This window comes from Caballeronia sp. ATUFL_F1_KS39 (genome assembly GCF_023630985.1).
GTDB classification, from domain to species: Bacteria; Pseudomonadota; Gammaproteobacteria; order Burkholderiales; family Burkholderiaceae; genus Caballeronia; species Caballeronia zhejiangensis.
In genome coordinates this window covers 56,968-111,983 of record NZ_JALQDZ010000043.1, presented here as the reverse complement: position 1 = coordinate 111,983, position 55,016 = coordinate 56,968, and the positions used below count along the sequence as shown (strand labels likewise).

The window sequence follows — 55,016 nt, the reverse complement described above, 5'->3', positions numbered from 1 at the left end:
TCCGCGCCATCGATCTGTCGATGTTGCTGCTCGCGCATACGAGTTGCACGGATCCGCAGGATCTGTCGCGCGCGCAGCGCACCGGCTTCAACGGCTACTTTGTCAAGCCGACCGAACTCGACGGCATGATCGCGGTGCTGCGCGATTATTTCTCGGCGCGTCAAGGCGAGGGCGATCATGCATCGGTGCGCTTGCGCTGAACGAGTTCGAGCTTCGGCGCGAATGGTTCGACATCGCGCGCTGCGTCCGCTTTCAACATGTCTTCCCAGTACTGACAATAGCCGGCCCAGAACGGCATCTGCGTATGCGCGGATGCAGCCGTCGGCAGCGGATCGGGCAGCATGCGGCGCAGGCGTCCGATCTCCTTGTGCTTCCATTGCAGCAGCGCGCGGCGCTCTCCGCGCCGCGGCGGGCACATTTCGTTCATGCTCGCAACAGCTATCGAGAAACCCTCGGCGGGGCGCGATGCCATTTTCGTCAGCACCGCGGTCTGCGGGCGCGGCCCGCGTTCGTGACAGATGATCGCGCCGATCTGCCCAAGGATGTACATCGCTTTCGCCATCGGCGGTTCGGAATGGTGTTGCATGGCGCCTCTCTTTTTATCGTTATGAGTCTTCGTGCACGGCGCTCGAAGTTTTCTCGATCTTGATGTGAATGCGTCCAGGCGACGCATTTATAAGATACCGTATTGAGATTAATCCGAAATGTGCATCGACAAAAAGATACAGTCGCGCCGTCTCTTTCACGCCATGTCGAGCACATGACGCTCGAACAGGTCGCGCATGTTGCGATGTGCATCGCCGCTGTCGCACGTCGTGGCCGCGACGATCCGCTCTCGTTGCGCGATGAAGATGAACTGGCCGCCGTGTCCCGCCGCGAAGACATAACGCGGATCGATCCAGCAGAGATAGCCGTATTGCGCGTCCATCGGCGGGCCGCCGTCGCTTTGCACCGACATGGCATCGTCGATGAACGCTTCGTCGACGATGCGCGCGCCACGCCATGCGCCGCGATGCATCATCAGAAGGCCGAGCGAAATCATGTCGCGTGCGCGCAGCAGGAGACCGCGCCCGCCGAACGTGTGACCGTCCTCGTCGCTGATCCATTCGCTCGCTTCGATGCCGAGCGGCGCGAACAGCGTGTCGCGCGCGTAATCGGCGAGCGTGCGCCCCGTCGCGGATTCGAGCGCCAGCGACAGCAACTGGACCGCGTGCGAATCGTATTGAAAGCGCGTGCCCGGCTCGCTCGCGAAGGGCCGCGAGAGAATGAAGCGCAGCCGGCTTTCATCGTCCGAGAAGCGCTCGCAACTGCCGAGCACGCAGTCGTCGATGGTGCGCTGGTCCCATTCGAATCCCGATGTCATCGTGAGCAGATGCCTGAGCGTGATGCGCTGCACGCGATGATCGAGCGCCGTGTCGCACATGGGCGGCACAAGGCGCGCGGCGGGGGTATCGAGCGGCGGAAGCGCGCCTTCGCGAAGCGCCGCGCCGACGGCAAGCGCGACGATGGTCTTCGTGACCGAGTTGATGTTTTCGAGCGATTCCGGCGTCACGTCCTCACGATAATGTTCGAACGCGATCGCATCGTCGTGCGCGACGATGAAGCTTCGCACGCCGGATTCGTTCGTCAGCGCTTCGCGTAAGGAAGAAGTCGTCATTTAAAAAGGATCACGAAGTAAATGAGGAAGGCTTCGTTTCGTCCGCGTGCATGCAGGAACGAATCGTGTTACACAGTCAGCAATCCGGATGCCACGCACGGCGGCATCGCAGCCTTTCAGCGGTTTCAACTCACTTTCAGCGAGCCCGAATTTGTCAGTCCGACGACTCGCGACGCTCTGGCGTCTTGGCCGGGCGTTCGTCCGCGAAAGCCATCTGACCGGCGACGGCGCAGCGATGACGCGCGTCGCGCGCTTCTTCGCCACGCATGGCGCGCGCGCCGCGCCGCTGGCAGCCGGCGTGCCCGCGCTCTCGCAACTTTCGCGCGTGCTGGAGAACGCGTCCGGCGCGCTCGCGAGTCATCCGGCGCTTGCCGAAACGGCGGTGCGCGTCGCGCTGTCCGAACTCGACGGGCTCTTCACGCCGTACGACGCAACGCGCTTTCGCGACGCTTGCAGAGCCACATTCCCGCCCGCGCTTTCCTTCGAACTCACCGAGTTGAGCGCGGTGCCGTTGCGCTCGGGCATCGCGGAGCAGACGCATCGTGCGCGCCTCCGCGATATGGCGGTGCGCGTCACGCTATTGCGCGCCGACGCGCATGCCGAACTCGCTGACGATCTCGACCTCGCGCTCGCGGCTGCGCGTTTCGCGGAACGCCGTTCGGCGAAGGCGCGCGAGATGCATCCGGTGGAATGGGTGTACCGTTCACGCGAGAGCGTCGATGCGATGATCGACTTGCGCCAGCGCGCCGCCGATCAGAGCTACTTGCGCTTTCGCCTGCGCGACGACGCGCGTCTCGCCGTGCCTGAAGTGCTCTGGGACTATTGCAACGACTCGGTGCTGACGACACGCGCGATCGAAACGGCCGCACTGTCGGATGCGCAAGCGCTCGCGTCATGCGGGCTCGATCAGGCCGATGTCCTCGCGACGCTCATCGAAGCGTTCTTCGAAATGGCCCTGGGCGTCGGGCTGTATCACGCGGGACTGGACGCGGCGGGCGCGCGCGTGGGCATCGAAGGCGAGACGCGCGGCCAGATCGTGCTGGAAGCCGACAATCCGATGATGTTCTTCGCGGCGCACGAGCGCGACTTCATCGTCGGCGTATCGCATGCGCTGATGGAGGGCGATCACAAGGCGGCCGCGCGCGCACATCTCGAGCACGGCCGGCCCGAGACGCATGCGACGCATCACGAAGTGCGCGTCGAAGCGACGTATCGGCGCGAAGCCGAGCGCTTTGCCTCGCCGCACGCACGTAGCAAGGTCGGTGTCGCGCATCTGTTCGGCGCGATCGGCAAGGCGCCCGCCGAACATATGTTCAGCGCGTCGCACGGGCGCATCGCGTCGCGCGCGGTGCTGCTCGCGCGTTCGGCGGAACGCATCGAGCGCCTTGCGGAGGACATCGCGCCGGACGTCGACGTATGGAAGATCGCGCGCAGGGTCATCGTGCGGCTCGCGGCGGATCAGATCGGCTTCAGAAGCATGGCGGCGCGCTTTGCGCACGAAGCGACGCACTGGCCGCACACACTGCCGCGTCTGCCGCGGCTTATCGCACAGCGGGCGGATGCGACGGGCGCGTTTCGGCGGGACTGAGGGGCGCTGGTTCCGAGCCAAGGCGCGGGCATTAGCGCGTCAACGCGTACCCGGCGACATACGCTCCGCGATCGCGCGCGACGCGTCCTTCAGCGGCTCGACGTAGGTTTCGAGCGGCGTCGCGCTCTTTCTGAACAGCGGAATGCTGATGCTCACGCAGCCGAGCGTCACGCCATTCGCGCCGACGATCGCGCTGCCGTAGCAGAAAATCTGCGCCTCGTTTTCCTCGCGGTCTTCCGAATAGCCGCGCGCGTGAGTTGCATCGAGTTCGGCGTCGAGCGCGGCGCGATCGGTGATCGTGTTCGGTGTGAAGCGTTCGAACTTCAGGCCATGCAGCAATGCATCGCGTTCGGCGGGCGATTGCGTCGACAGATACGCCTTGCCGACGGAACTCGAATACAGCGTCACGCGCGTGCCGATGCGCGACGCCATGCGAACCGCATGCGGGCTTTCGAGCTTCTCGATGTACACCATCTCCGAGCCGCTGCGCACTGCCAGATGCACCGTCTCCTGCGTCGCGTCGCGCAGCGCCTGCAACGCGTCGGTGGCCGCGATGCGCAAATCGGAGCGCTCCCAGCTGCGGCTCGCGAGCGACATCAGCCGCGGGCCGGGCGCGTAACATCCGCCGCGCACGCTTTCGACGACCAGGCCTTCCGCGATTAGCGCGCCGACGATGCGATAGACCGTCGGACGCGGATAACCGCTCGCCGTGGTGAGACGCGCGATGGTCGGCGGTTCGCCGGCATCGGCGATGAGTTGCAGCACCGCCATGAACTTCGAGAAGGCGGCGGTGCCGGTGGCCTTGGCGGCGTCGAGGGAAGCGGTGTCTGAGGGCATGATGCGGGAATCATGCCACGAGATAGCCGCCATCGACGGGTATGATCGCGCCCGTCATGAACGACGCCGCCGGTGACGCGAGAAACGCCGTCACGCGCGCGACGTCTTCCGGCAAGCCCCAGCGCTTCATCGGCGTGCGGTCGAGGATCGCCTGCGAGCGGCCGTCGTCGTTCTGCAGCGCTTGCGTGAGCGGCGTCGCGATCCAGCCGGGCGCAACGGCGTTCACGCGGATGCCCTCGCCGGCATAGGCGATCGCCAGCGATTTCGTCAGTTGCGCGACGCCGCCCTTGCTCGCGCTGTACGCGGGCACGAGTCCGCCGCCGAAGAACGTCAGCATCGACGCCGTGTTGATGATCGAACCCTTGCTGCGCGCGAGCAGTGGACGGGCGGCGGCGCACATGCGCATCGTGCCGTTGAGATTCACCGCGATCACGCGCTCGAATGTTTCGATGTCGTGCTCGTCGCCGCGCCGGATCATGCCCGCGCAGTTGACGAGCACGTCGAGCGAATCGATACGCGCAAAGAGCGCGGCGACGCTGGCGGCATCGGCGACATCGAGTTCGACGACTTCGATGCCGGGCGCGTCGGTCGGCGCTAGGCCGGCGGCGATCACGCGCGCGCCGAGCGCCGCGAATTGCTGCGCGATGCCCGCGCCGATGCCCTGCGTGCCGCCGGTCACGACGACGGTCTTGCCCTTGAAGAGATCAGCTTGAAAAGTCATATCGGTGCGATTCATACGGCGGGAACGGGTTCGGTCTGGCGCTCCGCGTCCTCGATCGGCGCGCGCACGACGAACATGTAGACGAGCGCAGCAGCGAACGCGACGCCCGCGCTGATCAGGAACGCGTTCACGAACGAATGCGTCTTGTCGACGACGAGGCCCGTGATGAACGGCGCAAACGAGCCGCCGAAGTAGCCGCCGAAGTTCTGGATACTGCCGAGCGACGCGACCATGTGGCGCGGCGCGGCAACGGAAACGAGCGCCCACGCGGCGCCGCTCGCCATGTTGACGAAGAACATCGCGGCCGACAGATAGGCGATCGCGAGCGTCAGGTTCGGCGTGAACGCGGCGGGCACGGTGAACAGCGCCGCGCCGATGAGTCCCGAGCAGATCGGCCACTTGCGGCTGCGGATCGGGGCGACGCCGCGCGCCATCAAACCATCGGCGATGAAGCCCGACGAGAGCATGCCGAGCGTACCCGCGAGATACGGAATCGTCACGACCCAGCCGGTCTTCGCGATCGTCAGATGACGCTCGTGTTCGAGATACGCGGGCAGCCACGTGAGATACAGCCACACCATGTAGATCACGCCCATGAAGCCGAAGATCATGCCCCACGTCGTCGCCTTGCCGAAAAGGCCGCGCCATTCCGCGAACGTCATGTTGCGTTCCTTGCGCTGCGCCGGTTCGCCCTCGGTCAGATGCGCGAGTTCTTGCGATTCGAGCTTCACGTCCTTCCGGTTGCGATAGACGATGTACCAGCCGATCGACACCGCAATCCCGAGCGCGCCCATGATGATGAACATGTTGCGCCAGCCGAAGGACAGCAGGAGCACGGTGAGGATGGGCGGCGCGAGCGCGGGTCCGATGGTCGATGACGTGACGAAGATGCCCGTCGGCTTGCCGCGTTCGCGTTGCGCGAACCATTCGGACACGACCTTTGCGCCCGCCGGAAATTGCGGCGCCTCGCCGATGCCGAGCGCGATGCGCGCCGCGAGAAACTGATGCAGATTCGTGACGAGCCCGCCGAACAACTGCGCGACCGACCACACGAACATGCCGAGGCCGAGCATGATGCGCGCGCCAAAGCGGTCGAGCATCACGCCGATGGGCAACTGCGAGAACGCGTACGCGAACGAGAACGCGGAGAGCAGCAGGCCCATCTGCGAGGCGGAGAGGCCGAGCTCCTGCGTGACGGAGTGATTCGCGATCGAGAGCGTGCTGCGATCGAGATAATTCACGATGCCCGCGAGCGTCAGAAAAGTGAGCGCGACCCACTGAATGCGCTTCAGGCGCGGTGATTTTTCCAGCATGTTGTCTCCTCCGAATGCTCTGTCGAGTCTGTTAGAGGGTTGAGTTTGGGTGGATGCTAGCGAATGAATTGATCGACGAAGTCGGCACCGAGTCCGACCGATTCGTAATGCTTGCGGCACATGTCGACTTTGGTGAAGACGTCTTCGTAGCCGGTGTAGTTGCCGTACGGGTCGCAATAGAACATCACGCCGTTCACCTGGAAGTACGTGATCATTTCCTCGACGTCTTCGGGAACATAGAGCGTGTGCGTTTCGCCGGGCGGCTCGAAGACATAGCTGCCTTCGGTAGCTTCCCAGTCATGTTCGAGATAGCGCCAGCGGCCTTTGAGCACCATGCCGTGGACCGCCTGCGGATGACGATGACGCGACAGCACGCCGGATTTGCGCACGCGCAGGAGGTTCATCCAGTAGCCGGTCGACACGTTCAGACACAGTGGACGGAACCAGACGTTTTCGGCCTGCGGCACCCATTCGCGCTCGTCGGCGGGAATCGCGCTCGGCACGACGATTTCCTTTTGCGCTTCTTTAGGGAGGGGAAGTTGATACGGCGTCATGGCATCCGCCGCGGGTTTCGGCGCGGTCATCGCGTCTCCTTGTCCATACTGTGGATTCGTGAATCAAATTATGGACAGATATTCTTCCTCGTTCCGCGAATTGTCAAGATTCTTCAACGGATGATGAATTCGTGCAGATACCGCCTTTTCGACGGACGAAAAAAAAGGCGGACCGGCAGGTCCGCCTTAGATCACGCGATGAAGCCGAGCGATTAGCGCGCCATCATTAGCATGTGCACGTTATGCATCACCCAAACCGTGCCGACGATAAGAATCAGCGACATAAGAATGGTGTAGGCAAACGAGATCGCATGCCAGCGCTGTCCCTTCGACGAATTGACGTGCAGGAAGAACACCACATGCACGATCACCTGCACCGCGGCCAGCACGGCGAGCGCGACGATCGCGCTTTCGCCCTTGAACGCGCCCGAGGTCGCGGCCCAGAACGACGCCACAGTTAGCACGACAGCCAGCACGAAGCCGATGAGATAACCGCGCACGGTGACGTGCGGGAAATCGCTTGTTTCGGTATGAGCATGTGCCATCAGACGACGCTCCCAAGGTAGACGAAGGAAAACACGCAAATCCAGACGATGTCGAGGAAGTGCCAGAAAAGGCTCAGGCAAGCGAGACGGCGCAATTCGCGTTCGTTCATTTGCGGATTGCGTGCGATCTGCACGGCCAACACGACCAGCCAGATCATGCCGATGGACACGTGCAAACCGTGCGTGCCGACGAGCGTGAAGAACGCCGACCAGAACGCGCTGCGTTGCGGACCCGCGCCTTCAGCGATCAGATGCGCGAACTCCTGCATTTCCAGAAACAGGAAGCCCGCACCCAGCAGGAACGTGACGAACAGCCACGCGAGCACCGCGCCCGACTTGCGGCGCGTCGCCGAGATCATCGCGAGACCGAAGGTCAGGCTGCTCGTGAGAAGCAGGCCCGTTTCGTACGCGACGTCCTTCAGGTTGAAGAGATCCTTGGGCGTCGGGCCGCCTGCGGTCTGCATCGCGAACATCGCGAAGGTTGCAAAGAGCGACGCGAACAGCACGCAGTCGGTCATCAGATAGGCCCAGAAGCCGAACACCGAATGCGACTGGTGCTCGTGCTCATGGCCATGCGCGTGTTGCGCGGATAGCGTCGATTGCGACATTACATTGCCTCCAGTTCGAGTTCGCGAGCCGAGCCGGCCTTCGCAGGCGTCTTCGGCGGACGATTGCGCTCTTCGGTCGACTTCACGGTCGCGGCCGGGATGATGAAGCCGGCGTTATCGCGGAAGCTGTAACCGATAGCCGTCGCGAAGATGCCGACCATGCTTGCAGCCGCGAGCCACCAGATGTGCCAGATAGCCGCGAAACCGAAGGCCAGCGCGAACAGGCCGATGACCAGACCCGCGCTCGTATTCGACGGCATGTGGATGTCGCGGTACGGACGCGTATCGATGCGGCCGTGTTCCTTGGCATCGGCGAAGTCGTCGAGTTCGCGCACAGCGGGAATATTCGCGAAGTTATAGACCGGCGGCGGCGAGCTGATGGACCACTCGAGCGTGCGCGCACCCCACGGATCGCCGGTGACATCGCGATACGCAGGCTGATTGCGGCGGATGATACTGACCACGATCTGCGCGACCTGGAACACGACACCCAGCGCGATGATGCCCACGCCCACGGCAGCGGCGATGAAGAACGGCTGCCACGACGGGTCGTCGTAGTGATTCAGGCGGCGCGTCGCACCCATGAAGCCGAGGATGTAGATCGGCACGAACGCGACGAAGAAGCCCACGAACCAGCACACGAACGCACTCTTGCCGAGCTTTTCGTCGAGCTTGAAGCCGAACACCTTCGGCCACCAGTACGAAATGCCGGCGAAGTAACCGAACACAACGCCGCCGATGATCGCGTTATGGAAGTGCGCGATCAGGAACAGGCTGTTGTGAAGCACGAAGTCCGCGCCGGGAATCGCGAGCATCACGCCCGTCATGCCGCCCAGCGTGAAGGTGATGACGAAGCCGATGGTCCAGAGGATTTGCGAAGTCATCTGCACGCGGCCTCGGTACATCGTGAAGAGCCAGTTGAAGATCTTCACGCCGGTCGGGATGGAAATGACCATCGTCATAATGCCGAAGAAGGCATTGACGTTAGCGCCCGAGCCCATCGTGAAGAAGTGGTGCAGCCACACGAGGAACGACAGCACCATGATGCAGCACGTGGCCCAGACCATCGTCTTGTAGCCGAACAACGGCTTCTTCGAGAACGTCGCGACCACTTCCGAGTAAATGCCGAAGGCGGGCAGAACCAGGATGTAGACCTCAGGATGACCCCAGGCCCAGATCAGGTTCAGGTAGACCATCGGGTTGCCGCCGCCGTCGTTCGTGAAGAAGTGCATGCCGAGGTAACGGTCCAGCGCAAGCAGCGCGAGCGCGACGGTCAGGATCGGGAACGTCGCCATGATCAGCACGTTCGAGCAGAACGCCGTCCACGTGAAGACCGGCATCTTCATCCACGTCATGCCGGGCGCGCGCATCTTCACGATCGTCACGAAGAAGTTCACCGCGGTGAGCAGCGTGCCGACGCCGGACAACTGCAACGCCCAGATATAGTAGTCGACTCCGACGCCCGGATTGAACTGCGTCTCGGAGAGCGGCGGATACGCGAGCCAGCCCGTCGTCGAGAACTCGCCGATGAACAGCGACAGGTTGATCAGAATGGCGGCGACGGCCGTCATCCAGAACGACAGCGAGTTGATGAACGGGAACGCCACGTCACGCGCGCCGATCTGCAGGGGCACGACGAGGTTGAAGAACGCGACCAGCAGCGCCATGGCCATGAAGAAGATCATGATCGTGCCGTGGGCCGTGAAGATCTGGTCGAAGTGATGCGGCGGCAGATAGCCGGGCCCATCGAGCGCGATGGCCTGTTGCACGCGCATCATGACGGCGTCGGCGAAGCCGCGCACGAGCATCAGCCCGGCGACGACCAGATACATGACGCCGATGCGCTTGTGATCGACCGAAGTCAGATACTCGCGCCAGAGCCAGCCCCATTTGCCGAGTTTAGTGATAAGGCCGACCGTACCGAGCGCGAGGACCGCCATGAAGACGGTCGCCCCCATGATGATTGGCTCGTGGTACGGGATCGCCTCAAGCGTTAGTTTGCCGAACATGGCTTACCCCTTGGTTACACAATTTGCGCCTACGACCGAGTTGCCGTAGTTGTACTTCGCGACGATGTTGTTGAAGAGCTTCGGATCGACGGTCGAGAAGTAGCGCACCGCGACCTTTTCGCTCGGACGCGCGACGCCGGCGTAGACGTCCATGCTCAGATTCTCGGGCGCGTTCTTGACCTGCTTCAGCCACGCGTCGAAGTCTTTGTTGGACATGGCCAGTGCACGGAACTTCATGTCGGAGAAGCCCTTGCCGCTGTAGTTCGCCGAGATGCCTGCGTAGTCGCCTGCGTGATCGGCCATCAGGTGCAGCTTCGTCTGCATGCCCGCCATCGCGTAGATCTGGCTGCCGAGTTGCGGGATGAAGAACGAATTCATCACCGAATCGGACGTGATGCGGAAGTTCACCGGCGTGCCGACCGGGAACGCGAGCTGGTTCACCGACGCGACGCCAAGATCCGGATAGATGAACAGCCACTTCCAGTCGAGCGCCACGACTTCGACGTTGATCGGCTTGACTTCGGATTGCAGCGGCTTGTACGGATCGAGCTCGTGCGTGGTTTTCCACGTGAGGATGCCGAGGTACAGGATGATGGCTGCGGGAATCGCCCAGACCACGACTTCGATGGCCGTGGAATGCGCCCATTTCGGCGCATACGTGGCCTTCGTGTTGGACGCGCGATAGCGCCATGCGATGAACAGGGTGAGCAGGATCACCGGGACTACGACGAGAAGCATGGCGTAAGTCGCGGTGGCGATCAGCGACGATTCCGCTGCGCCAATCACGCCTTTCGAGTCCAACACCTCCAGCTTGCATCCCGAAAGACAAAGACTGGCTATCAACCCCGATAACAATGGCACTGCTAAACGTTGGGTATTTTCATTCATTGCATTCGCTGGTTTCGATGATCGAAGCGTCCCGGGAAGAACGCCGTTGCACGGCTTTGCGCCGCGTCAAGATCATGCCACGCGCGATTTTTCGCGATGACGCGAATGGTTGAAATTTTGTTTCAGATCAAGTTGATGCGACGGAGTGTCGCGCGAAGGCGGAACTTTTTGCCTACTCCGAAAGGAGCAGGCGAGTCTACAACGAAGGGATGGAATTGCGAGTGTGATAAAGCGACGTCAAAGCGTGTTCGAGCCGCGCGCGATGGATCGCCGCGATAACTTCGCCGGGTTCGATCGTCTCACGTGTTGGAGCCGAGCCGCGTGCCTAGGTGAAGCCACGGCTCAGGCGCCTTCTTCGGTTCTTCTCGCTAAAGCCCGGCGAGAGGCCGGGATTCCCGAATGGCATTCGATCGCTCGATTTCATCGCGCCGTCGCTGGCTCGCATCGGCAATGGCCTCGCGGTTCGAAGCGCTCCATGCGGACATGGTCGCCTGCATCACGTCGATCGGACTCCCCTTGGTGTCGATCGCAGCCAGGACGCAACCCAGAAGGTAGATCAGCACGAACAGGAAGATGCAGGACCGGCGCGTCATGAGTTGCGGTGCATAGGCGGCAATGGAAGGAGCATTGCCTTGGTGAGTGGGAGGCGGGGGGACGGTGCCCGCTTGTGTGAGAGTCGAGACATGGGAGCGGCAGTCTACGACGGAGTATGGAAACCGGAATCGGTCGATAATTCGACTTGGGCCGAACCACGCCGGACAATGCCCAGCGCAGCGGCTGCCCCGTATGACAGATCGATGATTCTGTTGCGTGAAACCGGACCGCGATCGTTGATTCGGACGAGGACGGACGGGCTCCCTCCCGGAAGCGTGACGCGGATCCACGATCCGAGCGGTAGCGTGCGATGTGCCGCTGTCATGGCATACATGTCGAAGCGCTCGCCGCTGGCGGTGCGTCGACCGTGAAACGTTCGCCCGTACCAGGATGCAATCCCGGCTTGATGGTACGCGCGCGCGGTCGGTGTCTCGTCCGGCCGGTCGGATGAAGTGATTTCGGTCGAAACGCAATCGTCGTTTGCGGATTGAACCGGAAGGCTCGATGCGCTCGCCGGTTGGTTTGTCGAAGCGCCCTCATTGCCTTGCTCGGACAGAGAGGCTGCACATCCGGCGATCAACAGGATGCAGGCGAAGGCGCTGAGGATGCGCGGCTGAAGCATGTTCATTCGGTGCATATCGCTTTGTTCGAGAGCAAGTAACCTGACCTGACGTTCGACGGATCACGAAGCGCAGTCGGAAAGGTAGGGCAGGGGATCGACTGGCTGACGATCCCGTCTCACCTCGAAAAGCAGCGATGGCTGACCATTCGTTTGAGCGCCCATCGTCGCGATGGCTTGCCCCTTCGTTACGTCGGCCCCTTCCTTGGTCAGAACGTTTTGGATATGGCCATAGGCAGTCAGGTAGCGACTGTCATGTTTCAGTATTACGAGGCTGCCGTAGCCCGCGATCTCGTTACCCGCATACACCACGCGTCCTCCTTTCGCCGCACGGATCGTGTCTCCCGCTGCGCCACCGATGACAACGCCCCGGACCCCGTCCACACCGAAGCGCTTCAGGATTGGGCCCTTTATCGGCCAGGACAAGGAATCGGATCGGCAGCGTGTTGCGTTCACACTCCGCTGCGTGGAATCGTCCGAGCCGGCAACCGATGCCGATGGCGGACCGACCCGCAGCAGTTGGCCGTTCGTCAGTGGAGTGCTGGCGGAAAGCCCGTTCCAGGCGGCAATCGCGTTCGGGTCGCGACCGTAGGCGGCTGCGATCGAAGCGAGGGTGTCCGCGCCTGTGACGCGGTAGAAGCCGGCAGGTGCCGCCGGCGCAGCGGCAGCGTCGGTTTGCGAAGCTGGCTTGGTCGCGGTCTGCTCGAGCGTTCGACTGGCGCATCCGCCAAGAACGAAGCTGAAGACGACGGCAAGACATGCTGCGCACGACAGGCGGCGCGATTGGACAGAGCTAATCATTTGGACTTCTTTGAGCTTCGGTGCCGGCAAAGAGGCGAAGTGGCGCACTTTTGCCATGCCGCGCTGGTGGTGTTGATCGGATTGTTTGGCGGATGCGACGCCGGCAAAAGCCAGCGGCGGCGGAAGCAGCGAGTTCGAATCTGCTGAACATCGCTCTATCTCAAATTGCACGAGGCGAAGCGGCAATTCGTCATTGCGGATAACGGTGTTTTGCGTCCGGCGTTGACCGTTACACCGTCGGTTGACACTCTTTGACGATGCGGTGGTTCAAAGAGGCGCGCTCACCGGGCGCCATGCTTGGAACTGACATTCGATGCAATGAAAGCAGCCATATCGCGTTCCACGCGGCTCGGCCCGAGCGGTTGCAGCAAGACGACGCTGCGCTCCTTGCCGGGCTGGAACGTCCGGTCGGCGGATCGATTTCGGTGAACGGCGTGACCGTTTTCTCGGCGCGCGACGAGACCTTTGTGCCGCCGAATCGCCGCAAGTCCGGCATGGTGTTCGAACCGCTCTCGAACCTCGACGCAAAGCTACGCGACAGGATGCGTTTCGAGCTTCGGCACGACCGATTTCATGATCGGCGGAGAGATCGTGCTCGCGCGTGTGCATCCATCGCACAAAACGCCGGTCCGGGAGACCATCCATTTTTCGATCGATCCGGCGAGTTGCATCGCGCTGGCATCGCAGAACGCGTGACGCGACAGGCACTACTCCGTCCGGACTACGCCGCATGAGCTAGCGGCACAGCGCCGCCGCATCCGCACGGCGGATAGGCGTCTCGCGCGACGCTCCTTACCCTTGTCGGGAAAGTTACAACGACAAGGAAAGGACGATGAGCGTCGTCGACTCAACCCTCGCTACAAAAGCATCGACCGACACGCGCGCCTGGCGCGTGCTCGGCGCAAGCACCTTCGCATTCACGATCTGCTTCGCCATCTGGATGGTCTTCGCCATTCTCGGCATCCCTCTCAAAAAGCAGCTTCATCTCACCGATACCGAGTTCGGCCTCATCGCCGCGACGCCGGTGCTCACGGGTTCGTTGCTGCGCGTGCCGCTCGGCATCTGGACCGACCGTTTCGGCGGCCGTATCGTCTTTTTCTGCACGATGGCAGTCACTATCGCGCCAATCTGGCTGATCGGCTATGCCACGGAACTGTGGCAATTCCTCGTGCTCGGCTTGTTCGTCGGCGTCGCGGGCGCGTCGTTTTCAGTCGGCACGCCGTATGTCGCGCGCTGGTTCCCGAAGTCGCGTCAAGGCCTCGCGATGGGCATCTTCGGCGCGGGCAATTCGGGTGCGGCGCTGACCAAGTTCGTCGCGCCCGTGCTGATTCTCGCGGCGGGCACATGGACGATCGTGCCGAAGGTCTATTCCGTCGCGATGCTCTTCACCGCGATCGTCTTCTGGTTCGTGTCGGCGTCCAATCCCGCGCATCGCAGCGCCAGCACGCAGAGTTTCGCCCCGCAGATGACCGTGCTGAAAGACCGGCGCGTGCTCCGTTACGCGCAGTACTACTCGGTCGTGTTCGGCGGCTACGTCGGCCTCGCATTGTGGATGCCGCAGTACTACGTGAATCAGTACGGCTTCGGCATTGAACAGGCCGCGTTTCTAGCCGCTTGCTTCTCGTTGCCGGGCGGCGTGCTGCGCGCGCTCGGCGGCTGGATGTCGGACCGCTTCGGCGCGTACCGCACGACCTGGATCGTCATGTGGGTCGCGCTCGCGTGCTTCTTCCTGCTGAGCTATCCGGTGACGGATTTCGTCGTCCACGCGAAAGACGGCCCGCGCACCTTCCACATCGAAATGGGACCGGTCGCCTATACGGTGCTCATGTTTGTCGTCGGCGTTGCGATGGCGGTCGGCAAGGCGTCGGTGTTCAAGTTCGTGTCGGACGAGTTCTCGACGAACATCGGCGCCGTGTCGGGCATCGTCGGCCTCGCGGGCGGACTTGCCGGCTTCCTGTTGCCGATTCTCTTTGGTTTGCTCGTCGACCTCACCGGCGTGCGTACCACCTGTTTCATGCTGATGTTCGGCGCGACCGCGGTCAGTCTCATCTGCATGCACTTCACGTTTCAACCCAAGCACTAACCATGTCTTCACGCTATCTGCTCACTCGCTGGGATCCCGAGAACGCCGCCTTCTGGCGCGCAACGGGCGAATCGGTCGCCCGCCGCAACCTCTGGATCTCGATTCCCGCGCTCGCGCTGGCGTTCGCCGTGTGGTCGCTGTGGAGCGTCGTCGTCGTCAATCTCGATAAGGGTGGTTTTCACTTCACGAAGGACCAGTTGTTCTGGCTCACCGCGTTGCCTCCGCTTTCTGGCGCGACGCTGCGCATCTTCTACTCGTTTCTCGTGCCGATATTCGGCGGACGCCGCTTTACAGCGTTCTCCACCGCGAGTCTTCTGATTCCAGCGCTCGGCATGGGCTTGGCGCTGCGCGATCCGTCGACGGGCTATCCGACGCTGCTCGTTCTGGCGTTGCTGTGCGGCCTCGGCGGCGCGAATTTCAGTTCGTCGATGGCGAACATCAGCTTCTTTTTCCCGAAGGCGAAGAAGGGTTTCGCGACGGGCATGAACGCAGGCATCGGCAATCTGGGCGTGTCGATCGTTCAGTTCGTGACGCCGCTCGTGATCTCGGCGAGCGTGTTCGGCGCATTCGCGGGCGCAGGCCAGTCCTACGACGTGAACGGCGTCGAGCACAGCATCTGGCTGCAGAATGCGGGCTTCATCTGGGTGCCGTTCATCGTCATCTCGGCGCTCGCGGCCTGGTTCGGGATGAACGACATCGCCGATGCAAAAGCCTCGTTCGCCGAACAGGCCGTCATATTCCGGCGCAAGCACAACTGGCTCATGTGCCTGTTGTACATCGGCACGTTCGGTTCGTTCATCGGCTTTTCGGCGGGCCTCGCGTTGCTGACGAAGGCTGAGTTCCCATCGGTCAATCCCACTGCTTACGCGTTCCTCGGGCCGCTCGCTGGCGCGCTCACGCGGCCGGTCGGCGGCTGGATCTCGGATCGCCTCGGCGGCGCGCGCGTGACGCTGTGGACCTTCATCGCGATGATCGCGGCGGTGTTCGGCGTGATGGCGTTTCTGCCGCACGACGGCGCGAGCGGCAACTTCGCCGGCTTCCTCGCGATGTTCATCGCACTGTTCGCGCTGACGGGCATCGGCAACGGCTCGACCTTCCGCATGATCCCGGTGATCTTCCTGACGCAGAAGCAGCGCGAAGCCGAAGGCGAATCCGACTCGGCGAAAAAGCAGGCGCTGCACGAAGCGGGAAAAGAATCGGCGGCGGTGCTCGGCTTTGCCGGTGCAATCGGCGCGTACGGCGGCTTCTTCATTCCGCGCAGCTTTGGCACGTCGATGAGCATGACCGGCTCGCCCGACACCGCGCTCTGGTGCTTCATCGCCTTCTATGCGCTGTGCGCGGCGGTGACGTGGTTCTGCTATGCACGCCGCAATGCGGACATGCCTTGCTGAACCCTCCGGCACGCGGGGCGCGTAGTCGGGCCTCAAGTTCGTCCGCGTGCGCGGAGATAGACCTAGTCCGAAAGGAGTACGCGCACTAGTCCGTCTGATGCGCGTCGACGCCTCCTTTCGGGGAATGGGCGCGCGGCGATCGCGTCCCTACACTCGAATCAACGTATTCATGGCGGCGCATGGCCGCCACGCCCGGAGAAACGGATGAGTCACTTTCTGGATCGGCTGAGGTTCATGTCGCGCATCAAGTCCACGTTCTCGAATGGACATGGCGCGGTCGTGAACGAAGACCGCAAATGGGAAAACGGCTATCGCAGCCGCTGGCAGCACGACAAGATCGTGCGCTCCACGCATGGCGTGAACTGCACGGGCTCGTGCTCGTGGAAGGTCTACGTGAAGAACGGCCTGATCACGTGGGAAACGCAGCAGACGGATTATCCGCGCACGCGCCCCGATTTGCCGAATCACGAACCGCGCGGGTGTCCGCGCGGCGCGTCGTATAGCTGGTACGTGTATTCCGCGCAGCGCGTGAAGCATCCGATGGTTCGCGGCCGTCTCATCGAAATGTGGCGCGAAGCGCGCAAGACGCTCGATCCGGTCGCGGCGTGGGCGTCCATTTGCGAAGACCCCGTGAAGGCAAAGCGCTACAAGAGCGTGCGCGGCCTCGGCGGTTTCGTGCGCGCCGACTGGGACACCGCGAGCGAGATCATCGCGGCGGCGAATGCGTACACCATTGGCAAGTACGGGCCTGACCGCGTGATCGGTTTCTCGCCGATTCCAGCGATGTCGATGGTTTCCTATGCGGCCGGCGCGCGCTATCTGAGCCTGATCGGCGGCGCATGCCTGTCGTTCTACGACTGGTACTGTGATCTGCCGCCCGCATCGCCGCAAATCTGGGGCGAGCAGACCGACGTGCCCGAATCCGCCGACTGGTACAACTCCACGTACCTGATGGTTTGGGGCTCGAACGTGCCGCAGACGCGCACGCCCGACGCGCACTTCTACACCGAAGTGCGCTACAAGGGCACGAAGACGGTCGCGGTGTCGTCGGATTACGGCGAAATGGTGAAGTTCGGCGACATCTGGCTCGCGCCGAAGCAGGGCACGGACGCCGCGCTCGCCATGGCGATGGGCCACGTCGTGCTGAAGGAATTCCACGCGAGCGGCAAGTCAGCGTACTTCCGTGACTACGTGAAGCGCTATACCGACATGCCGATGCTCGTCGTGCTGCGCGAACACGAAGGCACGCTCGTGCCCGATCATTTCCTGCGCGCATCGCAACTGCAGAACGATCTCGACGAAGCGAACAATCCGCAATGGAAGACGCTCGTCATCGACGAGACGAGCGGCAAGATCGTCGCGCCGAACGGCACGATCGGGTTCCGCTGGGGCGAGGCGAATCACAACGACGGCGCGAAAGTCGGCCGCTGGAACCTCGAACAGAAGGACGGCGGTTCGGGTCGCGACATCGATCCGTGCCTGTCGCTGATCGACGCTCATGACGAGATTGCAGAGGTGAGCTTCCCATACTTCGGCGCGGAGCATGACGCACTGCTCGCGCGTCGCGTGCCGGTGAAGCGCATCACGCTCGCAGACGGCACGGGCGCGCGCGTTGCGACCGTGTACGACTTGCAGATGGCGAACTACGGCGTGGATCAGGGCCTCGGTGGCGCGAACGTCGCGACGTCCTATGACGACGACACCCCGTACACGCCCGCATGGCAGGAAAAGCACACGACCGTGCCACGCCGTCTCGTGATCCAGGTGGCGCGTGAGTTCGCCGACAATGCGGACCGTACGCAAGGCAAGAGCATGGTGATCGTCGGCGCAGCGCTGAATCACTGGTATCACAACGACATGATTTATCGCGGCATCATCAACCTTCTGATGATGTGCGGCTGTGTCGGCAAGAGCGGTGGCGGCTGGGCGCATTACGTCGGCCAGGAAAAGCTCCGTCCGCAATTCGGCTGGGCGCCGCTCGCGTTCGCACTCGACTGGTCCCGTCCGCCGCGCCAGATGAACGGCACGTCGTTCTTCTATAACCATACGAGCCAATGGCGTCACGAGAAAGTCGCCGTCGACGAAATTCTCGGGCCGACCGCCGACAAGTCGCGTTACGAGAATCTCTCGATGCTTGACATGAACGCGAAGTCCGAGCGCATGGGCTGGTTGCCCTCGGCGCCGCAACTCGGTGCGAATCCGCTCGATATCGTCGACGCCGCGAAGCGCGCGGGTCGCGATCCGATTGAATACACGGTGGAGCAACTCAAGTCGGGCAAGCTCGATTTCGCATGCGACGACCCCGACAATCCGGCGAACTTCCCGCGCAACATGTTCGTGTGGCGCTCGAATATTCTGGGCAGCTCCGGCAAGGGACACGAATACTTCCTGAAGTATCTTCTCGGCACGCAGAACGCGCTCTTCGGCGATGAGGCCGACGCGATCAAACCCGGCGAAGTGAACGTGCGCGACGCGGCGGAAGGCAAACTCGATCTGCTGACCGTGCTCGATTTCCGTATGAGCACGACTTGCCTCTATGGCGACATCGTGCTGCCGAGCGCGACGTTCTATGAGAAGAACGACCTCAACACGTCGGACATGCATCCGTTCGTCCATCCGTTGTCAGAAGCGGTGCAACCGTTATGGGAAAGCAAGAGCGACTGGGAAATTTATAAGACCATCGCGAAGAAGTTTGCGGAAATCGGCGGAAAGCATCTCGGCACGCGCACGGACCTCGTCTGCACGCCGCTCATGCACGACACGCCGGGCGAACTTGGCCAGGCGTTCGAGCCGAAGGACTGGCGTCGCGGCGAATGTGACCTGATCCCCGGCAAGACGGCGCCCTCGATGACGGTCGTCGAGCGCGACTACACCGCGATCTACGAGAAGTTCACGTCGGTCGGTCCGCTGCTGGAGAAACTAGGGAACGGCGGCAAGGGCATCAACTGGAATACGGCGTACGAAGTCGAAGAGCTCGGGAATCTATCCGGTCAGAGCAAGGGACGTCCGCGTCTTGAGACGGCCATCGACGCCGCCGAGATGATTCTCACGTTTGCGCCTGAAACGAACGGCCACGTCGCGGTGAAGGCGTGGGAAGCGCTCTCGAAGATCACGGGACGCGATCATTCGCACCTCGCGCTCGGTCGCGAGCACGACAAGATCCGTTTCCGCGACGTTCAGGCGCAACCGCGCAAGATCATTTCCGCGCCCACATGGTCCGGGCTCGAGTCGGAAGAAGTCAGCTACAACGCGGGCTACACGAACGTTCACGAACTGATTCCATGGCGCACGCTCACGGGGCGTCAGCAGTTCTATCAGGATCACCGCTGGATGCTCGATTTCGGCGAGGGCTCGTGCGTCTACAAGCCCGCGATCGACACGAAAACCATTGCGCCGATGCTCGGTGCAAAGCCTAACGGCGAGCACGAACTGGTGCTGAATTGGATCACGCCGCACCAGAAATGGGGCATTCACTCGACGTACACGGACAACCTGCGCATGCTCACGCTGTCGCGCGGTGGCCCGCATGTGTGGGTCTCGGAAGCGGAAGCAAAGGAAGCCGGTCTCAGGGACAACGACTGGGTCGAAGTGTTCAACGTGAACGGCACGCTGACGGCGCGCGTCGTCGTCAGTCAGCGGGTGCCGCGCGGAATGTGCCTCATGTATCACGCGCAGGAAAAGATCATCAATGTGCCGGGCGCGGAGACGAGCGGCATGCGCGGCGGTATCCATAACTCGGTCACGCGCACAGTGCTCAAGCCGACGCACATGATCGGCGGATATGCGCAACAGGCTTACGGTTTCAACTATTACGGCACCGTGGGCAGCAACCGCGACGAATACGTGATCGTGCGCAAGATGAAGAAAGTCGACTGGCTCGAAGGCCCGCTGAAGGAAGGAGCAGCATCATGAAGATCCGCGCCCAGGTGGCGATGGTCCTGAATCTGGACAAGTGCATCGGCTGCCATACGTGTTCGGTGACGTGCAAGAACGTGTGGACGTCGCGCGATGGCGTCGAATACGCGTGGTTCAACAACGTCGAGACGAAGCCGGGCATCGGCTATCCGAAGCAGTGGGAGAACCAGGAGAAGCGGAACGGCGGCTGGATTCGCAAAAGCGACGGACGCATCGAGCCGCGCCAAGGGCCCAAGCTGAAAGTGCTCGCGAACCTTTTCGCGAATCCGAATCTGCCTGCCATCGACGACTACTACGAGCCGTTCACATACGACTACGAGCGCCTGCAGAACGCGCCGCTTTCGGAAACGCCGCCCACGGCGCGCCCGGTGTCCGCGATCACGGGCAAGAAGATGGACAAGATCCATTGGGGCCCGAACTGGGAAGACGATCTCGGCGGCGAATTCGATTCGCGCGGACGCGACGCGCTGTTCGAAAACGTGCAGAAGGAGATGTACTCGACATTCGAGAACACCTTCATGATGTATCTGCCGCGACTGTGCGAGCACTGCCTGAATCCGGCATGCGTGGCGTCGTGCCCGTCGGGTTCGGTGTACAAGCGCGAAGACGATGGCATCGTGCTCGTCGATCAGGACAAGTGCCGCGGCTGGCGCATGTGCGTGTCCGGTTGCCCGTACAAGAAGATGTATTTCAACTGGAAGTCGGGCAAGGCCGAGAAGTGCGTGTTCTGTTATCCGCGTATCGAAGCGGGTGAGCCGACGGTGTGCTCGGAAACCTGCGTAGGCCGTATCCGCTATCTCGGCGTGATGCTGTACGACGCGGACCGCATTGCCGAGGCTGCGTCGGTCGAAGCGACGACGGATCTCTATCAGTCGCAACTCGATCTGTTCCTCGATCCGCACGACCCGCAAGTTCAGGCCGAAGCGCTCCGTCAGGGCATCGCGCAAAGCTGGCTCGACGCGGCGAAGCGCTCGCCGGTGTATCGCATGGCGTGCGAGTGGAAGGTCGCGTTCCCGTTGCATCCGGAATACCGCACGCTGCCTATGGTCTGGTACGTGCCGCCGCTCTCGCCGATCCAGTCGGCCGCGGATGCCGGTCACATGGGCATGAACGGCGTGATTCCGGACGTGAAGAGCTTGCGCATTCCCATGCGCTATCTCGCGAACCTGCTCACCGCCGGCGACGAGGCGCCGATCGTCTCCGCGCTGAACCGCATGCTCGCGATGCGCGCGTTCAAGCGTGCGCAGAACGTGAACAACGTGAACGATGACGCCGTGCTGAACGATGTCGGCCTCACCGCGTCGCAAGTGGAAGAGATGTATCAATTGATGGCGATCGCCAACTACGAAGACCGTTTCGTCGTGCCGTCGTCGCACAAGGAAATGGCGCAGGACAGCTTTGACGAAAAGGGCAGTTGCGGCTTCTCGTTCGGCAATTGCGGATCATCGGGGGTATCGGACGGATCGCTTTTCGGATCGCGAACGCACGGCGAAGTAAGTTACGCGGCGTTGCCGAAGTCGCGCAAGAAGGCACTGCAGGAAGGCTGACCGAGGATCACTTATGTCGCTCTATTCCATACTTTCCGCGCTGCTCGATTATCCCGAGCCCGCGCTTCTTGACGCGCTGCCAGAAATCGAAGCCGCGTTGCACGACTGGCCGCAGGCCCAAACGCGCCTTGCACCGCTCATCGCGTCGCTGAAGCGTCCGCTGATCGAAGTGCAACTTACATACGTGGCCACGTTCGACCGCAATCCGTCGCATTCGCTGCATCTGTTCGAACACGTTCATGGCGAAAGCCGCGATCGCGGTCAGGCGATGGTCGATCTGCTCGACGAGTATCGCGGTCTCGGCCTCGATATCGAATCGAACGAACTGCCCGACTACGTGCCGCTTTTTCTCGAAGCGCTGGGCGCGATCGAGCCGGCCCGCGCGCAGTCGCTGCTCAATGACGCCATTCATGTGCTCGATGCCATCGGTGAACGTCTCGCGCGCAATGAGAGCCCGTATCCGACGGTTTTCGCGGTGTTGCGCGAGCTCGCGACGGTCGACCCGCGTCCGCTCACGCAGCCGCCCGTGCGCGACATGGACGAAATGCTCGAAACCTTCGGTCCGGGCGCGGACGGGGTCGAGCCTCTGCTCGCACCGCACATGCGCCAGGATACGCAGACCATTCGCTTTCATCCGCGCGGCGCAATGACTGCCGGCGCGGCCGCTCTTGCCGCAAAGGACGCACGATGAACATGCTCAACTCCTTCGTTTTCGGTATCTATCCGTATATCGCCGCCAGCATCTTTCTCTTCGGCAGCTTCGTGCGTTTCGAACGCGAGCAATATTCGTGGAAGGCGGATAGCACCCAACTCGTCGATCGCGGCAATCTCAGACTTGGCAACATCTTGTTTCACGTCGGGATTCTCGGGCTGTTCTTCGGGCATGTCGTCGGCCTGCTCACGCCGGTCGCCGTATGGGACGCGCTCGGCGTCGAGCATAGCGTCAAGCAGGTATTCGCAATGATCGCTGGGGGTGTAATGGGCACGTTATGCCTCGCAGGCTTGCTGATCCTGCTGCATCGACGCTTGACGAGCGCGCGCCTGTCCGCCGTGACGAAAGTCGGCGACCGCGTGTTGTTGCTGTGGATCTTGATCACGCTGCTCCTGGGTCTATCGACGATTGGCGTATCGGCCGGTCACATGGACGGCTCGATGATGGTGCGGCTCATGACCTGGGCCCAGCACATCTTCACGTTCAGAGCCGATGCCGCGCACTATGTCGCAGATGCGCCGCTGCTCTTCCGTATACATTTGTTCATGGGCATGAGTCTCTTCGTGATATTCCCGTTCACGCGTCTCGTGCATGTGTGGAGCGGCTTCGCTTCGCTCGGCTATCTTGGGCGGGCCTGGCAATTGGTCCGCAGCCGCTGATTCCCTTGATCGAGAAGCATGTTCCTGTCGTCGTTTCGCGAACGTCTAACCACACGCATCGTCACGCTGTCGATGGTGTCGCTGGTTCTCGTGCTCGCGATGATCGGCGGGACACTCTGGCTCTCATGGCAACTGCAGGGTGCAGGCGCCGCGATCAACGACGCAGGCAGCCTGCGCATGCGCGCGAACGCAGTCGCAATTGCGCTATTGAAGGGTGAAAAGGCGCCATCGCCGTTGCTGCAACTGCAGATCGAGCAGATGAACGCAACGCTCGACCGCCTGCGTAAAGGCGATCCAGCGCGCCCGCTCTTCCTTCCAGACGATGTCGATGTGCGCCGACAGTTCGATCACGTCGCGAACGCGTGGCATTCGCGACTCGAACCCGATGTTCGCGAGGGCATGGCGAGCGCAGACCCACAGGCGGTGGCGCGCTATCTGCTGCAATTGCGCACTTTCGTCACTGGCGCCGACGACCTCGTCGGCTTGATCGAGCGGGAGAACGCACGCAAGACCGCGTGGCTGCGCACGTCGCAGATGGCGCTTGCGGCGATGGCGTGTATCGGCACCGCGGCGATCGTCTATTTGCTCTTCTTGTGGATCGTCGTGCCCGTTCAGCGCTTGCAGGACGGGCTTGCGCGCATCGAGGCACGCGAGTTCGATGCGCGTCTGCCCGTCGAAACGCAGGACGAGTTCGGACATCTTGCCGCGGGCTTCAATCGCATGGCCGCGGAATTGCAGACGCTCTATCGCGACCTTGCGGGCCGGGTCGAAGCGAAGACCGCCGAGCTGGCCGCGCAGAACCGCGAACTGACGGCCCTTTATGAAATGGCGGCGTTCGTGAATCAGCCGAATGACGTCGACGCGCTGTGCCGAGGCTTTCTTGCACGCCTCATGCGTCAATTCGACGCCGACGGCGCGGCGGTTCGTCTCTTCACCGAAGATGGTCAAGTGCGTCTGATCGGCTCGGAAGGATTGCCGGCCGCGCTGCTTCAGGACGAAAGTTGCTTCGCCGCAGACGCCTGCGCATGCGCGCAGCGTTCATGCCAACGCGCGGGTTTCGCGAGCGTCGCGGCGTTCAGCATCGTTTCGCAAGGCGAGAAGCTCGGCGCGTTCTCGCTGCACTTCGGCGGCGAGCGGACTATTCCCGCAACCGAAGCGCACTTGCTCGAAACACTCGGCACGCACTTCGGCACAGCGCTCAAGAACCGACGGCTCGCGGCATTGGCGCGGCAGCTTGCGGTGTCGGAGGAGCGAAATCTCGTTGCGCAGGGCTTGCATGACAGCATCGCGCAAAGCCTGAACTTCATGAAGATGCAGGTACATCTTCTGGATGCGGCCACGCGCGAAGAACGCATGGACGAAATCCGCGAAATCGTGCCTATGCTTACGAGCGGATTGGCGGAAAGCTACGACGACGTGCGCGAACTCTTGATGAATTTTCGCACCAGGCTCGGTACCGGCGATCTGAGGCGGGCGGTAAACGAATCCGTCGAACGCTTTGGCATGCAGATGGGTATCTCGCCATCGCTCGACTATCGGGAGGAAGGCGGCTTGCCTTTGCCGCCGGATCAGCAGTTGCAAGTGCTTTTCATTTTGCAGGAGGCGCTGTCGAACATTCGCAAACACGCGGAAGCTCAGCGCGTTTTCGTGACGATCGTCAATGGTCGTGACTTTAGCCTCCTTGTCGAAGATGATGGTCAGGGCTACGATCCAAAGGAGATGGCCGTCCTTGGCGAGACGCATGTCGGCTTTCATATCATGCGCGAGCGCGCGCAAAGGCTCGGCGCAATTCTGCGGCTGACCGGAGCGCCAGCATGCGGGGCGCGCGTCGAACTCGTCTTGCCCGCCCCGGCGCGTCAGGCTGTCTGAATATGGTCACGCGCGCTCGCTTCGAGAGCTGCTTCGAGTTGTGTCATGACCATCCGCATTCTGTTGATCGACGACCACGCGTTATTTCGCTCAGGCGTTCACGCGCTCCTGCAACGGCAGTCAGACTTCGAAGTCGTCGGCGAAGCGTCCGACGGGCTCGAAGGTCTCAAGCGCGCCAAGCAATTTCGCCCGGACGTGATTTTGCTCGATCTCAACATGCCCGGACTATCCGGCCTCGAAACGCTCAAGTTGCTCGTGCAGGACGTACCGGAAACGGCGGTCGTCATGCTGACCGTATCCGAAGATCTCGACGAACTTTCATTGGCATTGCGCGATGGCGCGTGCGGCTATCTGCTCAAGAGCATCGAAACGGAGACGCTCGCAAGCGCGATCCGCAAGGCGGCGGGGGGCCAGCCCGTCATCGCGGACGACATGACGGCGAAGCTCATCGCAAGCATGCGTGCACCGAAGGCAGCGCCGGTTCCCGCTCCAGCGGTCGCCGCCGATCCACTCACTACGCGCGAGCGCGACATCATGCGCGAACTGTCGCACGGTGCAAGCAACAAGGAAATCGCGCGCTCGCTGATGCTCGCGGAAAGCACGGTGAAGATCCACGTGCGCAACATTTTGCGCAAGCTCAATCTCACGAGCCGCGTGCAGGTCGCGATATACGCGGTCGGGCACGATGCGGTGCAGGCAACGGAAGCCGTTTGAACGGTCGTCGCGCTGCATCGAAGCTCGGATCACATCAAGCTGTACACCATGAATTCACATCAAACTGATTTGCCCATGACCTCTCACGATCATTCTTTCGCGCCGCTCACGATTCGCGGCCGCAATCTGCTGCCGATCGTGCAGGGCGGCATGGGCGTCGGCATTTCCGCGCATCGGCTCGCGGGCAGCGTCGCGCGAGAAGGCGCGGTCGGCACCATCGCGAGCATCGACTTGCGTCATCATCACGAAGACTTGCTCGCCATGTGCCGCGAAGACCACTCGCGGCCGACGCTCGAGCGCGCCAACCTCATCGCGCTCGCGCGCGAGATCAAGTCGGCGCGCGAGTTGTCGCAAGGACGCGGCATGATCGCCGTGAACGTGATGAAAGCCGTGAGCGCGCACGCCGATTACGTGCGCGTGGCGTGCGAAGAGGGCGCCGATGCCATCGTGATGGGCGCGGGCCTGCCGCTCGACTTGCCCGATCTCACGCAAGGTTGCGATATCGCGCTCATTCCGATTCTCTCCGATAGCCGCGGCGTCACGCTCGTCCTCAAGAAATGGATGAAGAAAGGCCGCTTGCCCGACGCCATCGTGATCGAGCATCCCGGACACGCGGGTGGCCATCTCGGCGTCGCGGACGTCGCCGATATGAACGACGAGCGCTTCGGCTTCGAGCGCGTTCTGAAGGAACTCGATGCATCGTTTGCGGCGCTCGGACTCAAGCGCGAAGACGTGCCGGTGATCGTCGCGGGCGGCATCAACAGCCATGAAGCCGTGCGCAAGTGGCTCACGGCCGGCGCCAACGGCGTGCAGGTCGGCACGCCGTTCGCCGTCACCGAGGAGGGCGACGCGCATCCGGAGTTCAAGCGCGTGCTGGTCGAGGCGGAGCCCGAAGATATCGTCGAGTTCATCAGCGTGACCGGCCTGCCCGCGCGCGCCGTCAAGACGCCGTGGCTCATGCGCTATCTGCGTAACGAAGAACGCATTCGAACGAAAATCGGCGCGCGCAAACAGACGTGTCCGTCGGCGCTCGAATGCCTGAGCGCGTGCGGCTTGCGCGATGGCATCGAGAAATTCGGGCATTTCTGCATCGATACGCGGCTTGCCGCGGCATTGCGGGGCGACGTCGGCAATGGACTGTTCTTCCGCGGGCGCGAAAAACTGCCGTTCGGCGCAGCGATCCGCAACGTGCGCGATCTGATCGAACTCCTGTTGACGGGCGCGACGAAATCGTCCCCGGCGGCGTGCTGAGAAGCGGAAACATCGTGTTTCGCTGCGAGCCGTGACCGATCGTCCCGTTCCTATTGGCTCGGAACGGGGCCGATCTTAGGCTTGATGCCGATTGGCTCGCACGCCGCAATCCACGGAGTACCGCACGATGTCGAAGCGCTTTCCCCTGAACCCAAAGCATCCCGAGCGCAATTGCTGGGGCTGCGATCACTATTGCGCGACGGACGCCATGCGTTGCGGAAACGGTTCGAGCCGGACGCAGCATCCGGCCGAGTTGCTTGGCGAAGACTGGTACGAGCAAGGCGATTGGGGCCTCGAAATCGCCGACAACGCCAAGTCGATTCAACCGTCCGTCGCCAAAGCGCGCTGAATCGCGACTTCAGCGCACGATTTCGCCGATCGTCACTTCAATCACGCCCGCATCTTTCGTCGATACCCGTCCGCTCGATCCGCTCAGATCGCCGGGCGATGGCCGCGCTTTCCCGGACGCCGACACGCGCGCAGCGATGTCGATGCGCTCGAAATCCGAGAGGCGGCGGTTCGGCGTCATCGACATTGAATCGTTGAGATAAACCGTCGCAGGAAGCTGGTTCGCGCTCAGGCGCTGGACCGCGATCGGCATGCGTGAGCCATCGTCGGCGAGCGCGTAGACGAAGACCGTATCCGTTGGACGGACGCGCGACGCGAACTCAGGGCTCAACTGCACGCGGACTTCGATCGACGCCGAACCGGTGCCGTCCGCGATCGCCCGCACTTCGTCGATATTCTTCTGCGCCTGCTGCGCGACCTGCGGCGCGAGATCCGGCACCTGCCTCAAACGCTCCCAGTATCCGATGGCTTGCGTGTATTCGCGCCGGTCGAATGCCGCTGATGCAGCCAGCGCCAGCGCCTTCGGCTGCGTCGCGTCGAGCGCGAGCGCCGAGTGGATGACCTTCAGCGCCGCGTCGTTGAGATCGCCGCCGTTCGCGCTCGCGATGGCATCGGCGTAATCGGCAAGCAATTCGGCATCGCGCGGATTCAGCGCAACCGCCCGCCGATACGCCTGCGCGGCATCGTCGGCGCGCGTCAGCACCATGTACGAACGCGCGAGCATCGTCCAGCCTTGGGCGTCGTCGGGATTGCGCCGCAACCGCGCGGCCAGAAGACTGACGGCCGCTTCCATCGACCGGGGCGTGTCCGCGTGTTCGCTCACCGATGAACCCGCCGCCGCTTGAATCGCGAGCGCCGCCGGATCGCCGACACGCATGTAAAGCGTCAGCGCGGACGCCGGCACGAGCGCGATCAGCAAGCCGGCGAGCGCGGCGTGCGTCGTTCGCTGATTCGCGACGCGCGCGCGCAACAGCGGCGGCACGACGCATGCGAGCGCGGCGAAGAGCATCGCGGCAACGATCAGCCAGAACGGGATCATCGGCTCATGCTCCTTTTTCTTCGGGTCTGATGCGCGCGCCGGATATGCAGCGCCATCGCAACCGCGCCCGCCGCGAGCACGGCGAACGGCCCGAACCACAGCGCCCACGTGACGGGCTTCACGGGCGGCCGATACAGCACGAAGTCGCCGTATCGGCGCACCATGTACGCCTGAATCTGCTCGTCGCTCGCGCCTTGCCCGACTTGCTCGCGAATGCGCGCGCGCAGATCGGCGGCGAGATCGGCGGTCGAATCGGCGAGGCTCTGGTTCTGGCACACGACGCAGCGGAAATGCTCCGCGAGATGGCGCGCGCGTTCGTCATCGGGCGATTGCTGCGCCTGAGCGCACCCGATGCACGCAGCGATCATCCACGCGAGCCGCCTAATCACGCGCGTTCTCCTTTTGCAGCTTGGCGACGAGCGGACCAATCACGCCATCGATCGACGCGTGCGTGAGCGGTCCCGCCTGCCGATAGCGCACGACGCCCGCGCGATCGATCACGAACGTCTCCGGCACGCCGTACACGCCATAGTCGATGCCGGTGCGCCCGTCGCGATCGACGAACGACGTCACGTACGGATTGCCCGCCGTCTCGAGCCATTGCAGCGCGGGCGCGCGTTCGTCGCGGTAGTTCAGGCCGTACACCGGCGCCGCGCCGCTCGCCGCGAAATCCATCAGGACGGCATGCTCATCGCGGCACGCTTCGCACCACGACGCCCACACGTTCAGAATCCACACCTGTCCGCGCAGCGCGTGCGACGACATCGTCCGGTTCGCGGCATCGAGACGCGGCAGATCGAACTCCGGCGCGGGTTTGCCGATGAGCGCGGAAGGCAGGCGACGCGGATCGTGGCGCAAACCGGCCGCGAGCACCGCGACGAGCAGACCGAACACGGCGAGCGGAATCAGAAAGCGCTTCATCGTCCTGTCTCGCCGATGCTTCGCGGCGGTTCCACGGCAATCGCAACGGCGGCGGCTCGCTGCGGCGCGCGCAGCTTTGCGTAACGCCGATCCGCCGCCGCGAGCAGGCCGCCGAGCGCCATCAACACGCAGCCGCCCCAGATCCAGCGCACGAACGGCTTGATCTGGATGCGCACGGTCCACGCGCCGCCGCCCGCCGGCTGATCGAGCGCGACGTACAGATCGCGCAGCACGCCGCGATCGATGGCGGCTTCGGTCGTCGGCGTGTTGGAGACGAGGAATTCGCGTTTCTCCGGATGCAGTGTCGCGATAGCTTTGCCGTCGCGCGTCACCGCGATCGTCGCACGCGTCGCGCGATAGTTCGGTCCGTCGATCGCGCGCACGTCGCCGAGCCGGAAGCGATATCCGCCCGCATCGACGCTCTCGCCGGGCGCGAGCCGCGCGTCGCGTTCGACGGGAAAGCCCTTCACCATCGTCACGCCGACGACGAACACGCCGACGCCCGCGTGTGCGAGCCACATGCCGACGGTCGCGAGCCGCACGCGCTGCCGTCCCTTGATGATGCGCTCGATCACGCTCGTCGCGATCGTCGCGAACGTCCACGCGGCGAGCAGCAAGCCGAGGCTCACGAACGGACGCGACACGCCGGGCACGAACGCGCTCGCCACGCTCACGAGCGCGGCCCAGCGCAGCCGCACGGCAAGCTGCGGCAGACGCGCGGCCTTCCAGCGCGCGAGCGGCCCGACGCCCATCAGAAAGATCGCGGGTGTCATCAGCGGGACGAACACGCTGTCGAAGTACGGCGCGCCGACGGAAATCTTGTCGAGATCGAGCGCGTCGAGGACCATCGGATAGAGCGTGCCGAGCATCACCGATGCAGCGGCGACGAGCATCAGCAGATTGTTCGACAGCAGCAACGCCTCGCGGGATACGGGCTCGAAACCGACCGCCGACACGGCTCGCGGCGCGCGCCACGCGAACAGCGCGAGACCGCCGCCCGAAAACAGCGCGAGCAGCGCGAGGATGAACACGCCGCGCGCCGGATCGGACGCGAAGCCGTGCACCGATGTCACGACGCCCGAGCGCACGAGAAACGTGCCGAGCAACGAGAGCGAGAACGCGCAGATCGCGAGCAGCGCGCTCCACGCGCGGAACGCGCCGCGCTTGGCGGTCGAGGCGAGCGAATGGATCAGCGCGGTGCCGACGAGCCACGGCATGAACGACGCGTTTTCGACCGGATCCCAGAACCACCATCCGCCCCAGCCGAGTTCGTAGTACGCCCACGCGCTGCCGAGCATGATGCCGAGCGTCAGGAACATCCACGCGGCGAGCGTCCACGCGCGCGAGGCGCGCGCCCAGGCGGCGTCGAGCTTGCCATCGAGCAGCGCGGCGATGGCGAACGCGAACGCCACCGAAAAGCCGACATAGCCCATGTACAGCAGCGGCGGATGAATCACCATGCCGGGATCCTGCAACAGCGGATTGAGATCGCGGCCGTTCATCGCGGGCGGCATGATGCGCGTGAACGGATTCGACGTCAGCAGCATGAAAAGCAGAAAGCCCGCGTCGATCCCGCTCATCACGCCGAGCACGCGCGCCGCGAACGGCAACGGCAGGCGCTTGCCGAAGCACACGACCGCGCTCATCCAGAGCGTGAGCAGCAGCGCCCACAGCAGCAGCGAGCCTTCGTGACCGCCCCAGACCGCGGTGAACCGATAAATGGCCGGCAGCGCCGAGTTCGAATTGCCGACGACGTAGATCACGGAAAAATCGTCGTCGAGAAACGACGCCGCGAGACAGCCGGACGCGATCGCGACGAAGCTGAATTGCCCGCACGCGGCGGGCGCGGCGACGCGCATCCATCCTTCGATGGCAAGTCGCGCGCCGAGCATCGGCACGATGCCCGCGACGAGCGCGAGCAGCATCGCGAGGATGAGCGCGAAATGGCCGATCTCGGGGATCATCGGCGCGCTCCCGCGTTCCCGTCCGCCGATGCGCGCGCTTCACGCAGCGCGCGTTCGAGTGGCGGCGGCGTGTACTTTTCGTCGTGCTTGGCCAGGACTTCGTCGGCGTGAAAACGTCCGTCGGCGCCGAGCGTGCCTTGCGCGACGACGCCGCTGCCTTCGCGAAAGAGATCGGGCAGCGCGCCCGTGTAGACGACAGGAATCGACGCGCGCCCGTCCGTGACGACGAAGCTCACCGTGCGGCTGTCGGCGTGCTTCAAGAGCGATCCGCGTTCGACGAGTCCGCCGAGCCGGAAGCGCTGCGTGCGCGTTTCCTCGTGCGACGCGATCTCGCTCGGGCTGACGAAGAACATCACGTTGGCGCGGAACGCGTTGAGGACGAACGCGCACGCGAGCGCGGCGCTCGCGAGGCCGAGCGCGATGAACGCGAAGCGGCGATGGCGCGCTTTCATCGACGCAGCGCGCGGTGGACGAGCCACGCTTCCGCGCCCATCAGCAGAAAAGTGATCGCGAACGCGGCGCAAAGCAGCGGATTTGCGGCGAGCATCGTCGGGACGGATGCGAGCGTGTTCATGCGGCACGCTCCTCGATTCGCGACGGACGCTCGTCGCTCGCGCGCACGCGTTCGGCCGCGCGCAGGATGACGCGCGCGCGCCAACGCCACGGCGATCGCATACGACCAGAATCCCGCCGTCATCAGGACGATGCCCCAAGCCATCGACGTCTCCATCGCGACGCCGCTGCCGAATCCGAGCGACGGTCCTTGATGCAGCGTGTACCACCATTGCACGGAAAAATAGATGATCGGGACATTCACGACGCCGATCAGCGCGAGCACCGAGCACGCGCGATCGGCGCGGCGGGTGCCGTCGATGGCCGCGTGCAGCGCGAGATAGCCGACGTACAGGAAGAACAGGATCAACTCCGACGTGAGCCGCGCGTCCCAGACCCACCATGTGCCCCACGTCGGCTTGCCCCACAACGCGCCCGAAATCAGCGCGATCGCCGTGAACGACGCGCCGGTCGGGGCGAGCGCGCGGGCCATCATCGCGGAAAGGCGCGCGTTCATCGCGAGATGCAGCGCGCTGTACGCGGCCATCACGAGGTAGATGAGCATCGACATCCACGCGGCGGGCACATGCACGAACATGATGCGGTAGATGTCGCGTTGCAGCGCATCGGCGGGCGCGACGCCGAGGCCGATCACGAGTCCCATCGCGATGAACACGACCGACGCGAACGCGAACCACGGCGTCGCGCGCGCGGCGAAGCGTTCGAAGTTGCGGGCGGACGCGTAGCGGAACCAGTTCATAGGCGCTATTCCATCGATATGCGCAGGGCCGCCGCGCTCGCGAACGGACACAGCCATAGCGCGATGCACAACGCCGCCGCGAGCAGCGAGAAATTCGCGTTCGCCCATGCGGCGCTCGCGGCGGGATCGGCCGCGCCGACGCCGAATACGAGCACCGGCACGTAGAGCGGCAGAATCAGCAATGCGAGCACGACGCTGCCGCCGCGCACGCCGAGCATGAGCGCCGCGCCCATCGAACCGATCAGCGAAAGCAGCGGCGTGCCGATCAGGAGCGACGCCATCAGCATGAGGATCGTGCGCGCATCGAGCCCGTATTCGAGCGCGACGACGGGCGCGAGCACGACGAGCGCGAGACCGGTCGTGATCCAGTGCGCGGCGATCTTGCCGAGCACGATGCCCGCGAGCGGCTGCGGCGAAAGCAGCATCTGTTCGAGCGCGCCACTCGCGAAATCGTTGCTGAAGAGCTGGCCAGCCGAAAGCAGCGCCGCGAACAGCGCCGTGACCCACAGCACGCCCGGCGCGATTGCGTGCAGCAGCTTCGGATCGGGACCGACGCCGAGCGGAAACAGACTCGACGCCAGCACGAAGAAGAGCAGCACGGAAAGCGTCACGGTGCGCGAGCGCCAGTTCAAGAGCAGCTCGCGCCGGATCACCCGAAGCGTCAGCGCGATCATGCCGCGCTCCGTTCGAGATGCAGATGACGTGCGCGCGCGGCATCGACGGCAAGCGGGCGATGCGTCGTCGCGACGAGCGCGCCGCCTTCGCGCAGATGATCGTCGATGCATGCGGCGAACCAGAGCGCGCCCGCGTCATCGACGGCTTCGGTGGGTTCGTCGAGCAGCCACAGCGGCTTGGCCGCGAGCACGAGCCGCGCGAGCGCCACGCGCCGCCGCTGACCTTCCGACAGCCGGTTCAGGCGCGCGTGCATCAGCGGCCGCAAACCGGCGCGCTCGAGCACGTCGCGCTCGTTCGCGCGCAAGGCGTTCGCGCCGAGCAACGCCGCGAAGCGCAGGTTTTCCGCGACCGTCAGTTCGCCGTTGAAGCCGTCGGCGTGGCCGAGATACGCGAGGTCGCGTCTGAAGCGCGCCGGATCGTCGCGCACGTTCACGCCGCGCCACGACACCTTCCCCGCGGCGGGCGGCAACAGACCCGCGAGCGCGGCGATCAACGAGCTCTTGCCGCTGCCGTTCGCGCCGTGGATGAGCAACGCCGCGCCGCCATCGACGCACAGATTCACGCCGGCGACGATCGTGCGGCTGCCGCGCATCACGTCGAGTTGCCGGGCGCTGAGCATGAATGTTTCCTCTCTTGGCGTTGTTTACTGCTTCTTTCTGTCGTCGATTTCCTGCGCCTTCGCCATGTTCGGCAGTTCATGCGCGATGCCCTTGTGGCAATCGATGCACGTCTTCTCGCCCGTCTCCAGAAAGCGCTGATGCGCCTGCTGCGCGCGCGGGCTTTGCCGCGTGAAGTCCATGTACTGGAACGAGTGGCAATTGCGGCATTCGAGCGAGTCGTTCGCCTTGAAGCGCGCCCATTCGTGCTCGGCCAGTTCGAGCCGCTTGTCGAGGAACTTTTCGCGCGTGTTCACCGCGCCGAAAATCTTCGCCCACACTTCCTTCGACGCCTGCATCTTTCGGGCGATCTTGTCGGTCCAGTTGTGGGGAACATGGCAGTCCGAGCACTTCGCGTGCACGCCCGTGCGGTTGCTGAAGTGGATCGTGTTCTTCAGTTCGGCGTAGGTGTTGTCGCGCATCTCGTGACAGCCGGTGCAGAAGACTTCGGTGTTGGTCAGCTCCATCGCCGTGTTGAAGGCGCCCCAGAACACCACGCCGGCGACGAAGCCGCCCAGCGTCAGAAAGCCGAGGCTGTAATAGAGGCTCGGCCGGCGAATGGTGATCCAGTAGCGCTTGATCAGTGCCCACATGATGGTCGCTTGTTTATCGTCTATCGCTTCTTGGTTTTGTCCGGCTGCTGCCTGACGTCTTCGACGGCGACGAACGTATTGCCGACGAGCGGTTTCGTATCGGCCTGCGGGACGTGGCATTGCGTGCAGAAGTAGCGTCGCGGCGACAGATGCCCGGACACGGCGCCCTCGCGATCCATGTAATGCGACACCGCCACCGGCACCGCGCCGCTTTCCTCGGCGCGGCTGCGCGCGTGACACCCGAGACAGCGGTTGGCGTTCTTGTCGAGCTGATAGTTGTCGATCTTGTGCGGGATCGTCGGCGGCTGCTGTGCGTAGTTGAGTCCGCGTATCACGTCCTTGTTTTCGGTCGGCGCGATGAGCGGGGCTTTCGGTTCCTCATCGAGCGGCGCCGTGCCGCGCAGCGAATCGTGGAACGGCAGACTGGGCACCGTGGGCTGCGCGATCGCGAGCACGGCCAGCGCAAGAAGCGATGCAATGACGATGGCTGTCAACGTACGCATGGCGTCGGCTCCCGGACCCTAGACCCGCACGATCTTGACCGCGCACTTCTTGTAGTCGGTCTGAAACGAGATCGGATCGGTGGCGTCGAGCGTCACCTTGTTGATGAGCTGGCTTGAATCGAACCACGGCACGAAGACGAGCCCGCGCGGCGGCTTGTCGCGGCCGCGCGTCTCGACGCGCGTACGCATCTCGCCGCGCCGCGATATCACGCGCACCTCGACGCCGCGTCGCAGGCCAAGCGCTTTCGCGTCGTCGGGATGCATGAAGCACACCGCGTTCGGAAACGCGCGATACAGCTCGGGCACGCGGCGCGTCATCGATCCCGAATGCCAGTGCTCCAGCACGCGGCCCGTCGCGAGCCAGAACGGATAGTCCTTGTCCGGCGATTCGGCGGGCGGCTCGTAAGGCAGCGCGTAGATCACCGCGCGGCCGTCCGGATTGCCGTAGAACTGCCAGTCGGCGCCGGCCTTCACATACGGATCGGAGCCTTCCTTGTAACGCCAGCGCGTTTCCTTGCCATCGACGACCGGCCAGCGGATGCCGCGCGCCTGGTGATACATGTCGAACGGCGCGAGATCGTGGCCGTGGCCGCGTCCGAAGCTCGCGTATTCCTCGAACAAACCTTTCTGGATATAGAAGCCGAACGCCGCAGCCTCGTTGTTGCGATATTTCGGATCGACTTGCGAAGCGGGAAACTTGTCGACCTGGCCGTTGCGATACAGGATGTCGTAGAGCGTCTTGCCCTTGTATTCGGGCTTTTTCGCGAGCAGTTCGGCGGGCCAGACTTCCTCGACCTTGAAGCGCTTGGAGAATTCCACGATCTGCCAGAGATCCGAATGCGCGCCGCCTGGCGCCTGTACGAGCTGATGCCAGAACTGCGTGCGCCGTTCCGCGTTGCCGTAGGCGCCTTCCTTCTCGACCCACATCGCGGATGGCAGGATCAGATCGGCGGCGACGGCCGTGACCGTCGGATACACATCCGACACGACGACGAAATTCGAATCCTTGCGATACCCCGGCAGCGCTTCGTTGTTGATATTCGCGGCAGCCTGCATGTTGTTGTTGACCATCACCCAATAAGCGTTGATCTTGCCGTCCTTGAGCATGCGGTTTTGCAGCACGGCATGAAAGCCCGGCTTGTCAGGGATGGTGCCCGCGGGCAGCTTCCAGATATGCTCCGCTTCCTCGCGATGCTTCGGGTTGGTCACGACCATATCGGCGGGCAGCCGATGCGAAAACGTGCCGACTTCGCGCGCCGTGCCGCACGCGGACGGCTGGCCCGTCAGCGAGAACGGGCTGTTGCCCGGCGTCGATATTTTTCCCGTCAGCAGATGCAGGTTGTAGACCATGTTGTTGGCCCAGGTTCCGCGCGTGTGCTGATTGAAGCCCATCGTCCAGAAGGACACGACTTTCGTCTTCGGGTCCGCGTACAACTGCGCGAGCTGGTCGAGCTTGTTCTTCGGCACGCCGGAAATTTTCGTCACGTAGGCAGCGTCGTAGCGCGAGACGAACTGCGCGAATTCGTCGAAGGTGATCGGCTGCGAGCCGTTCGGATCGCCCGCGTTCTTCGCCGCCTTTTGCAGCGGATGGTCGGGCCGCAGCCCGTAACCGATGTCCGCGTTGCCCTTCTTGAAGTTCGTGTGCTTGTCGACGAAATCGCGGTTCACCTTGCCGTTCTTGATGATGTAGTTCGCGATGTAATTCATGATCGCGAGATCGGATTGCGGCGTGAAGACGATGGTTTGATCGGCGAGATCGAACGAACGATGCTCGAACGTCGACAGCGTGACGACGCGCACGTCCTGATTCGAAAGCCGCCGCGCCGTCACGCGCGACCACAGCACCGGATGCATCTCGGCCATATTGGAGCCCCACAGCACGAAGGCGTCGGTGGCTTCGATGTCGTCGTAGCAGCCCATCGGCTCGTCCATGCCGAAGGTCCGCATGAAGCCCGTCACGGCCGATGCCATGCAATGCCGCGCGTTCGGATCGATATTGTTGCTGCGAAATCCCGCCTTCATCAGCTTGACGCCTGCGTAGCCTTCCCAGACGGTCCATTGCCCCGAACCGAACATGCCGACGGCCGTCGGCCCTTTCTCCTTCAGCACGCGCTTGAACTGCTCGGCCATCACGTTGAACGCGACATCCCACGACACGGGCAGGAATTCGCCGTTCTTGTCGTATTTGCCGTCTTTCATCCGCATGAGCGGCGTCGTCAGACGGTCCTGGCCGTACATGATCTTCGAGAGGAAGTAGCCCTTCACGCAGTTGAGTCCGCGGTTGACTTCCGCCTGCGGGTCGGCCTGTGTCGCGACGACCTGATTGCCCTTCACGCCGACGAGCACGCCGCATCCCGTTCCGCAGAAGCGGCAGGGCGCTTTCGACCAGGCGATGTCGTCGCTCTGCGCGACGGCGTGCATGTCGGGCAGCGTGATGCCCGCGGATGCGGCCGCCGTGGTGGCGGCCGTCTGCTTAATGAACGCGCGACGAGTCAGTTTCATCGTCGATGTCCTCGGTGAGCGGATCGGCGGCTTCGTGATGCTGATAGACGAGCGCGGTGCTGATGACATCGGGAATGGATTGCACCGCCTGCAATTGTTCGGCGACGCAAGCGGAGCGATCGCTTTCGAGCGTGAGAACGATCTTGCCGTCGGCGCTCGATCCGTGAACTTGCGCGCCAGGCAAAGCCGCGAGCGCGCGCGTAATTCGTTGCAGCGCTTCTATATGGCCGAATACAACGACGCCGGCTATGTGAAACTCGCAAGACTCGTCGGTCTTGTCGGCGTAACGATCGTTGATATCGACGGGTTTGAGCTCCATTTAATTCAAATAGTCGCGACGCTCGTTAATGATGTGGCGGTCCGCCGATCAGCATCTGATAGAACCAGACCGCGAATCCGTAAGTGGCGATGATCATGACCGTGAGCACGGGAACCATGACGACGGTCAGAAACAGAAAGCTGCGCAACTCTTCGGATTTGCGTATTTCGTCTTTCTCATCCATGGGGCGCGTCAGATCTCGGTTGGCGAAGTGGAGTGGCCAGCGCGAAAGATGGATCCATTGTTGGTTTAAGAAATGCATCTTTTCAAGTTGAAAATCGCACGGCGTCGAGGGCGGGTTTTGCAACTGTCGATAAATTTCCATCGCGCCAAATGTGGCGCAATTCGAATTAATCGCCGTGCATCGTTTCGCGCGCTCGAACGAATCGCAATGACGTTAATGCTCCTTTTCACGCGCGCGATATGGCTTTCATCTTGTTCTGAATGTCGCTTCATGCGCGGCTTTCTAGAATCCGGTCACTTCTTCGATTACGGACATCCACGCATCATGCCGATCAAGCTCGAATTCGCCACGCCCGAAGGCCGCATCTCGCTTTCAATCGACGATGCCCAGTTCATGGCTTACGACGCCGGTGAACTCGCAATGCATTCGACGCGCCATTTCGTCGAGCGCATGGAATCGATGGGGCTCGGCGAACTCGCGCAGACCTATGCGCGTCTTCAGGCACAGACCGAAGTCTCGGTGATGGAACTGCGCGAAGCGCGCGAAGACGCCGAAGCGTGGCTCGGGAAGAAAGAAGAAAGCAGCGTGATCGCGGAACAGATCATGCCGCGGGTCGAAGCGCTGCGTGAAACGATTGCGCGCACGCAGGCCGACTTGCGCGAGAACATCGAGCGGCTGGCGGCGCTCTCCGCAGCGTGCGATTGCGCGCTGCATCAGGTTCCGGGCTATCAGCCGCCCGCGCGCAGTCAGAGATGATCCGCTAAAGATTCGGATCGCGAATCGAATACGCGTTGCGCGCTGGAAGTCTCGCCCCGATACGCCTTCATGCCGAAGCGCTGCAGGATAAAGCTCTCGACGACGAGACGCATATCCGCTTCCAGCGGCCGCGTGCCCCAGCGGCTGTTTCCCGCCACCGACGCCACCGTGAACCACGATTGCGGCGGAAACAATTCGACGCGCAGCATGCCGCGCTCGAAGATCCTGAGCCGCCCCGTATCGATATGAAACTCGGCGCTGACCGCGCCGCCCGGCATGCCGATGCTGGCCGTAATGGCTTTCGCTTTCATCGATCTGGTCTCTCGAAATGCTTCCGCCGCGAGGTCGATCCTCACGGCGCCGATTGTCAAATTCTCCGGCGACGCGCCTGGCGCGCGGTCGTTTCGGCAGATAATCCCCGATAGGCATACAGTACTGACGTTGCGCGTCTCCGCCTAACTACCGGCGCGATCGGCAAGTCGCTCGCAACGCGTGGCGGAGCATGATGGCGAACGTTCGCTGCCGCACACAAAAACCATCCAGCACGTCTGATTCAATAGCCGCGCTTCTCCGGCAGGAGCAAGCGCCGGTCCTGTTCACAGATGCAAATCAAAGAGGGAAGCAAACCATGCTGAAAGCGTATTCCTATGCAGCATCCGCAGCCGACAAGCCGCTCGGTCCGCTCGAAATTCAACGCCGCGATGTCGGTCCGAACGATGTCCGCATCGACATTCTGTTCTGCGGCGTCTGTCATTCCGACCTGCATATGGCGCGCAACGAATGGGGCGGCACGAACTATCCGGTCGTGCCGGGCCATGAGATCGTCGGTCGCGTCGCGGCAGTCGGTTCCGACGTGTCGAAGTTCAAGGTCGGGCAACTGGCGGGCGTCGGCTGCATGGTCGATTCATGCCGCGTCTGCAATGCGTGCAAGGAAGGACTCGAACAATATTGCGAGAGCCCGGAAAGCTTTACGCAAACCTACAACTCGCCGGATAAGAAGTCGGGCGGCGTGACCTTCGGCGGCTATTCGACGAACATCGTCGTCGACGAGGCGTTCGTGCTGAGCATCCCCGAGAACCTCGAACTCGCGGCCGTTGCACCGTTGCTGTGCGCGGGCATCACCACGTACTCGCCGCTGCGCCACTGGAACGTGCAGAAGGGGCACAAGGTGGGCATCGTCGGTCTCGGCGGTCTCGGTCACATGGGCGTGAAGATCGCCGCCGCAATGGGCGCGCATGTCGTGCTCTTCACCACGTCGCCGGGCAAGATCGAGGATGCGAAGCGTCTGGGCGCGCATGAAGTCGTCGTGTCGAAAGATCCGGATCAGATGGCCGCGCACGCGAACAGCTTCGATTTCATCTTGAACACGGTCGCCGCGTCGCACGATCTCGATCAGTTCATGTCGCTGCTCAAGCGTGACGGCACCATGACGCTCGTCGGCGCGCCGGAGCATCCGCATCCGTCGCCTTCGGTGATGAACATGATCTTCAAGCGCCGCTCGCTCGCGGGCTCGCTGATCGGCGGCATCGCGGAAACGCAGGAAATGCTCGATTTCTGCGGCAAGCACGGCATCACGTCCGACATCGAGATGATTCGCATGGACGAAGTCAACAAGGCTTACGAGCGCATGTTGAAGAGCGACGTGAAGTATCGCTTCGTGATCGACATGGCGACGATGGAAAAGTAAGCCTGTGTATCAGCGGGGCGATGTCATCGCCTCGCGCATGCTTTCGACGAAGCGTTCCGTCACTGCCGGCAGCGTCCTGCCGCGCTTCTTCACGATGGCGATCGGCCGCACGAACGCCGGATGGTCGATCGGTTTCGCGACGAGCCCCGGTTCCGCGCGCACCTCGCGCGCGGTTTCCGGCAGGATCGTCACGCCGAGGCCGCCGCGCACCATCGCGACGGCGGTCATCATGTAAGTCGGCTCGCACGCTATCTCGAGCGTTTCGCGCGTCTCGCTGAGCGCGGCGTCGACGACCGCGCGCACGCTCGTGCCTGGCGCGGTGAGCACGAGCGGCGAATGCGCGAGCTCGTCGAGCGAGATGCGGCGTTTCTTCGCGAGCGCATGCGCCTTCGGACACACCGCGACGAGCCGGTCCACGCCCGCATGCAGCACTTCAAGCAACGGATCGGCCACATCGCCGCCGGTCAGCCCGATATCGGCTTCCTCGCTGCGCACGAGCGCATTCACGGTGCTCGCCACGACGTCGCGAATCTGAAATGCGACGCGCGGCACCTCGCGCTTCATGCCGATGATCAACTCAGGCAACACGCTCGCCGCGAACGTCGGCAGGCACGCGATGCGGATCGTGCCGCTTTCGCCGATGCCCATCGCGCGGGCATCGCGCAGCACGTTCTCCATGTCGCGCAACGACTTGCGCAGGAGCGGCAGCAGTTCGCGTCCGGTCGGCGTCAGCGCGACGTTGCGGCTGTTGCGGTCGAAAAGCCGCGCGCCGACGGCTTCCTCCAAGCGGCGTATCTGCACGGTCAGCGCGGGTTGCGACAAATGCAGGCGTTCAGCGGCGCGCGTGAAACTGCCCGCCTCGGCCACGGCGACGAGCGCGCGGATATCGCGAAGATTCAGATCCATTATGGTCCGTGATAGCTGCGATCAAATCATTTCAATTGTGTAATCGCCGCTCCGAACTTACTCTGGACCGCACCAAAAGACAATATTCGGAGACACGTTCATGCTGCCGATGCTCGGCCTCGCCACCATCGTCGTCCTGCTCGGGGCGATCCTTTCCAAACGGATGTCGCCGCTCGTCGCGCTCATCATCGTGCCGATCGTGGCGTCGCTGATCGGCGGCTTCGGGCTTTCGACGAGCAGGTTCGTCATCGACGGATTGAAGAGCCTCGCGCCGGTCGTCGGCATGTTCGTGTTCGCGATCCTTTACTTCGGCACGATCACGGACGCGGGCACGCTCGATCCGATCATCGATCGCATCCTGCGCGCGGTCGGCACGAAACCGACGCGCATCGTGATGGGCACGACGCTGCTCGCGCTGCTGATTCATCTGGACGGCTCGGGCGCCGTCTGCTTTCTCGTCACGATTCCCGCGATGCTGCCGCTCTACGATCGCCTGAACATGGACAAGCGCGTGCTCGCCGCGGCCGTTTCGATGGCGGCGGGCATCAACTTTCTGCCGTGGACCGGGCCGATGATCCGCGCATCGGCGTCGCTGCATCTGCCGATTTCATCGCTGTTCAATCCGCTGATTCCGGTGCAGGCCGTCGGGCTCGTGTTCGTGTTCGGCATGGCGTGGTGGCTCGGCCGCCGCGAGGAAAAGCGTCTCGGCTATTCGAGCGCGAACGGCGCGATTCCGCTTCCGAAGCGCGAACTGACGCCCGAAGAACAGTCGCTGCGCCGCCCGAAGAATTTCTGGTTCAACATCGTGCTGACGGTCGTCGTGCTCGGCACGATGGTCGCGATGGGCGAAAAGATTCCGCCCGCCATCATGTTCATGGTCGGGCTGTGCATTGCGCTGATGGTGAATTACCCGAACGTCGACATGCAGCGAAAGCGCATCGACGCGCACGCTCGCGCCGCGTTGATGATGGCCGGCATTCTGCTCGCGGCGGGCGTGTTCACCGGCATCATGCAGGGCAGCGGCATGTTGAAGGCGATGGCGCAGGCGGCGGTCGGTTTCGTGCCGCCCGCTTTTGCCGGCCACATTCCGGTCGTGCTCGGCCTGCTGTCGATGCCGCTCTCGATGCTCTTCGATCCCGATTCGTTCTATTTCGGCGTGTTGCCGGTGATCGCCGAAGTGGCGTCGCAACTCGGCGTGCCGGCGGTGCATGTCGGCCAGGCGGCGCTCCTCGGTCAGATGACGACCGGCTTTCCCGTGAGCCCGCTCACGCCCGCGACGTTTCTCGTCGTCGGCTTGTGCGGCATCGATCTCGCGGATCATCAGAAGTTCACGTTCCCGCTGCTGTTCGGCGCGTCGGTCGTCATGACGATCGCGTGCGTCGTGCTGGGCGTGTTCCCGCTGTAAAGGAAAAGCACCATGAAAGACATCATCAGAATCGGCGCGGGCGCGGGTTATTCGGGTGATCGCATCGAGCCTGCCGTCGAACTCGCGGAGCACGGCGCGCTCGACTATCTCGTGTTCGAATGCCTTGCCGAACGCACGATCGCGATCGCGCAGCAGTCGCGCCGCAACGATCCCGAACTCGGTTACGACCCGTTGCTCGAAACGCGCATGCGCGCCGTGCTGCCCGTCGCGGCGAAAAATGGCGTGCGGATCATCTCGAACATGGGCGCGGCGAATCCGCGTGCGGCGGCGAAGAAGACCGCGAGGATCGCGCGCGAGCTCGGCCTTGACGGATTGAAAATCGCAGCCGTCACCGGCGACGACGTGCTCGATGTCGTTTTGCGTTCGCGTCTGCGCTTCGAGGAATCCGGCGACGATGTGAGCGCGTACGCGGACCGCATCGTGTCGGCGAATGCGTATCTCGGCGCGGCGCCGATCGTCGCTGCGCTCGCGGCGGGCGCGGACATCGTGCTGACCGGCCGCGTGGCGGATCCGTCGCTATTCACCGCGCCGCTCATCCACGAATTCGGCTGGAAGATGGACGACTGGACGACGCTCGGACAGGCGACCGTCGTCGGCCATTTGCTCGAATGCGCGGGTCAGGTGACGGGCGGTTATTTCGCCGATCCCGGTTACAAGGACGTGAACGATCTCGCGCGTCTCGGCTTCCCGATCGGCGAAGTGAGCGCGGATGGTTCTGTCATCGTGACGAAAGTGCCGCACGCAGGCGGCTGCGTGACCGAAGCGACGTGCAAGGAACAACTGCTCTACGAGATTCACGATCCGGCGCGTTATTTTCAGCCGGACGTCGTCGCGGATTTCACGCAAGTTCGCGTCGCGCAGGAAGCGCACGACCGCGTGCGCGTGACCGGCGGACGCGGCCACGCACGCACGGATACGCTGAAGACATCGGTCGCTTATGTCGATGGCTATATCGGCGAAGGTCAGATTTCCTACGGCGGTCCGGGCGCGGTCGCACGCGCGCGGCTCGCGCTCGATATCGCGCGCGAACGGCTGTCGATCATGTGCATCGATACGAGCGAACTGCGCTTCGACCTCATCGGCGTCAATTCGCTTTACGGCGACGCGCTTGCAGCGAACGCCGAAGAGCCGTATGAAGTGCGCGTGCGCGTTGCGGGACGCACGTCGAGCGCGAAGGAGGCGGCGCGCATCGGCAACGAGATCGAAACGCTCTATACCAACGGTCCGGCGGGCGGCGGCGGCGTGACGAAGGCGACGCGGGAAGTCATCGCGGTGCAGTCCGTGCTGCTCGCGCGCGAACACGTGAAGCCCGTTTTCGAATTCGTGGAGGCAAGCGATGAAACTGCGTGAACTCGCGCATGGCCGCACCGGCGACAAAGGCAACACGTTGAACGTGTCGGTGATCTGCTTCGACGCGAAGCACTACGCGCATCTGCGCGCGCAACTGACGCCCGAGCGCGTGAAAGCGCATCTCGCCGATGTCGTGAAGGGCGATGTCGTGCGTTACGAACTGCCGCTCTTGCACGCGTTCAATTTCGTTTTGCGCGATGCGCTCGGCGGCGGCGTCACGCGTTCGCTCGCGCTCGACGCGCACGGCAAGTCGATGAGCTCGGCTTTGCTCGATATCGAAATCGATGCGGTTTCCAGCCCAACGCCTATCTGACTGACGCCGTGTCGATCTTGCGCGCGGAATCCGCGGGCAACACCGACGTCAACACGTTCGCCGGCACATGCTGCGCCTCTTCCTGCGAGACCGCGCCGACGAACTTCCAGCCCGACGGCATTTTCACGAACGTGAAGCCGGTGGGTTGATCGACGAACACCGAATACGGCGCAGGCGATGCAGCCGTTTCCGTGGCTTGCGCAAACGACACCAGCGGGCTTGCCAGCAGCAAAGCGGCTGCGAGCGCGGACAAAGTCGATTTCATTGCGACACTCCTGAGATGGTTCCGATGTTTATGTGACGATCGATACAGATATTTAAGCATCGGCGTGCGACAGCGTCCAGCTATTTTGTTACGATCGACACATAATTCAGAATTTCGATGGACGCACTAATCGCCGGCATCGAAAAGGAGCGAGACATGTCGTCGGAAATGCACGAGACGCAGCACAGGGCGCGCGGCCGGCCGCGCGCATTCGACCGCGAAGCGGCGTTGCGAAACGCGATGGAAGTGTTCTGGGCGAAAGGCTACGACACCTGTTCGATGGCCGATCTCGTCGAAGCCATGGGCATCAATTCGCCGAGCCTTTATGCCGCGTTCGGCAGCAAGGAGGATCTGTATCGGGAGGCGGTCGAGTTGTACACGGAAGCCGAAGGCGGCGCGGCGCTCAGGCAGTTGCAGGCGCACGAATCCGTGCGCGACGGCCTGCGCGCGATGTTCCGCGCGAGCGTCGAATTGTTCACCGGCAGGAAGACTCCGCGTGGCTGCATGATCTTTCTGGGCGCGATGTCCGTCGGCGGCGAGCACGCGCAATTGCGCGCCGAGATGCAGAAGCGCCGGCGCAAGGTCGCGTCGATCGTCGCGGCGCGGCTCGCGCAGGGCGTCGAAAATGGCGAGCTCGACGCGCGCACCGATGTTCAGGCGCTCGCCGCGCTGTGCATGACATTGTTCGCGGGTCTGTCGATTCAGGCGCAGGACGGCGTGCGGCGTGCGGCGCTTTTCGCGGCGGTCGATCAGTTCATCGCGACGCTGCCGCTGCGCGCGAAGCGCTGAGCGAAACGTTCGCAGCCGTCACAATCGACGACGAAACAAAGTGTCCTTGCGCTTGCCCGCGCGCCGATGACGGGACCAAAATCCCCGACACCCGGCATTTTGGAGCATCGCCATGACGACTCACGTCATCAGTTTTTTTGCCGACGACACCGCGCGCGCGTCGTTCGAAAATCATCGCCGCTATTGCGCGCGTCTTGCTTATCCGCACGAGTATGTCGATACGGCCGCGATCGGCTGGGCACATCTGCGAATGCTGTTGAAGTATCAGGTGTTGTTGCGCAAGCTGCGCGCGTGTGCCGAGGGCGATCTCGTGTTGCTGATCACGCAGGATTGCCTGCTGTTACGCGACATTCCGTGCGAGACGCTCATGCGCGGGGAAAACCGCGATTGGATCGTCTCGTATCGTGACGACGACCCCGGCGACGTCATGGCGGCGTTTCAGCTTTGGCGCAACACGGCGGCCGCGCGCGAGCAGGTTCAACGCATCTGCGAGGGCGCCAGGTTCGGCAGGGCGCTCGCGAGCGAAGCGCAGTTGCTGAGTGCGCTAGGACCTCGGCCGTTCACTGAGGCGATCGAAGGCCATCATCCCGTTGTGCTCGCGGCGCTGAACGTGTCGCCGATATGGGCGGAATGGCCCGCGTTCTCTCTTGCGCTCGCCGATATGCCCGATGCGCCGAAGAATCAGCCGGTCTTCGCCGACTTGCGCGATCTGTTCGCGGAGCACATCAACGAGTGTCAGGCGCGCGGCCTGCCGTATCTCGCCTTGCCGCAGCCGGAAGCCGATGAAACACGCTACGAAGCGTCGAACCGAAGCGCGTCCATCGCGCTCGCGATGCTTCATACGCCGAATATCCGCGAATACGGCGCGATAGCCGAGCGCAACGTGCGCCGCTATTGCGAGCGTCACGGCTACGCGCTGCATCTCTATCGCGACGTGCCGGCCGAAGCGGGCGCGGGCGCGAGCGGCAACTGGATCAAGCCCTGGGTGTTGCTGCGCCATTTGCCGGAACACGAATGGGTCTTCTGGATCGATGCCGACGTGCTCGTCGCCGATCAGAGCCGGCGGCTCGAACCGCTATGCGAGAAGCGGGATCGCGTGCTCGCGACGGACGTAAGCTGGCAGTTCAACTCGGGCATCATGGGTTTTCGCAACACGCCGCAAAATCTCGACGTGCTGACGGAAATCGAGCAGAGCATCGGCGCGATCGCGGATAAATCGTCGACCTATGCGAGCGGCGGCGACCAGGACGTGTTCATCAAGGTGCTCGCACGGCATGGCCTTGCCGACTCGCGCCATTTGCTCGATTGCGCGACCATCAACACGCCGTATCAGCTTCAGTCGCGCGACAGCTTCATGGTGCATTACATGCATATGTGGCCGTCGCTGCGCGCGCTCATCATGCATCACGGCGACCTGACGAGCCAGATGCGCGGCGCGCGCCGTCCCTGACTGTCTATTCCTTGACTTTCCAAAGCTTTACGCGCAAGCATGAGCAATCGCGCGAGCCGCCGCGCGTGCATCGATTTTTTAGGTAGTCCCTACTTACACATCGTTCCGATGATGCCGCGCCCGTCCACGCCTCGGCAGCATATCCGCCTTTGCACGGCGAGCGACGGCGTGCGCATCGCGTACGCGACGTGCGGCTCTGGCCCGCCGCTCATCAAGGCGGCGAACTGGCTCAGTCATCTGGAGCTCGATTTCACGAGCCCGGTCTGGAACCATCTGATGCTCGAACTGTGCGGCCGTCACACGCTGATTCGCTACGATCAGCGCGGCTGCGGTCTCTCCGATCGCGACGTCGGCGAAATTTCCTTCGACGCCTGGCTGCGCGATCTCGAAACCGTCGCCGATGCGAGCGGCCTCGAACGCTTTCCGCTGCTGGGAATTTCGCAGGGCGCGTCGATTGCCATCGCGTATGCGGTCGCGCATCCGGAGCGGGTCACGCATCTCGTGCTGCATGGCGGCTACGCGCGCGGCCGTTTGAAACGCTCGTGCGATCCGGCGTTGCACGAGGAAGCCGAAATGCTCGTGAAGCTCGCCGAACTCGGTTGGGGCAAGCAGAATCCGGCGTTTCGCCAGTTCTTCACGACGCAGTTCATTCCCGGCGGCACGCCGGAGCAGCATCACTGGTTCAACGAACTCGAACGTCTGACGACCACGCCGCGCAACGCCGCGCGCATCATGCGCGTGTTCAACGAGATCGACGTGGTGGCGCTGCTGCCGCGCGTGCAATGTCCGACGCTCGTGCTGCACGCGAGCGGCGATGCGCGCGTGCCGTTCGACGAAAGCCGCCTGCTCGCCGGGCAGATTGCCGGCGCGCGCTTCGTGCCGCTCGATAGCGAAAATCACATCACGCTCGAATCCGAGCCTGCGTGGCAACGCTGGCGCGAGGAAGTGCGGGGGTTTCTGCCGTCATCGAACGTGAGCGATCCGGCGTTCTCCGCGCTGACGCCGCGTGAGCGCGATATCGTCGAATTGCTCGCGGGCGGGCGCGACAACGCGCAGATCGCCGCGCGACTCGCGTTGAGCGAGAAGACCGTGCGCAATCACATCACCAGCATTTTCGCGAAGCTCGAAGTCGAAAACCGCGCGCAGGCCATCGTGCTCGCGCGCCGCGCGGGCTTCGACGCGCCCGCCGCCTGAGCGCTTCGGGACCTGCGTCCCCCTTCATTGCCGCCAAATGCCGTGTCCCGGTGCGCAGCCGGGACATGCGCCTCATGTGCGAGAGCGGGCCGTTGCAGAGAATGATTCGCAGAACGGTGACGCGGCGCACGACCCTACGCAGACCTGTTCGACGCAGCGCGCGGATTGCAGGGCGCGCATTCATCAGAGTCATCGACGCAGAGTCGTTCCGGAGTTCGCACATGGAAGCCGTTCAGCACGAGTCTCAATCCAGGAAAATCACCCCGCAGCAACGTTATGCGAAGTGCATCGAAGTGTCCCGCCGCATCCGCTGGGATATCGATCGCGACGTATTGCGCGGCCGTCATTTCGATCCCGCGCACAAGTTCATGCCCGACGGACTATCCGAAGTGCATCGTCTGCCGTTCCTCGACGCGCGCGAACGCCGTCTGATGTCGCAGGTTCAGGGCCGCACGTACGCCAACATGTTCGGCATGATCGAGCGTTTCGTCGGCGCGAAGATGCTGGAGGTCGGCCGCGATCATGCGCTCGGCGATCAGACCGCGCTCGAAGCGATCGTGCGGTTCACCGACGAAGAGCTGAAGCATCAGGAATTGTTTCGCCGCGTGGAGGCGCTCGCCGCGCAAACGCTGCCGCCGGGCTATCGCTTCATCGCGCAGGCCGACGAGGTTGCCGCGTTCGTGCTCGGCAAATCGACGTGGTCGATTCTCGCGCTGACGTGTTGCGTCGAAATCGTCACGCAGGTGCATTACCGGCAGAGCATGGAAAGCGACGCGAGCTTGTCGCCGCTATTCAAGGACATCTTCCTGTTCCACTGGAAGGAGGAGTCGCAGCACGCGATCATCGACGAACTCGAGTGGATGCGCGAAGACGCGCGGCTCGACGACGACGCGCGCGATGCCGCGATCGGCGATCTGATCGAGCTAGTCGCGGCCATCGACGGGATGATGCAGGCGCAAGCCGCCGCCGACGCGCATTACTTCGTATCGCAACTCGACCGCGCGCTTTCCGCCGACGAAGAGGCGCGCGTGCATGCGGGACTGGTCGATGCGTATCGGTGGCAGTACATCATCTCGGGCGTGGACGAACCGCGCTTCGGCGAAATCCTGATGAGCCTCATCAGCGAGGCGCAGGGCGAACGCATGGGCGCTGCGCTCGCGCCTATCCGACGCCGCGCGCTCGCAAGCGAACTCGATACGCTCGCGTGACGCGTGTCGCATGAAGCGCGAGAAGGCCGGGTGTTCGCGCCCGGCCTTCTCATTTTTAGAAAGTTATCCGTAAGACAAATGTTTTGCTGCTCTGCAAAACGCTGAATTGCCGTGAAAATCTAGTCGTTACCGATGTACTGAAGCCGTTTTTTTCGGGCAACATAAGGCAAAGCAGGTAGTCGTCGCTCGCTGTCCCAAACTGATAACTAGATTGGACCATCATGCTCGCCGAACCGTTGCCGCAAACGACAGACATCGAAAAATTCGCGGAAGATCATGAGCGCTTCGCGCGACACACGCCATCCGAAATATCGATCGTTCTGCGAACGCTCGTGCAGCGGGGCGACATGCTCACCGTGACGAGCGGGCGCGGACAGATCGTTACGCAACTGCTGAAAACCGACGCGCGCGAAGCGTGCATCGTGTTCGACTGGGGCGGCGTCGAGGCGGACAATCGTGCGCTGCTCGAAGCGCGGCAGTTGTATTTCAAGGGTGCGCCGGACGGCGTGCGCGTCGAATTCACGACGCTCGCCGCGCGCGCCGTGACCCACGAAGGACGTCAGGCGTTCGAAGTGCCGTTCCCCGAGAAGCTCTATCAGTTCCAGCGTCGCGAATACTTCCGCGTGCCGACGCCGGTTCTCGAACCCTTCTACGCGAAAGGCGCATTCGCCGACGGCGAAGCGTTCCGCCATGAAGTGCACGACCTGTCGCTCGGTGGCATCGCGCTGCGCATGGACACGCCGCGTCTCGCGGAAACGGAGCGCGGCACCGTGTTCCGCGATGTCGTGCTTCATCTCGGTCCGGGCGCGGCCTTGCCCGTCGATCTCGAACTCGTGTCGCCGCGCTCCGTGACGACGCCGCGCGGCGATGTGCGTTACGTCGTCGGCTTTCGCTTCGTGCGGCTTTCGGCCGCCGCGGAGAACGTGCTGCAGCGGCTCATCACGCGCATGGAAGCGAAACGCCGCAGCCTGTCGGCCTGAAGGCGCGGAAAGGGCGCGCAACGCGTGGAGTAAAATGCGTGCCTCTTTCCACTCACGACGACGCATGTTGCGCAAGGCCTGGCGCGGAGAAGAACGCTTCTGGAAAGTCTGGTGGCTGTTGGGCGTGCCGATCCACCTCGCGTGGTGGTTCGTCTATCTCGACCTCTGGACGAGCGGCGTCACTCCCGAAACATTTCTGCTGATCACCGTCTGGTTCTGGCCCGGCATGCTCGGCGTATTCGCCGTGTGCTCGGCGCTGTATCTGCTGTGGTGCACGCTCGCGTGGCGCTGCGCGGGCAATGTCGATCGGCGCGTATGGACGATCGTCGCGCGCGTGCTGATCGGCGTCGGGATCGGCTCGTTTCTCACCGAATGCACGCTGATTCTCACCGCACCGTTCGTCTGATCGGACCGTCATTGCGCGCACGCGCGCCGGCTTAGCGTGCACAATGTCCGGGCTTGCAGCACGCCAACGAACGACGGACAACGACGCGCATGCTCAACGAATTCGCCAAGACGGTCCTTGTGATCGTCGCCGGATTGTTCCCGATCATCAATCCTCCCGCGACGGCGCTCGTCGTGCTGAGCATGCTGCCGCATATCGGCGACGCCGATCGCGCCGAGCTCGCGCGGCGCATCTGCATCAACAGTTTCGTGATCTTGCTGGCGTCGCTTTTGATCGGCGCTTATGTGCTGACGTTTTTCGAGATCTCGATTCCGGTGTTGCGCGTGGCGGGCGGTTTCGTCGTCGCGATGGCGGGCTGGAGCCTGCTTCAGACGCCCGATGACGACGACGGCGCCGAACCCGCGCCCACGCCGCGCGGCGGCGCGTCGCTGCGTGCGAAGGCGTTCTATCCGCTGACGCTGCCGATCACCGTCGGGCCGGGTGCGATAGCGGTCGCCATCGCGCTCGGCACGGGCTCGCCGCGTCATGGGCTGCAGCCGGTGCATCTCGCCGGCGTGGGCGTCGGGCTTGTCGTTCTGTGCGCGAGCATCTATGTGTGCGTGCGATTCGCGGGGCATTTGGAGCGCCTGCTTGGCGCCGTCGGAACGCAGATTGCCATGCGCCTTTTCGCGTTCATCATCTTTTGTATCGGCGTGCAAATTCTCTGGCTCGGTTTGTCGGAACTGATCGCATCGGTTCAGCTCAACGTCAAGTAGAGCGCGAGACGGGGTTTTGATGGCGGATCGCAGGAACTTCGCAGGCACCGTTGGTATCGGCTTTTTGCTGATGATGGTTTTTATGGTTCTTCGCCGGATCCCGTGTTGGTGTCGGTCTATTGGCGTTGCCCCTGTCCTAATGCACCGACACGAAAACGGGATCCGGCGAAAGAAAAGGCCGACACGATCACGGGACCTATCGCAAAAAACATCAAAAAGGCAAGAGATTCCACTTAACAATAGCGCGGACGTCGCGCTCAAACCCGAGCACACTCATCGCGGCGGTATCCATCGCGAGATGCGCCCCAAGAGCCGGCGATCCCGTCGCCCACTGCGCCCCGAACACGCGCGAAAAATGCGCGTGCGAAAAAAGTGCGATGTTCATCGCATTCGTCGCGAGCAGCTTGTCGATGAGCGCCTGCGCGCGCCTGCCGACATCCGCGAGATTTTCGCCCTCCGGAATCGGCGATGACCACACCGACCAGTCCGGCGCCTCTTCACGGATTTCCGGCGTGGTGCGGCCTTCGTAGATGCCGTAATTCCACTCGTGAAGCTCGGACTCCACCGTCGCGCGATCGCCCAGACCCGCGAGCCGGCAGGTTTCGATCGCGCGGCCCATCGGGCTCGTCAAAACTAAGTCGAAAGACTGCGACGCGAGCACCGGCGCGAGCGCCCGCGCCTGTCTGCGTCCCTCGTCGGTGAGCGGAATGTCGGTCGTGCCGGTGTGCTGGCCCGACTTGCTCCACTCGGTCTCACCATGCCGGATCAGCCAGATATGCATGCCGCCTTTCATGTTCATGTCGTTCACCCGATGTCTGATGAATGCTCTCGCCGCGCCCCGCGCAACACAGGTTCGGATTCTGCACCGATCGCCGAAGCCGCGCCGCGAAGCTGCCCACTCAGTCCACCTCGCGCGTCGCGAACGCCTTCAGCAGATGATGCGCGATCGCGAAGGGCTTCGGCGCGGAAAGTCCCTGTTCGTGCGTGCCGTCGAGCATCGCGCGGATCTCCTCGCGCGTGAACCAGCGCGCATCTTCGAGCTCGTTCCTGTCGATGGTGATATCGGTCGTGACGGCGCGCGCGAAGCATCCGATCATCAACGATGAAGGAAACGGCCACGGCTGCGACGCGAAATAGCGCACGTCCGTGCAGCGGATGCCCGCTTCCTCCAGCACTTCGCGATACACCGCGTGCTCGAAAGTCTCGCCCGGCTCGACGAAGCCCGCAAGCGACGAATACATCCCCGGCAGAAATTGCGGCTGACGGCCGAGCAGGCAGCGTTCGCCATCCGTGACGAGCATGATGACCACGGGGTCGACACGCGGAAAATGCTGCGCCTTGCAGTTCGGACAGATGCGCCGCCAGCCCGCGCCCGCCGAATCGGTCGGATGGCCGCAGTTCGCGCAGAAGCGATGCCGGCGATGCCAGTCGAGCATCGATCGCGCTTCGCCGAGCGCGCTGACGAGCGGCGGCGACACGAGACCCTGCATCGCGATGGGGCGCAGTTCGACCGCTTCGACATCGGCGAGGCTCGGCGTTTCTGCATCGAAGGAATGGGCGAACAGCGCGCGGCGGTCGGCGTCGCGGCCGAGAAGAACCGTCTGCGCGGGCGCGCCGAGCGCCGCGATTTCCTGCGCGACGAAAAGCGGATCGTGACCGTTCGCGCGCTTGAACAGCGGCACGTTGTTCACGAACAGCAGAAAGCGCGTGGCGGGATCGTCGCGCAGGCCGGCGACGTAGGTTTCATCGTCGCGCTTCTCCGATACGCGATCGAGCGGATCGAGTGTAAAACCGATGGCATGAGGCGGCGTGGGCATAGTATTTTTCGTGTGTGGCGGCGCGCGGAAGCGGCGCGACGCGTGACGGGAAGATGCAAGGCCAACCGGGAATCGTAACGAACTTGGCGCGTCCTTGCTGGCGGACGCACGGAGACGTCGATGATCACGCTCTATTCGTATCCTCAGTTGTTCGGCCTCGAAGACAACAATCCGTTCGGATTGAAGGTGTTCGCGTTCCTGAAGCTCGCGGCCCTGCCATTCGAGCATCGTCACGTGCTGGACACGAGCGCCGCGCCGCGCGGGCAGTTGCCGTATCTCGTCGACGGCGATGAAACCATCGGCGACAGCGATGCGATCATCGCGCATCTGAAGAGCAAGCACGCGATCGAACTGGACGACGCGCTGGGCGCCGCGCAGCGCGATCTCGATCTGCTGGTCCGCCGCACGCTCGACGATCTTTACTGGGTGATGTCGTACTCGCGCTGGCGCGACGACCGCTACTGGCCGCAGTTTCGCGATGCGCTCCTGACGCAGCATCCGGACATCGGCGCCGACGCGCTCGAAGGCGCGCGCAAATACAACTTCGAACGCTATCGATATCAGGGCATCGGCAGATACGAGCCGGACGCCGTGTATGCGCGCGGCATCGCGAGTCTCCAGGCAATAGCGAATCTGCTCGGCGACGGTCCGTTCATGTTCGGCGACGCGCCCGCGAGCATCGATGCCGCGCTGTACGGGTTCGTCGCGAACATCTGGTTCTACGACATCGATACACCGCTCAAACGATTCGTCGCCACGCGCGGCAAGCTCGTCGAACATTGCGGCGCGGTGCGCGAACGCATGGGCCAGGGAGCGGTGGCGTGACATTTTCGAAGCGGATCGTCGACAAGGAGACGTCATGGACTGCGCTGAGATCTACACCGACGCCGACGGGCACTCGGCATTCAGGACCATTCGCGTGTTCGAAACCGTCGCCGTGCCGTTCAACGGCATTTCGGTGACGCTATCGCCGCCGCAGCCGTGCGAGAGCGTGCTGGTGCATGAGTTCGACGAAGGCTATTTTCTCGATCGTCATAATCCGCCGTCGCGCCAGTATGTCGTCGTCCTCGAAGGCGAGCTTGAAATCGCGGTGCAGGACGGGGACATCGCGCGGCGCTTCGCGGAAGGCTCGGTGTTCGTCGCGGGCGATCTGAAAGGTTCGGGGCATTCGACGCGCGCGCTTCGCTCGGGTCGCGCCCTCGTCATCAACCTGCAAGGATGAAACGATGCTGCTCGATAAAAAACTGGCGGTCGTGACCGGCGCAAGCTCGGGCATCGGGTTCGCCACCGCGCAACGGTTCGTGTCGGAGGGCGCCCGCGTCGTGATCAGCGGACGCAACCAGGAGAAGCTGCGTCAGGCCGCGCAAACGCTCGGCGAGAATGCGCTGTGCGTCGTGGCCGACGCCGCCAGTCCGGCCGACATGCAGCGTCTCTACAAAACCGCAGTCGAGCATTTTCAGCGCGAGATCGACGTTCTGGTCGCCAACGCCGGCATTTCCCGGCAGACGCCTGTGCGCGAAACCTCGCTGGAACAATTCACCGATGTCTTGCACATCAACGTCGGCGGCGTGTATGCGACGGTGCGCGAAGCGCTGCCTTCGCTCGCGCGGCCGGCATCGATCGTTCTCGTGGCATCGCTCGCGGCCAATCAGGGCACGAAAAATTTCTCGGCATATTGCGCGTCGAAGGCGGCTGTCGTTTCTCTGGCCAAAAGCTTCGCCGCCGAATTCGTCGAGCTCGGCATACGCGTCAACAGTATTTCGCCGGGCGTCGCGAAGACGCCGATCTTCGACAGCTTGGGCATGTCGGAGACGCAATTGCTG

The 55,016-nt window shown here is 63.2% G+C and carries 59 protein-coding genes (2 of these 59 only partly in view); 28 read left to right on the top strand and 31 right to left on the bottom strand.

Going from position 1 to position 55,016, the window contains the following annotated elements; translation table 11 throughout:
- Positions 1–200 carry the 3' end of a response regulator gene (locus NCR93_RS23400; RefSeq protein ID WP_175982666.1) on the top strand. The gene continues 268 nt to the left of window position 1, outside the view, so only the last 200 of its 468 coding nucleotides appear in the window; the start codon falls outside the window, past its left edge; its stop codon occupies positions 198–200.
- On the opposite strand, the gene NCR93_RS23395 is transcribed toward NCR93_RS23400, so the two are convergent.
- Positions 176–586, bottom strand: a complete 411-nt coding sequence (locus NCR93_RS23395; protein ID WP_175982665.1) for a hypothetical protein — start codon at positions 584–586, stop codon at positions 176–178. The genes NCR93_RS23400 and NCR93_RS23395 overlap by 25 nt on opposite strands.
- A 156-nt stretch (positions 587–742) precedes the next feature.
- Positions 743–1,657 (bottom strand): serine hydrolase domain-containing protein, encoded by a 915-nt coding sequence (locus NCR93_RS23390; RefSeq protein WP_175982664.1) that lies wholly within the window; start codon positions 1,655–1,657, stop codon positions 743–745.
- Positions 1,658–1,808: 151 nt separating this feature from the next.
- On the opposite strand from NCR93_RS23390, the gene NCR93_RS23385 reads away from it, so the two are divergent.
- On the top strand, positions 1,809–3,245 hold the full coding sequence (locus tag NCR93_RS23385; RefSeq protein WP_175982663.1) for an AarF/UbiB family protein: 1,437 nt from the start codon (positions 1,809–1,811) through the stop codon (positions 3,243–3,245).
- A gap of 39 nt (positions 3,246–3,284) precedes the next feature.
- On the opposite strand, the gene NCR93_RS23380 is transcribed toward NCR93_RS23385, so the two are convergent.
- The 11 genes from NCR93_RS23380 to NCR93_RS23330 form a co-directional block, all read right to left on the bottom strand.
- Positions 3,285–4,082, bottom strand: a complete 798-nt coding sequence (locus tag NCR93_RS23380) for an IclR family transcriptional regulator (RefSeq protein ID WP_175982662.1) — start codon at positions 4,080–4,082, stop codon at positions 3,285–3,287.
- A gap of 10 nt (positions 4,083–4,092) precedes the next feature.
- Positions 4,093–4,803 (bottom strand): SDR family NAD(P)-dependent oxidoreductase, encoded by a 711-nt coding sequence (locus NCR93_RS23375; protein WP_175982661.1) that lies wholly within the window; start codon positions 4,801–4,803, stop codon positions 4,093–4,095.
- A gap of 11 nt (positions 4,804–4,814) precedes the next feature.
- Positions 4,815–6,116: an MFS transporter gene (locus NCR93_RS23370; RefSeq protein ID WP_008349109.1), complete on the bottom strand. Its 1,302-nt coding sequence runs from the start codon at positions 6,114–6,116 to the stop codon at positions 4,815–4,817.
- A gap of 56 nt (positions 6,117–6,172) precedes the next feature.
- Positions 6,173–6,700: a 2,4'-dihydroxyacetophenone dioxygenase family protein gene (locus tag NCR93_RS23365; protein WP_175982660.1), complete on the bottom strand. Its 528-nt coding sequence runs from the start codon at positions 6,698–6,700 to the stop codon at positions 6,173–6,175.
- A gap of 182 nt (positions 6,701–6,882) precedes the next feature.
- On the bottom strand, positions 6,883–7,215 hold the full coding sequence (cyoD, locus tag NCR93_RS23360) for a cytochrome o ubiquinol oxidase subunit IV (protein WP_008349105.1): 333 nt from the start codon (positions 7,213–7,215) through the stop codon (positions 6,883–6,885).
- Entirely contained in the window at positions 7,215–7,823 is a 609-nt protein-coding gene (cyoC, locus tag NCR93_RS23355; protein WP_008349103.1) for a cytochrome o ubiquinol oxidase subunit III, read from the bottom strand. The genes cyoD and cyoC overlap by 1 nt, the downstream gene beginning before the upstream one ends.
- Positions 7,823–9,832, bottom strand: coding sequence for a cytochrome o ubiquinol oxidase subunit I (cyoB, locus tag NCR93_RS23350; protein ID WP_175982659.1), 2,010 nt, complete (start codon positions 9,830–9,832; stop codon positions 7,823–7,825). The genes cyoC and cyoB overlap by 1 nt, the downstream gene beginning before the upstream one ends.
- Positions 9,833–9,835: 3 nt before the next feature.
- Positions 9,836–10,720, bottom strand: a complete 885-nt coding sequence (gene cyoA, locus NCR93_RS23345) for a ubiquinol oxidase subunit II (RefSeq protein WP_175982658.1) — start codon at positions 10,718–10,720, stop codon at positions 9,836–9,838.
- A 368-nt stretch (positions 10,721–11,088) separates the two neighbouring features.
- The gene (locus NCR93_RS23340) at positions 11,089–11,313 is read right to left on the bottom strand and encodes a hypothetical protein (RefSeq protein ID WP_175982657.1); all 225 of its coding nucleotides are present in this window, start codon (positions 11,311–11,313) and stop codon (positions 11,089–11,091) included.
- Between the two features lie 104 nt (positions 11,314–11,417).
- Entirely contained in the window at positions 11,418–11,942 is a 525-nt protein-coding gene (locus tag NCR93_RS23335; RefSeq protein WP_372492540.1) for a septal ring lytic transglycosylase RlpA family protein, read from the bottom strand.
- A gap of 54 nt (positions 11,943–11,996) precedes the next feature.
- Positions 11,997–12,920: a peptidoglycan DD-metalloendopeptidase family protein gene (locus NCR93_RS23330; protein WP_241814157.1), complete on the bottom strand. Its 924-nt coding sequence runs from the start codon at positions 12,918–12,920 to the stop codon at positions 11,997–11,999.
- Between the two features lie 107 nt (positions 12,921–13,027).
- Here NCR93_RS23330 and NCR93_RS23325 point away from each other — a divergent pair, with 107 nt between their 5' ends.
- From NCR93_RS23325 to NCR93_RS23275, 11 genes are all read left to right on the top strand, one after another.
- Positions 13,028–13,468, top strand: coding sequence for a P-loop NTPase family protein (locus NCR93_RS23325; protein WP_241814158.1), 441 nt, complete (start codon positions 13,028–13,030; stop codon positions 13,466–13,468).
- A 98-nt stretch (positions 13,469–13,566) separates the two neighbouring features.
- Positions 13,567–14,817, top strand: a complete 1,251-nt coding sequence (locus NCR93_RS23320; RefSeq protein WP_175982655.1) for an MFS transporter — start codon at positions 13,567–13,569, stop codon at positions 14,815–14,817.
- A 2-nt stretch (positions 14,818–14,819) separates the two neighbouring features.
- Positions 14,820–16,208: a NarK family nitrate/nitrite MFS transporter gene (locus NCR93_RS23315; RefSeq protein ID WP_034472401.1), complete on the top strand. Its 1,389-nt coding sequence runs from the start codon at positions 14,820–14,822 to the stop codon at positions 16,206–16,208.
- Between the two features lie 204 nt (positions 16,209–16,412).
- On the top strand, positions 16,413–20,120 hold the full coding sequence (locus NCR93_RS23310) for a nitrate reductase subunit alpha (protein ID WP_175982654.1): 3,708 nt from the start codon (positions 16,413–16,415) through the stop codon (positions 20,118–20,120).
- The gene (gene narH / locus NCR93_RS23305; RefSeq protein ID WP_175982653.1) at positions 20,117–21,670 is read left to right on the top strand and encodes a nitrate reductase subunit beta; all 1,554 of its coding nucleotides are present in this window, start codon (positions 20,117–20,119) and stop codon (positions 21,668–21,670) included. Before NCR93_RS23310 ends, narH begins: the two co-directional genes overlap by 4 nt.
- A 13-nt stretch (positions 21,671–21,683) precedes the next feature.
- Positions 21,684–22,361, top strand: coding sequence for a nitrate reductase molybdenum cofactor assembly chaperone (gene narJ, locus NCR93_RS23300; protein ID WP_250532289.1), 678 nt, complete (start codon positions 21,684–21,686; stop codon positions 22,359–22,361).
- The gene (gene narI / locus NCR93_RS23295) at positions 22,358–23,041 is read left to right on the top strand and encodes a respiratory nitrate reductase subunit gamma (protein ID WP_175982651.1); all 684 of its coding nucleotides are present in this window, start codon (positions 22,358–22,360) and stop codon (positions 23,039–23,041) included. The genes narJ and narI overlap by 4 nt, the downstream gene beginning before the upstream one ends.
- Positions 23,042–23,059: 18 nt before the next feature.
- Positions 23,060–24,910, top strand: a complete 1,851-nt coding sequence (locus tag NCR93_RS23290) for a type IV pili methyl-accepting chemotaxis transducer N-terminal domain-containing protein (protein WP_175982650.1) — start codon at positions 23,060–23,062, stop codon at positions 24,908–24,910.
- Positions 24,911–24,955: 45 nt separating this feature from the next.
- Complete coding sequence (locus tag NCR93_RS23285) at positions 24,956–25,624, top strand: response regulator (RefSeq protein WP_175982649.1); 669 nt, start codon at positions 24,956–24,958, stop codon at positions 25,622–25,624.
- A 75-nt stretch (positions 25,625–25,699) separates the two neighbouring features.
- The gene (locus NCR93_RS23280) at positions 25,700–26,875 is read left to right on the top strand and encodes an NAD(P)H-dependent flavin oxidoreductase (RefSeq protein WP_175982648.1); all 1,176 of its coding nucleotides are present in this window, start codon (positions 25,700–25,702) and stop codon (positions 26,873–26,875) included.
- 127 nt (positions 26,876–27,002) lie between these two features.
- A complete protein-coding gene (locus NCR93_RS23275; RefSeq protein WP_008349074.1) occupies positions 27,003–27,224 on the top strand; it encodes a DUF3079 domain-containing protein in 222 nt (73 codons plus the stop codon).
- Between the two features lie 9 nt (positions 27,225–27,233).
- Here NCR93_RS23275 and NCR93_RS23270 read toward each other — a convergent pair whose 3' ends face one another.
- The 13 genes from NCR93_RS23270 to napE are packed head-to-tail and all read right to left on the bottom strand — an operon-like array spanning position 27,234 to position 37,891.
- Positions 27,234–28,262, bottom strand: coding sequence for a tetratricopeptide repeat protein (locus tag NCR93_RS23270; protein WP_175982647.1), 1,029 nt, complete (start codon positions 28,260–28,262; stop codon positions 27,234–27,236).
- On the bottom strand, positions 28,259–28,651 hold the full coding sequence (locus NCR93_RS23265; protein WP_008349071.1) for a cytochrome c-type biogenesis protein: 393 nt from the start codon (positions 28,649–28,651) through the stop codon (positions 28,259–28,261). Before NCR93_RS23265 ends, NCR93_RS23270 begins: the two co-directional genes overlap by 4 nt.
- A complete protein-coding gene (locus NCR93_RS23260; protein ID WP_175982646.1) occupies positions 28,644–29,183 on the bottom strand; it encodes a DsbE family thiol:disulfide interchange protein in 540 nt (179 codons plus the stop codon). The genes NCR93_RS23265 and NCR93_RS23260 overlap by 8 nt, the downstream gene beginning before the upstream one ends.
- Complete coding sequence (locus NCR93_RS23255; RefSeq protein ID WP_175982645.1) at positions 29,180–31,147, bottom strand: heme lyase CcmF/NrfE family subunit; 1,968 nt, start codon at positions 31,145–31,147, stop codon at positions 29,180–29,182. Before NCR93_RS23255 ends, NCR93_RS23260 begins: the two co-directional genes overlap by 4 nt.
- Positions 31,144–31,599 (bottom strand): cytochrome c maturation protein CcmE, encoded by a 456-nt coding sequence (gene ccmE / locus NCR93_RS23250; RefSeq protein ID WP_175982644.1) that lies wholly within the window; start codon positions 31,597–31,599, stop codon positions 31,144–31,146. Before ccmE ends, NCR93_RS23255 begins: the two co-directional genes overlap by 4 nt.
- Complete coding sequence (gene ccmC, locus NCR93_RS23245) at positions 31,596–32,459, bottom strand: heme ABC transporter permease CcmC (protein ID WP_239295007.1); 864 nt, start codon at positions 32,457–32,459, stop codon at positions 31,596–31,598. The genes ccmE and ccmC overlap by 4 nt, the downstream gene beginning before the upstream one ends.
- Positions 32,460–32,464: 5 nt before the next feature.
- Entirely contained in the window at positions 32,465–33,133 is a 669-nt protein-coding gene (gene ccmB, locus NCR93_RS23240; RefSeq protein WP_175982643.1) for a heme exporter protein CcmB, read from the bottom strand.
- Positions 33,130–33,753 (bottom strand): cytochrome c biogenesis heme-transporting ATPase CcmA, encoded by a 624-nt coding sequence (gene ccmA / locus NCR93_RS23235; protein WP_175982642.1) that lies wholly within the window; start codon positions 33,751–33,753, stop codon positions 33,130–33,132. The genes ccmB and ccmA overlap by 4 nt, the downstream gene beginning before the upstream one ends.
- Before the next feature lie 24 nt (positions 33,754–33,777).
- Positions 33,778–34,383 (bottom strand): NapC/NirT family cytochrome c, encoded by a 606-nt coding sequence (locus tag NCR93_RS23230; RefSeq protein ID WP_008349056.1) that lies wholly within the window; start codon positions 34,381–34,383, stop codon positions 33,778–33,780.
- Positions 34,384–34,403: 20 nt separating this feature from the next.
- A complete protein-coding gene (locus NCR93_RS23225) occupies positions 34,404–34,886 on the bottom strand; it encodes a nitrate reductase cytochrome c-type subunit (RefSeq protein ID WP_175982641.1) in 483 nt (160 codons plus the stop codon).
- A gap of 18 nt (positions 34,887–34,904) precedes the next feature.
- Positions 34,905–37,388 carry a periplasmic nitrate reductase subunit alpha gene (napA, locus tag NCR93_RS23220; RefSeq protein ID WP_008349051.1) on the bottom strand — a complete coding sequence of 828 codons (2,484 nt, stop codon included), beginning with the start codon at positions 37,386–37,388 and terminating at the stop codon, positions 34,905–34,907.
- On the bottom strand, positions 37,360–37,707 hold the full coding sequence (locus NCR93_RS23215; protein ID WP_175982640.1) for a chaperone NapD: 348 nt from the start codon (positions 37,705–37,707) through the stop codon (positions 37,360–37,362). The genes napA and NCR93_RS23215 overlap by 29 nt, the downstream gene beginning before the upstream one ends.
- 25 nt (positions 37,708–37,732) lie before the next feature.
- On the bottom strand, positions 37,733–37,891 hold the full coding sequence (gene napE, locus NCR93_RS23210) for a periplasmic nitrate reductase, NapE protein (RefSeq protein WP_008349047.1): 159 nt from the start codon (positions 37,889–37,891) through the stop codon (positions 37,733–37,735).
- 270 nt (positions 37,892–38,161) lie between these two features.
- Between napE and NCR93_RS23205 the strand changes: the two genes are divergently transcribed.
- Entirely contained in the window at positions 38,162–38,647 is a 486-nt protein-coding gene (locus NCR93_RS23205; RefSeq protein ID WP_239295008.1) for a hypothetical protein, read from the top strand.
- On the opposite strand, the gene NCR93_RS23200 is transcribed toward NCR93_RS23205, so the two are convergent.
- On the bottom strand, positions 38,638–38,958 hold the full coding sequence (locus NCR93_RS23200) for a hypothetical protein (RefSeq protein WP_008349044.1): 321 nt from the start codon (positions 38,956–38,958) through the stop codon (positions 38,638–38,640). The two genes, NCR93_RS23205 and NCR93_RS23200, sit on opposite strands and share 10 nt — an antisense overlap.
- Before the next feature lie 317 nt (positions 38,959–39,275).
- Between NCR93_RS23200 and NCR93_RS23195 the strand changes: the two genes are divergently transcribed.
- On the top strand, positions 39,276–40,334 hold the full coding sequence (locus tag NCR93_RS23195; RefSeq protein WP_008349042.1) for an NAD(P)-dependent alcohol dehydrogenase: 1,059 nt from the start codon (positions 39,276–39,278) through the stop codon (positions 40,332–40,334).
- 9 nt (positions 40,335–40,343) lie between these two features.
- Here the strand turns inward: NCR93_RS23195 and NCR93_RS23190 are convergent, their stop codons facing one another.
- On the bottom strand, positions 40,344–41,240 hold the full coding sequence (locus tag NCR93_RS23190; protein WP_175982639.1) for a LysR family transcriptional regulator: 897 nt from the start codon (positions 41,238–41,240) through the stop codon (positions 40,344–40,346).
- 100 nt (positions 41,241–41,340) lie between these two features.
- Between NCR93_RS23190 and NCR93_RS23185 the strand changes: the two genes are divergently transcribed.
- From NCR93_RS23185 to NCR93_RS23175, 3 genes are read left to right on the top strand one after another with little or no spacing between them, the layout of a single operon-like run.
- Complete coding sequence (locus NCR93_RS23185) at positions 41,341–42,645, top strand: CitMHS family transporter (protein ID WP_175982638.1); 1,305 nt, start codon at positions 41,341–41,343, stop codon at positions 42,643–42,645.
- Between the two features lie 12 nt (positions 42,646–42,657).
- Positions 42,658–44,016, top strand: coding sequence for an acyclic terpene utilization AtuA family protein (locus tag NCR93_RS23180; protein ID WP_175982637.1), 1,359 nt, complete (start codon positions 42,658–42,660; stop codon positions 44,014–44,016).
- A complete protein-coding gene (locus tag NCR93_RS23175; protein WP_008349032.1) occupies positions 44,003–44,329 on the top strand; it encodes an AtuA-related protein in 327 nt (108 codons plus the stop codon). Before NCR93_RS23180 ends, NCR93_RS23175 begins: the two co-directional genes overlap by 14 nt.
- Here NCR93_RS23175 and NCR93_RS23170 read toward each other — a convergent pair.
- Positions 44,322–44,594 (bottom strand): hypothetical protein, encoded by a 273-nt coding sequence (locus NCR93_RS23170; protein ID WP_175982636.1) that lies wholly within the window; start codon positions 44,592–44,594, stop codon positions 44,322–44,324. The two genes, NCR93_RS23175 and NCR93_RS23170, sit on opposite strands and share 8 nt — an antisense overlap.
- Positions 44,595–44,750: 156 nt before the next feature.
- Here NCR93_RS23170 and NCR93_RS23165 point away from each other — a divergent pair, with 156 nt between their 5' ends.
- The 7 genes from NCR93_RS23165 to NCR93_RS23135 all read left to right on the top strand — a co-directional run bounded on the left by NCR93_RS23165 (position 44,751) and on the right by NCR93_RS23135 (position 51,376).
- Positions 44,751–45,383: a TetR/AcrR family transcriptional regulator gene (locus NCR93_RS23165; protein WP_008349029.1), complete on the top strand. Its 633-nt coding sequence runs from the start codon at positions 44,751–44,753 to the stop codon at positions 45,381–45,383.
- A 112-nt stretch (positions 45,384–45,495) separates the two neighbouring features.
- Entirely contained in the window at positions 45,496–46,833 is a 1,338-nt protein-coding gene (locus tag NCR93_RS23160; protein WP_175982635.1) for a glycosyltransferase family protein, read from the top strand.
- A gap of 108 nt (positions 46,834–46,941) precedes the next feature.
- A complete protein-coding gene (locus NCR93_RS23155) occupies positions 46,942–48,027 on the top strand; it encodes an alpha/beta fold hydrolase (RefSeq protein WP_033536494.1) in 1,086 nt (361 codons plus the stop codon).
- Between the two features lie 221 nt (positions 48,028–48,248).
- The gene (locus tag NCR93_RS23150) at positions 48,249–49,235 is read left to right on the top strand and encodes a hypothetical protein (protein WP_175982634.1); all 987 of its coding nucleotides are present in this window, start codon (positions 48,249–48,251) and stop codon (positions 49,233–49,235) included.
- Positions 49,236–49,456: 221 nt separating this feature from the next.
- On the top strand, positions 49,457–50,215 hold the full coding sequence (locus NCR93_RS23145; RefSeq protein WP_175982633.1) for a flagellar brake protein: 759 nt from the start codon (positions 49,457–49,459) through the stop codon (positions 50,213–50,215).
- A gap of 64 nt (positions 50,216–50,279) precedes the next feature.
- On the top strand, positions 50,280–50,621 hold the full coding sequence (locus NCR93_RS23140) for a hypothetical protein (RefSeq protein WP_008349022.1): 342 nt from the start codon (positions 50,280–50,282) through the stop codon (positions 50,619–50,621).
- 89 nt (positions 50,622–50,710) lie between these two features.
- Positions 50,711–51,376, top strand: coding sequence for a MarC family protein (locus tag NCR93_RS23135; RefSeq protein WP_175982632.1), 666 nt, complete (start codon positions 50,711–50,713; stop codon positions 51,374–51,376).
- Between the two features lie 211 nt (positions 51,377–51,587).
- Here the strand turns inward: NCR93_RS23135 and NCR93_RS23130 are convergent, their stop codons facing one another.
- Together NCR93_RS23130 and nudC are read right to left on the bottom strand one after the other, a co-directional pair.
- Entirely contained in the window at positions 51,588–52,175 is a 588-nt protein-coding gene (locus NCR93_RS23130) for a histidine phosphatase family protein (protein WP_033536518.1), read from the bottom strand.
- Between the two features lie 100 nt (positions 52,176–52,275).
- Positions 52,276–53,193, bottom strand: coding sequence for an NAD(+) diphosphatase (gene nudC / locus NCR93_RS23125; RefSeq protein WP_175982631.1), 918 nt, complete (start codon positions 53,191–53,193; stop codon positions 52,276–52,278).
- A gap of 120 nt (positions 53,194–53,313) precedes the next feature.
- Here nudC and NCR93_RS23120 point away from each other — a divergent pair, with 120 nt between their 5' ends.
- The 3 genes in view from NCR93_RS23120 to NCR93_RS23110 are tightly spaced (at most 34 nt apart) and all read left to right on the top strand, a layout consistent with a single transcriptional unit that may run on beyond the window.
- A complete protein-coding gene (locus NCR93_RS23120) occupies positions 53,314–54,018 on the top strand; it encodes a glutathione S-transferase family protein (RefSeq protein ID WP_175982630.1) in 705 nt (234 codons plus the stop codon).
- A 34-nt stretch (positions 54,019–54,052) separates the two neighbouring features.
- Positions 54,053–54,415: a cupin domain-containing protein gene (locus NCR93_RS23115; protein ID WP_008349017.1), complete on the top strand. Its 363-nt coding sequence runs from the start codon at positions 54,053–54,055 to the stop codon at positions 54,413–54,415.
- A gap of 4 nt (positions 54,416–54,419) precedes the next feature.
- A protein-coding gene (locus NCR93_RS23110) for an SDR family NAD(P)-dependent oxidoreductase (protein WP_250497407.1) crosses the window boundary here: on the top strand, positions 54,420–55,016 show its 5' portion. It continues 150 nt past the right edge of the window; 597 of the gene's 747 nt are visible here — the first part of the coding sequence; its start codon is at positions 54,420–54,422; the stop codon falls past the right edge of the window.

What these genes read in the sequence shown, in the direction of transcription:
- NCR93_RS23230 (WP_008349056.1), bottom strand. Translation starts at nt 34,383, where the DNA reads ATGTGGGCACTGATCAAGCGCTACTGGATCACCATTCGCCGGCCGAGC.
- NCR93_RS23260 (WP_175982646.1), bottom strand. Translation starts at nt 29,183, where the DNA reads ATGAAGCGCTTTCTGATTCCGCTCGCCGTGTTCGGTCTGCTCGTCGCG.
- NCR93_RS23160 (WP_175982635.1), top strand. Translation starts at nt 45,496, where the DNA reads ATGACGACTCACGTCATCAGTTTTTTTGCCGACGACACCGCGCGCGCG.
- cyoC (WP_008349103.1), bottom strand. Translation starts at nt 7,823, where the DNA reads ATGTCGCAATCGACGCTATCCGCGCAACACGCGCATGGCCATGAGCAC.
- narI (WP_175982651.1), top strand. Translation starts at nt 22,358, where the DNA reads ATGAACATGCTCAACTCCTTCGTTTTCGGTATCTATCCGTATATCGCC.
- NCR93_RS23175 (WP_008349032.1), top strand. Translation starts at nt 44,003, where the DNA reads ATGAAACTGCGTGAACTCGCGCATGGCCGCACCGGCGACAAAGGCAAC.
- NCR93_RS23200 (WP_008349044.1), bottom strand. Translation starts at nt 38,958, where the DNA reads ATGAAAGCGAAAGCCATTACGGCCAGCATCGGCATGCCGGGCGGCGCG.
- NCR93_RS23395 (WP_175982665.1), bottom strand. Translation starts at nt 586, where the DNA reads ATGCAACACCATTCCGAACCGCCGATGGCGAAAGCGATGTACATCCTT.
- NCR93_RS23190 (WP_175982639.1), bottom strand. Translation starts at nt 41,240, where the DNA reads ATGGATCTGAATCTTCGCGATATCCGCGCGCTCGTCGCCGTGGCCGAG.
- NCR93_RS23135 (WP_175982632.1), top strand. Translation starts at nt 50,711, where the DNA reads ATGCTCAACGAATTCGCCAAGACGGTCCTTGTGATCGTCGCCGGATTG.
- NCR93_RS23205 (WP_239295008.1), top strand. Translation starts at nt 38,162, where the DNA reads ATGCGCGGCTTTCTAGAATCCGGTCACTTCTTCGATTACGGACATCCA.
- NCR93_RS23145 (WP_175982633.1), top strand. Translation starts at nt 49,457, where the DNA reads ATGCTCGCCGAACCGTTGCCGCAAACGACAGACATCGAAAAATTCGCG.
- NCR93_RS23290 (WP_175982650.1), top strand. Translation starts at nt 23,060, where the DNA reads ATGTTCCTGTCGTCGTTTCGCGAACGTCTAACCACACGCATCGTCACG.
- NCR93_RS23375 (WP_175982661.1), bottom strand. Translation starts at nt 4,803, where the DNA reads ATGACTTTTCAAGCTGATCTCTTCAAGGGCAAGACCGTCGTCGTGACC.
- ccmB (WP_175982643.1), bottom strand. Translation starts at nt 33,133, where the DNA reads ATGATCGCGCTGACGCTTCGGGTGATCCGGCGCGAGCTGCTCTTGAAC.
- NCR93_RS23185 (WP_175982638.1), top strand. Translation starts at nt 41,341, where the DNA reads ATGCTGCCGATGCTCGGCCTCGCCACCATCGTCGTCCTGCTCGGGGCG.
- NCR93_RS23170 (WP_175982636.1), bottom strand. Translation starts at nt 44,594, where the DNA reads ATGAAATCGACTTTGTCCGCGCTCGCAGCCGCTTTGCTGCTGGCAAGC.
- napA (WP_008349051.1), bottom strand. Translation starts at nt 37,388, where the DNA reads ATGAAACTGACTCGTCGCGCGTTCATTAAGCAGACGGCCGCCACCACG.
- NCR93_RS23120 (WP_175982630.1), top strand. Translation starts at nt 53,314, where the DNA reads ATGATCACGCTCTATTCGTATCCTCAGTTGTTCGGCCTCGAAGACAAC.
- NCR93_RS23325 (WP_241814158.1), top strand. Translation starts at nt 13,028, where the DNA reads ATGCTTGGAACTGACATTCGATGCAATGAAAGCAGCCATATCGCGTTC.
- narJ (WP_250532289.1), top strand. Translation starts at nt 21,684, where the DNA reads ATGTCGCTCTATTCCATACTTTCCGCGCTGCTCGATTATCCCGAGCCC.
- NCR93_RS23270 (WP_175982647.1), bottom strand. Translation starts at nt 28,262, where the DNA reads ATGATCCCGTTCTGGCTGATCGTTGCCGCGATGCTCTTCGCCGCGCTC.
- NCR93_RS23225 (WP_175982641.1), bottom strand. Translation starts at nt 34,886, where the DNA reads ATGCGTACGTTGACAGCCATCGTCATTGCATCGCTTCTTGCGCTGGCC.
- NCR93_RS23165 (WP_008349029.1), top strand. Translation starts at nt 44,751, where the DNA reads ATGTCGTCGGAAATGCACGAGACGCAGCACAGGGCGCGCGGCCGGCCG.
- NCR93_RS23310 (WP_175982654.1), top strand. Translation starts at nt 16,413, where the DNA reads ATGAGTCACTTTCTGGATCGGCTGAGGTTCATGTCGCGCATCAAGTCC.
- NCR93_RS23275 (WP_008349074.1), top strand. Translation starts at nt 27,003, where the DNA reads ATGTCGAAGCGCTTTCCCCTGAACCCAAAGCATCCCGAGCGCAATTGC.
- NCR93_RS23280 (WP_175982648.1), top strand. Translation starts at nt 25,700, where the DNA reads ATGACCTCTCACGATCATTCTTTCGCGCCGCTCACGATTCGCGGCCGC.
- NCR93_RS23335 (WP_372492540.1), bottom strand. Translation starts at nt 11,942, where the DNA reads ATGAACATGCTTCAGCCGCGCATCCTCAGCGCCTTCGCCTGCATCCTG.
- cyoA (WP_175982658.1), bottom strand. Translation starts at nt 10,720, where the DNA reads ATGAATGAAAATACCCAACGTTTAGCAGTGCCATTGTTATCGGGGTTG.
- NCR93_RS23130 (WP_033536518.1), bottom strand. Translation starts at nt 52,175, where the DNA reads ATGAACATGAAAGGCGGCATGCATATCTGGCTGATCCGGCATGGTGAG.
- NCR93_RS23315 (WP_034472401.1), top strand. Translation starts at nt 14,820, where the DNA reads ATGTCTTCACGCTATCTGCTCACTCGCTGGGATCCCGAGAACGCCGCC.
- napE (WP_008349047.1), bottom strand. Translation starts at nt 37,891, where the DNA reads ATGGATGAGAAAGACGAAATACGCAAATCCGAAGAGTTGCGCAGCTTT.
- NCR93_RS23195 (WP_008349042.1), top strand. Translation starts at nt 39,276, where the DNA reads ATGCTGAAAGCGTATTCCTATGCAGCATCCGCAGCCGACAAGCCGCTC.
- NCR93_RS23140 (WP_008349022.1), top strand. Translation starts at nt 50,280, where the DNA reads ATGTTGCGCAAGGCCTGGCGCGGAGAAGAACGCTTCTGGAAAGTCTGG.
- NCR93_RS23285 (WP_175982649.1), top strand. Translation starts at nt 24,956, where the DNA reads ATGACCATCCGCATTCTGTTGATCGACGACCACGCGTTATTTCGCTCA.
- NCR93_RS23115 (WP_008349017.1), top strand. Translation starts at nt 54,053, where the DNA reads ATGGACTGCGCTGAGATCTACACCGACGCCGACGGGCACTCGGCATTC.
- cyoD (WP_008349105.1), bottom strand. Translation starts at nt 7,215, where the DNA reads ATGGCACATGCTCATACCGAAACAAGCGATTTCCCGCACGTCACCGTG.
- NCR93_RS23255 (WP_175982645.1), bottom strand. Translation starts at nt 31,147, where the DNA reads ATGATCCCCGAGATCGGCCATTTCGCGCTCATCCTCGCGATGCTGCTC.
- NCR93_RS23155 (WP_033536494.1), top strand. Translation starts at nt 46,942, where the DNA reads ATGATGCCGCGCCCGTCCACGCCTCGGCAGCATATCCGCCTTTGCACG.
- ccmA (WP_175982642.1), bottom strand. Translation starts at nt 33,753, where the DNA reads ATGCTCAGCGCCCGGCAACTCGACGTGATGCGCGGCAGCCGCACGATC.
- NCR93_RS23390 (WP_175982664.1), bottom strand. Translation starts at nt 1,657, where the DNA reads ATGACGACTTCTTCCTTACGCGAAGCGCTGACGAACGAATCCGGCGTG.
- narH (WP_175982653.1), top strand. Translation starts at nt 20,117, where the DNA reads ATGAAGATCCGCGCCCAGGTGGCGATGGTCCTGAATCTGGACAAGTGC.
- NCR93_RS23370 (WP_008349109.1), bottom strand. Translation starts at nt 6,116, where the DNA reads ATGCTGGAAAAATCACCGCGCCTGAAGCGCATTCAGTGGGTCGCGCTC.
- nudC (WP_175982631.1), bottom strand. Translation starts at nt 53,193, where the DNA reads ATGCCCACGCCGCCTCATGCCATCGGTTTTACACTCGATCCGCTCGAT.
- NCR93_RS23150 (WP_175982634.1), top strand. Translation starts at nt 48,249, where the DNA reads ATGGAAGCCGTTCAGCACGAGTCTCAATCCAGGAAAATCACCCCGCAG.
- NCR93_RS23365 (WP_175982660.1), bottom strand. Translation starts at nt 6,700, where the DNA reads ATGACCGCGCCGAAACCCGCGGCGGATGCCATGACGCCGTATCAACTT.
- NCR93_RS23320 (WP_175982655.1), top strand. Translation starts at nt 13,567, where the DNA reads ATGAGCGTCGTCGACTCAACCCTCGCTACAAAAGCATCGACCGACACG.
- NCR93_RS23340 (WP_175982657.1), bottom strand. Translation starts at nt 11,313, where the DNA reads ATGACGCGCCGGTCCTGCATCTTCCTGTTCGTGCTGATCTACCTTCTG.
- ccmC (WP_239295007.1), bottom strand. Translation starts at nt 32,459, where the DNA reads ATGAACTGGTTCCGCTACGCGTCCGCCCGCAACTTCGAACGCTTCGCC.
- NCR93_RS23180 (WP_175982637.1), top strand. Translation starts at nt 42,658, where the DNA reads ATGAAAGACATCATCAGAATCGGCGCGGGCGCGGGTTATTCGGGTGAT.
- cyoB (WP_175982659.1), bottom strand. Translation starts at nt 9,832, where the DNA reads ATGTTCGGCAAACTAACGCTTGAGGCGATCCCGTACCACGAGCCAATC.
- NCR93_RS23380 (WP_175982662.1), bottom strand. Translation starts at nt 4,082, where the DNA reads ATGCCCTCAGACACCGCTTCCCTCGACGCCGCCAAGGCCACCGGCACC.
- NCR93_RS23215 (WP_175982640.1), bottom strand. Translation starts at nt 37,707, where the DNA reads ATGGAGCTCAAACCCGTCGATATCAACGATCGTTACGCCGACAAGACC.
- ccmE (WP_175982644.1), bottom strand. Translation starts at nt 31,599, where the DNA reads ATGAAAGCGCGCCATCGCCGCTTCGCGTTCATCGCGCTCGGCCTCGCG.